Here is a 55,010-nt window from a genome sequence, read left to right as displayed (position 1 = left end):
CCGCCGAGTGTGGCGAGATAGTCCACGATCCGCCGGCCGAGCTTGCCGCCATACAGGTACTCGGGCCCCGATTCGGAGATCTCGGCAAGAGTCTGCGCGAGATCGGGCTGCGCGACGATGCTGCCGAGCTTCACCGGCATTCCATCCGGGAGATAGTTCCTGACCAGTGCGGCGTGCAGCTCCGGCCAGGGTTCGAGCAGCGGCACCTGCTCGTTGATCTCATCAACACCGAAGTCCGAGAGCGCGAAGCCGTCGCGCGCCAGCGTGATCGCCGGCGCAAAGACGTCTGGAAGCGATTTGCGTCCATAGCGCGAGAGCAGCTCGCACCAGCCCGCGAGATTGCCGGGCGTCGAGGCCGCCTGCGGACCGCGCTCGAGCTCGAATCTACTGGTGTATCTGCCGACCGGGAAGCTTGCGGGCATCGGCGGAGCGAAGTCGAGCACGCGAATGCGCTGCTCGATCGCCACCCAGATCGTGGCCAGTCCGAACCCGGCAAGCCCCGACATGAACGGCTCGACCACGTTGAGGGCGGCCGCCGTGGCGACGGCCGCATCGAACGCATTGCCGCCCTGCATCAGGATTCGTGCACCGGCCTGTGCCGCGAGCGGATGCGCGGCGGCGACCATGCCGTGCCGCGAGAACAGCGTCGGACGCCCATATGTCCTGGCGAGTTGCATCCGGAAAAGGCCTTCCGCCGGTCAGTGCGTCGTCGCAGCAGCCTGGATCGCCTCCGACATGATCTCGAGACCGCGATCGATTTCGGCCTCGGACACTGTGAGCGGCGGCGCGATGCGGAATACGCCGCCCATGCTGGGCAATTTGACGATGTTCATGCTGAGACCGCGACGCATGGTCTCCTCCATGATCCGCGCGCCGAGTTCAAACCCCGGCGTCTTGGACTGTCGGTCGACGACGATTTCGAGACCGAGCAGAAGCCCGCGGCCTCTGACGTCGCCGACGCATTCGAACTTTTGCTGCAGCGACAGCAATCCATCCCGGAGCCTGTTGCCCCTGGCGGTTGCCTGCGCCACTAAGCCGTCGCGCGCGACCACGTCGAGCACCGTGACGCCGATCGCGGCGGGCAAGGGATCGGAGACATGCGTGGTGTAGAACAGGAAGCCGCGCTCGAACGCAGTCTGCTCGATGGCCTTTGTCGTCATGACCGCGGCGAGCGGCAGACCGGCGCCGAGCGTCTTCGACAGCGTGAGAATATCAGGCACCACGCCATCACGCTCGAAGGCAAACATGTGCCCGGTGCGGCCGATTCCGGTCTGAGCTTCGTCGAGGATCAGCAGCATGCCGCGCTGCTCGCATTTTTGCTTCAAGGCTGCGAGATAGCCGAGCGGCAGTTCCAGAATGCCGCCGCTGGAGAGGATCGGCTCGGCGATGAAGGCCGCCAGATTACCGGTCGACTGGCTGTCGATCAGTGCGAACGCATCGTCCAGCTCGGTCTGCCAGTCGTTGCTGCCGTCGACGTTCCTGAAGCGCGGCCGATAGGCGTTCGGCGCGGGAATGACGAACGATCCGACCGCGGCCGGCCCATAACCGCGCCGGCCCGCGCTGTAGGTCGCCGACGCCGCCGCGCCGGTCATGCCGTGCCAGCTTTGCGCGAAGGCGACGATTTCGTGCCTGCCGGTGACGAGCTTGGCCATCCGGATCGCCGCTTCATTGGCTTCCGCGCCTGTCGTCAGCAGCTGCACGCGGTCGAGACCGGGCGCAAGCGCAGCGAGACGCTCGGCCAGTGCCACGACCGGACGCGAGAGCATGCCGCTGAAGAGATGAGCGACCGCACCCATTTGCCGCGCGACGGTGGCGACGATATCGGGATGCGTGTGCCCCAGCACGGCACTCATCTGACCCGAGGTGAAATCGAGGATGGCGCGTCCATCGGCGTCGTACACGAAACTGCCGGCCGCACGCTCGATGATGACGGGTTCGAAACTCGGCCCGTAGCGGGTCAGATGCGTGTTGGCGGACGCCCAGAAATCGGGATCGGCATTCAAGGTCATGACAGCCACCTGCGCTTGGGACGTCCGACCTCTAGTCAAGAATTTGACTTCAGGCTAATTGATATAATTCAAACTGGATATCAATCTTCCTGATGTCGATGCTGGATCTCACCCTTCTGAGGAATTTCGTCGTCGTGGCCCGCACCGGCTCGATCAGCCTGGCGGCCTTGCAGATTGGCCGGACACAGTCCGCGCTCAGCATGCAGATGCAACGGCTGGAACAGACGATCACGCAGCCACTGTTTCACCGCAGCGGATCGGGCATGAGGCTGACCGCGGCCGGCGAGAAACTGCTCGCCCACGCCGAGACGCTGCTGGCGCAGCACGACGAGATTCTCGCCGACATGAGCGGCGAGAGTCTCAAGGGGACCCTGAGCCTCGGCTGCCCCGAGGACTATTCGATCGCTTTCCTGCCGGCGCTGCTGAAGGGGTTCTGCGCGCTGCATCCCAATGTCGAGCTGCGCATGGTCTGCGCACCGACCTCCGAGCTGCGCCCGATGCTGGTACGGCGCCAGATCGACATGGCGCTGGTCTCGCTGTCCGATGCCGGAGCGCGCGAGGTGATACGCGAGGAGCGCTTCGTCTGGGTCGCGAACGAGGCCGAACCGAAAATACTGACTCAGGATGTGCTGCCGCTGGCGCTGGCGGCGCCGATGAGCCTGGACTATCGCGCCGCCTGCGCCGCGATGGAGGCGGTCAATCGGCGCTACAGGGTCGCCTACGCGAGCAACAGCCTCGCCGGCCTGATCGCGATCGCGCGGTCCGGTCATGCGATCAGCGTCCTGACACGAACCGCCGTTCCGTTCGATCTTCACGTCGTCTCGGCCGGACTGCCCCTGCTTCCGACCATCGGCATCGCGCTCGAATTCTCGGAGGCGAGGCCCTCGCTGCTGGCGACGACGCTGGCCGAGCACGTCCGCACCGTGTTGCCCGGACTGAAGACCAAGGCGGAGATCGATTAGTGACCTATTGCACCTCGATGTTCGCGTCCTTGGGCGGCGACGGCGTCTTGGTTTTGGCCGGAGGCCCGAGCTCGACGTGGCCAAGCAGGCAGGACCGCAACGTCTCGATCTCCGGACAATCGGCGGTGCCGAGCGGGCCGATCAGGAAGCCGCGGTCCAGAGGCTCGCACCTGTAGCCTGGATGGCGCTGCACCCGGTCGGCGATCACGACGTCGACCTTGCCTTCGAGCAGTTCGTGCAGCCCAGCCGGCTGGCTGATGCGAACGGCGAGCTGGGGCTGGGCTCGGCGGAGCCGCGAAAGGCGCGCCCGCAACCCATCGACGGCAAAGCTCGCGTGGAGCCCGATATGCAGCAGGCTGGTGACGCCCTCGGGCTTGAGCTCGGCAGTGGCCTCGGCGAGGCAGCGAAACGCCTGGCGCACCTGCGCCAGATAGGTTTCGCCGCCGGACGTCAGGATGATCTGCCGTGTCCGTCGCTCGAACAGCTGCACGCCCAGCCGCTCCTCCAGCAGGCGGACTTGCTGGCTGACGGCGCCCGCCGTGACGTGCAGCTCGTGAGCGGCCTGCTTGAAGCTGAGATGGCGGGCCGCGGCCTCGAAGGCGCGCAGGGCATTGAGTGGCGGCAGCAGATACGTCATGGCCGGCTCCGGACGATGCAGGAAGGTTCGGGAAGATGCATGAGTTTCGTTCGCTCGACAAAAGAGAAATCCTGCTTTGTCGCCGCTGACGGCGGGCGATACCCCGGGGCCAACCTCCAAGCAGCCCGAGGAAACCTGCCGCAGTGCCGCCTGACATGCCGTCGATCGAAAACTCCTATTCCTGGATTCGTCTCGCCGCCTCCATCATCCTCAGCACATTGGGCTGCGTCGGGATGTGGTCCCTGGTCGTCGCCTTGCCGGCGGTGCAGGCCGATTTCGATGCGCCTCGCGCCGAGGCGACCTTGCCCTACACGCTCGCCATCATCGGCTTCATGATCGGCGGCATCGTCGTCGGCCGCCTGGCGGATCGCTTCGGCATTCTGCCGCCCCTGGCCGGCGGCACGATCCTGATGAGCCTCGGCTACGTGCTCACGGCCTTCGCGCCCAACCTGTCGGTCTTCGCGCTGATCTGCGGCCTCACGATCGGCCTCGGCGGCGCGGCGAGCTTCGCGCCCCTGGTGGCCGACGCCTCGCTGTGGTTCGATAGGCATCGCGGCCTCGCCGTTTCCCTGGCGACGGCCGGCAGCTCCCTGGCCGGAGTGGTCTGGCCGCCCGTCGTCCAGCATGCCATCGCGGCGGTCGGCTGGCGGCAGACCCATGTCGGCATTGGCCTGTTCTGCCTCGCGACGATGTTGCCGCTCTCCCTGGTTCTGCTGCGGCGGCCGGTCTTCCACAAGATGACGCCCGTAGCGGCGAGCAGCGGTGACACGATGCAGGCCATAGGCCTGTCTCCCGGTGCCACGCAGGGTCTGCTCGCCCTTGCCGGGATGTGCTGCTGCGTCGCCATGTCGATGCCGCAGGTGCACCTGGTCGCCTATTGCGGCGACCTCGGCTACGGCCCTGCGCGCGGCGCCGAGATGCTGGCGGTCATGCTCGGCTTTGGCGTCGCGAGCCGGCTGATCTTCGGCTGGGTGTTGAACCTCATCGGCGGCCTGCCGACCTTGCTGCTGGGCTCGGCGATGCAGACCCTGGCGCTCGCGCTCTATCTGCCGTTCGACGGCCTGGTCTCGCTTTACGTGATTTCCGCTGTTTTCGGCCTGGCGCAGGGCGGCATCGTGCCGAGCTATGCCGTGATCATCCGTGAGCTGTTCCCGGCGCGAGAGGCCGGCTTTCGCGTCAGCCTCGCCATCTCGGTCACTCTCGCCGGCATGGCGCTGGGAGGCTGGATGGCCGGCGCGATCTACGACTGGACCGGCTCCTACGCTTCCGCGCTGGTCAACGGCATCGCCTGGAATATCGTGAACATGGCGATCGCAGCCTGGCTGCTGGAGCGCCAGCGTCGGCATGCTGCCGGCGCGTGCGCGGCGAGCGCAGCGCTCAGCTGATGTTGAGCAGGATCCGTCCCGATGTGCCGCTGCGCATCAGGTCCAGCGCGTCGTTGATGTCATCCAGCGCGAACTCGTGGGTCACGATGCCGCGGTAGCTCACCTTGCCGGCATCGCTCAGGCGAACCAGGCGCGGGATATCGCGCGCGGGCTGGCATTGCCCGCCTTCCGAGCCCTTCAGCACCTTCTCGAAGTGCAGGGGCAGCGTGTAGATTTCGGCCTTCTCGCGGGGAACACCGACAAGGATGCAGCGGCCTTTCTTCGCCGTGATCTCGTAGGCAAGCTCGATCAAGGTCTTGACGCCGGTGGTCTCGACGACCTTGTCGGGTCCGTCGGCCCCCGTGATGGAGCGAACCGCGGCGGCCACATCCTTCACCGCCTCGGAGTTGATGGTGTGGGTGGCGCCGAAATCCTTCGCCATCGCCAGCTTGTTGTCGAGGCGGTCGATCGCGATCACGGGCCAGGCACCGACCATCGCGGCGAATTGCACGATGTTCAATCCGACGCCGCCGACGCCGAACACCACGACGGCTTCGCCGATGGCGATCTGCGCATCGTTGTTGACGACGCCGAGCGCGGTTGTCACCGCGCAGCCGAGCAGCGGCGCGCTGGTGCGATCGATCGAGGCTGGAACGGGCGTGACGCGATTCTCCGACACCACGGCATATTCGTTGAAGGTGGTGACCCAGCCGGCATTGAGGCGCTTGCCGCGCCAGGAATAGACCGGTGTGTTGGACTGGATGCCCTTGCCCGGCCGCCAGTGCATGACGACGGTGTCGCCCTGCTTGCAGGAGACGACGCCGGGGCCGGTTTCGACGATGGTCGCCAGCGCCTCGTGCCCCAACAGATGCGGCAGGAACTTGTCGGCGCCTTTGACGGCGTCGATCTCGTTGATCTGCGCGCCGCAGATGCTCGAGGTGTGCACATGCGCAAGCACCTGGCCGTGCTCGAGCGTATCAGGGAGGGTGAACTCGTCGACGACCAGCGGCTTGCCGGATTCGACGAGGATTGCCGCCTTGGCAGTCTTGATATCCATCAGCAGCGCCCGGTCACTCGAAATAGATGAATTCGTAATCGCCGGTGTAGCCGAGCTTGCCGTACAGCCAGATCCATTCCGACGTATGCAGAATGGACTCCGCCGTCAGCGCCCAGCATTCGAGATTGTGCAGCTCCGTGACGTTCCGGTAGCCCTCGACCATGATGTACTTGTTCTTCCCGACCCGCTCGATCTCCTTGACCGCCGCCTCGAGCTCATACAGCCTTAGATTGTGCAGGGTGCCCAGCGAGATGACGAGATCGAAACTGTCGTCGCCATAGGGATAGACGTCCTGGGCGCGATAGTTGAAGAGGTACGGTTTCACCCGCTCGTGCGCATGTTCGAGACCGTGCCGGGAGATATCGAAGCCGACGACCTTCAAGCCGGGCAGGATCTTCTGCATCTCGTAGAGCAGGAAGCCCTTGCCGCAGCCGACATCGAGCACGCTCGACCCATCCTTCAGACCGTAGGTCTCGATCAGCGCCTTGGCGACCGGCGCCCAGCGCCCCTCGATGAAGCGGTAGCCGCCATAGCCGAAGCGGCGGTCGCCATCCCAGTAATCAGCCTCGTATTCCCGCGCTTTCAGCGAGCAGGCGATCTTGTCGTCGTTCATGCGGGCCATGTAGTCGCGCTTGGTCGCCGTGTGCAGCGGCGTCACAATATTCAGTAGTCGTCCCATCGAGCCCTCGGATTCCATCACGCGCGGAGATTGATTTGTACTGGCCTGGGGAGCCTTGCGCCGTGATCTGCGACTCGCCCTAGCATCTGGCCCGCGCGCCGTCATTGTTTCAGATCAATGACCGGCGAATCATGCCGCGGCGGCGCCGCCGATCCGCCGCCGAACACGGAGACGCTGCGGCAGATCGCGGGCGACCGGCACCAGGCTCCCGGTGCGGCCGCCGGAAACATGACGTCGAAGCGCATGCAACCAGAATGCGAACATCGCGTTCTTGCTGAAGAGAGGGATTGCCGATCCCGCGCTCAGGATATTCGTCATTGCCGCAAGGGAGGCCACCATGCCGACCAAACCGACCATCGCCCGCATCTGGCGCGGCCGGACCCGCCGCGACCTCGCTGACGCCTACCAGGCCTATCTGCAGGCCGAGGGCATTCCGCCGCTGTTGAAGACCGCGCTCGGGGTGCAGCAGTTGCGCGAGGACCGTGCCGGGGAGACCTGGTTCACGACCATCTCCTATTGGCCGGACATCGAGGCCATGACGGCCTTCACCAAGGGCGAGCCGACCGAGGTCCATCATCTCGCGCGCGACGCGGAATTCCTGATCGAGCTGCCGGAACGCATCGAGATCCACCGCATTCTGATCGATGAGCGGGGCCTGCGGTGAAGGGCCGAACTGCAGAAACTGAAGCAAAGGTCGCCGTCAAATGACGGCCTGCGGCGAGGATTCATCGTTCGCGGCTGTGCGGTTTCGCCGCAATGCTTCCAGCGGAATGAATCACTATAGTCAGTGTGTCATGGCATATGTCGTCGACATAGATACGCGCACCGCGCGTTTTGGTCTTCACGCCGGCCGCCTCCAAGCAGGCGGTTAGCCGGGCGGTGTTCGCGCCGTCCGGGCTCTTTTCCAGCTTTCGTGATCTCCACCTGCGAGATCGTATTGAAGCAGAAGGAGTGTGCCGTGCTGCCTCTTCCAACCATCGCGCTCATCGGATCGGACTATCCGCGGCTCGAACAACTTGCTCGCATTGCCGCCCGAAAGGGTGATCTGGACGGGATCTTCCTCTTGGGTGAGATCAATCGCGCCGACATCGTGCCGGACGACAGGGACGCCGTCCGTTCGCTCGTGGTCGTCGGATCATGGGTCACCTATTGCACGAATGGGGACGTTCCGCGTCGCACCGTGCAAGTGGTCTGGCCGGAGGAGTGTCGGTCTGACCTCGCCCGTATTTCGGTCCTGTCGCCGTTGGGAGCAGCTTTGATCGGACTGCAGGTCGGAGATCAAATGCCATACTTCGTCGCCGGCAGCCTGAACGTCGTCAGGGTCCAGAAAGTCACCCAGCCGAGTCCAAACGTGGTCCCATTCCTCCAAGCGCGTCGGCGCAGCAAGCCGCTCGACGACGATCCCGGACCAACTGCAGCATAGGAGAAATCGAATGCGCAACTTCGAAGCCGAGATTCGGCGAGAAAAGCCGGCGTTGCCGCCAATCAAGATTGCAGAAGACGAATCGCGACGTCTCGGTTCGCTGGCGAATTCGACCATGGATCTGTTCCCGCGTGTCGCTCAGTTTCTGGCTCGCGAACTGGAACGCGCGACGGTCACAGAAGAGAACGATTTGCGCGGCGTGGTCAGGATGGGCTCCGAGGTGACCTATCGCGATGACGAGACGGGGGCGAGCCGGAAGATCGCGCTGGTCTATCCGCATGAAGCCGACATCGAACTCAGTCGGATCTCGATCCTGACGCCTGTCGGAGCGGCCCTGATCGGCCTGTCAGTCGGACAGTCGATCGAATTTGAAACGCCCGACAAACGCACCAGGGGGCTGACCGTTCTCGCCGTCTCCGAATGAGAGATATGCAAGTGGGCGAGGACAGACAGCCGCGTCGTTCTGCAGAGTGTTCCGAAACTCGCAGCCAGCACCTTGTTGGCTCCGCGTCGACGGAACTTAGCGGGTAGGCCGCCGTTGCATCCTCAGCAAAAATGGAGCGCGACATGACAATGCGTAAGACTTTCGTCGTCCTTGCGGCTGCCGGAGCGATGCTCTCGACGGCCTCGCCGGTGCTCGCGGCACCGCTGCCGATCGGCAATCCCGGTCCCGACTCAGGCGTGCAGCAGGTGCAGTACCGGCATGGGTACGGACATGGATACGGATATAGGCATGGCTACGGCCACAGGCACCATCACGGCCATTACGGCACCGGCGCAGCCGTACTCGGTGGCCTCGCAGCGGGCGCGATCATCGGCGGCGCAATCGCCAACAGCCAGGCTCAATCCAATGCCGCCTCCTACTGTGCGCAGCGCTATCGCTCCTACGATCCCGGCTCGGGGACCTATCTGGGCAACGACGGTCTGCGCCACCCTTGCCCGTGACGCGCGCATGAGCTTGCGGCAGCCTCATCGCACAGCGAGAGGCTGCCGACACTCGGCATGCACTCGCCCAGCGGCGGACGTGTCTTGATTCCGCGCTCCGCCGCGCTATACGTTTCGATCATGATGTTCACGTCCACATTCTTCCCGCTGATCTGAACGGCAGAAAGTCGTTCCGGCGCATCTGCGCCAATCGGATCAAATCGGCTGCGCTTGATGCGGTGGCCGAGCGGAGAATGTGCAATGCCCAAGACCGAACAGGTTGGACTGATGCCCCGTCAGGTCCAGAACTTCATCAACGACGGTTTCGTCAAGATCGAGAATGCCTTCAGCACCCGGCTTGCAGAGCAATGCAGGGACGAGCTGTGGGCGGATATTGGTCTGTCGCCGGACCACCCCGAAAACTGGACGCAGCCCGTCGTCCGGGTGGGGTCCAAGGCTTCGCCCCCCTTCATTGAAGCCGCGAATACGCCGCCCCTGCACCGAGCCTACGATCAAGTCGTGGGCGAAGGGCGCTGGCTCGCGCCGAGCGGCCTCGGGACCTTTCCGATCCGCTTTCCCTCGGCTGAATCCCCTGGTGATGATGGCTGGCACGTGGACATGAGCTTCGGCACCACCGATCCGGATTTCATGGAATGGCGTGCCAATGTGAAGAGCAGGGGACGCGCATTGCTGATGCTCTTCCTGTTCTCGGATGTTGGCCCGGACGATGCACCCACGAGGATCCGGAAAGGCTCGCACGCAGCAATCGCGCGGGAGCTGCTGCCCTACGGCGAGACAGGCGCGACGCTCCGGCAGCTCTCTGCGGAGAACTACGCCTCGACGGCGGATTGCGAGGTTGAACTGGCGACCGGCGCGGCAGGCAGCGTCTATCTGTGCCATCCGTTCCTGGTTCACGCCGCGCAACCTCATCGCGGGAAACGGCCGCGCTTCATGGCACAGCCTCCGCTGTTGCCGAAGGGCGAATTTGATCCGGCGTTGCCGCCTTCGCCGGTTCAGACCGCGATCCGGCGGGCCTGCGGGCTGGCCTAGTCGGACAACGTTCGGGACCGCTGGAGCATTGCGCTTCGGACGTCCCGGATAACTATTGCACTTCGATGTTCGCGTCCTTGATCAGCTTGCGCCAGCGCTCCTCCTCCCGGCCGACATAGCGATCGAGCTCTTCCGGGGGGCTGCCGACCATGATGAGGCCTTCGTTCGCCTCCAGCTTCTTGAAGGCACCGGACTGAACCGCCTTGGCGATCGCCTGATTCAGACGCGCAATCACCGGAGCTGGCGTCCCGGCCGGGGCGTACAAGCCGTACCAGGACTCGGCGGCATAGCCGGGCACTCCGGCCTCGGCGACCGTGGGCAATTGCGGAAACGCCGCCGAACGCTCGGCGGACGTGACGGCCAGCGCCCGGAGCTGACCCGCGGCCACCAGCGAGGCCGCGCTAGCCACGGTGGTGAACATCACGTCGATCTGTCCACCCAGGAGATCGCTAATCGCGGGCGCCGCGCCCTTGTAGGGCACCGCCGTCATCTTGACCTTCGCCATCGCATTGAACAGCTCGCCCGCGAGATGGGCCGAGGTGCCGGTGCCGAACGTCCCGAAATTGAGCTTGCCGGGATTGGCCTTCGCTTCGGTGATCAAGTCGGAGATCGAGTTGAACTTGGATGCCGGGTTGACGACGACGATGTTGAAGGATCGCGCGATCAGCGAGATCGCCGCGAAATCCTTGTGCGGATCGAACGGCAGCTTGTTGTACAGGCTCGGATTGACCGCGTGCGCGAAAGTCGCCATCAGCAGCGAATAACCGTCGGGCTCACTCGTCGCCACCGTCTGGGTTCCGATGATGGTCCCGGCGCCCGGCTTGTTCTCGATGATGACGGACTTGCCGAGGTCCGTCTGGATTTCCTGCGCTGTGGTACGCGCGATGATGTCGGTCCCGCCGCCGGCCGCGAAGGGCACAACGATCTTGACGATTTTTTCCGGATAATCGGCGCGCGCCGGCGTCACTGCGAGCGCCGCGACGACCGCACAGGTGAGGATGGCGAGATCGAGCCGTCGCCGCACGGCGACATCCTTTCCGCGCGCGCCATCGTGATTGATGATTCCGCTACTCGCCATCTGCAGCTCCATCCCACTTTGTTCAGACATTGAGAACAACCAATCCGTCTGCCGCCCTCACGCCCAGGCCCGCCGGCAGCACGAACACCGGATTGATCTCGGCCTCCGCGAGACGATCACCGAGTTGCGCGACCATGCGCGAGAACGCGACGACCGCTTCCGCGAGCGCTTCGACATCGCATTTCGGCCGGCCCCGAAAACCGTCCAGCAACGGCCAGGTCACGAGATTGCGCGCCATCGCTCGAGCCTCGGACAGACCGAGACCGCCTTCCGGCGGAAGCAGACGCATCGTCGTGTCCTTGAACAGCTCGGCCGCAACGCCGCCCATTCCGAGGAGGATCGCCGTTCCCAGGGCATCGCGATGCATTCCGAGTATGATTTCGACGCCGCCTGAAATCATCTCCTGAACCAGGAATTGGTCGGGCCGCTGTCCGGTCCTGGACTGGACCTCATCTGCCATCGCCGTCAAGCGGTCGCCGATCGTCTCGGCGGTCAGGTTGATCGCGACGCCGCCGACGTCGCTCTTGTGCGCGATCTCGCGCGAGAGAATCTTGAGCACGACCCGGCCACCGAGATCACGCGCCGCCTGCTCCGCTTCGCTCGCCATTGCGACCACCTTCTCTGCCGCGACAGAAATCCCAAAGCGGGCGAACAGCGCCTTGGCCTGTGCTTCGTCGAGCGCTCCAGCCGGGACGTCGCTGATGTCGGCCGCCGTCAGGGGCGAGGTGGATGTCTGGACCTGTTCCGGCATTCCGGCGCGCAAAAGCCCGTCGAGCGCCGCAGCACAGCTCTCGGCGGAGGTGTAGGCGGGGACACCGCGCCGGGAGAGGACGGACACCACCTCGGGCGCGTGGGGACTGACATAGGCAATGACGGGCTTGTCGCTCAGCGACAGGCAATCGTGGATGGCATCGGCGATCAGGGCCGGCGATCCCACGGCCGACGAACCGGCAATCACGACCAGCGCATCGTAGGACGGACTTGCGAGCAGGATGCGGATCGCGGCGCGCAGCAGATCCGGCTGCAGACCGGCCAGGGTCACGTCGATCGGGTTGCGATCGAGATTGGCATGCGAGCCGGACTGCAGGGCGCGCAATTGCGCGGCCGTCTCAGTGTCGGGAGCCGGGGTTGCAAAGCCGGCAACGCCGAGACTGTCGGACACGATCGTGCCGGCGCCGCCGGTCGAGGTGAGGATCGCCACACGCCGGCCGGAGAGCTTCCGCCCCGCGCCAAGGGCTGCGGGAATATCGAGCAGGTCTTCGAACGTCCTGGCGCGGATCACGCCGAGTTGCCTGAACAAGGCGTCGTACATGCGGTCGGAGCCGGCCAGCGCGCCGGTGTGCGAGACGGCCGCCAGTGCGCCCGCCTCCGATCGCCCGATCTTGAAGGCGACGATGGGCTTGCCGGCGCGGCGCGCCCGAAGGACCGACTCGCGAAAACGAAGCGGATTGCGGATCGCCTCGATATAGAGCGCAATGACCCTGGTCGCATCGTCATCGGCGAGGAAGTCGATGAAGTCGGAGAGCTCGAGATCGGCTTCGTTGCTGGTCGACACCAGCTTGGACAGCCCGATCCCGCGCGCCGCGGCGCGCGACAGCAGGGATCCGAGGATGCCGCCGCTTTGCGAAACCAATCCGATGGATCCCGCCGGGAAGTCATCCATCGCCAGGGCGCCCGACGCCGACAACACGATGTTATCGGTGAGATTGACGAGGCCGATCGTATTCGGCCCGAGGATCCGCATCGAGCCGGCGGCTTGCAGGAGCTGCTGCTGGCGCGCGGCGCCTTCAGCCCCGGTTTCGGTGAAGCCACTGGCAAGAACGATCGCCGCGGCCGCCCCGCGCTCTGACAATTCACGCACCGCGATGTGCGCACGTTCGGCGCCGAGCAGAACGAGGCCGACGTCAGGCACATCGGGCAGCGCAGCAACGTCGGGGTAGCAGGTCAGACCGCCGATCCCTCCGACCTTGGGATTGACGGGATAGATCGCACCCGCGAAGCCATGCTTCTGGAGATAGGACACCGGTCGCCCCGAGGTCTTGCTCGGGTCGGCGGAAGCACCGATGACGGCGATGCTGCGCGGCCGGATCAGGCGTTCGATCGCATCCATCGCTCAATCCTTCGATGCGGATTGCGCGAGGAACGCCGTCACCGCATCGCGATGCTCCGCGCTGGTATAGCAAATGGCCTGCGCCTGGCTGCCGAGATTGAAGATGTCGTGCGCGGAATGCTCGAACGTCTCATTCAGGATCTTCTTGCTCAGCGCCAGCGCGGTGGGAGATCCCTCAGCCAGTTCGGCCGCCCAGGCCTGCGCGGCCGGCAGGAGCTCGGCCGAGTCCACCTTGCGATCGACGATGCCGAGCGCGAGCGCTTCGTCGGCCTCGACGAGGCGGCCGGTGAAGATCAGCTCCTTGGCCTTGGGAAGGCCGACCCGACGCGGCAGGAAATACAGCCCGCCGCCGTCGGGTATCAAACCGCGCTTGATGTAGGACCAGGTGAATTTCGAGCGTTCCGTGCCCATGACGAAGTCGCAGGCCAGCGCGGTATCCGCACCGAGGCCCGCCGCGGCGCCGTTGACGGCGGCGATCGTCGGCTTCGGCAGGCCCAGCAGCAACGACTGCACGTGATGCACGCCCTGCTGACGGCTCCAGCCGTTGAATGCGACTTCGCCCTGCGGCGCCTCGAGCCGGCGCTTCATTCCGCTGATGTCGCCGCCGGCACAGAAGGCGTTGCCGCGCCCGGTCAGCACCAGAGCCTTGATCGCCTTGTCGCGAACGACGGTTTCGAGTGCGCCGGTGAACTCGGCGCGCATCTCATCGCTCATCGCATTGCGCCGTTCCGGGCGGTTGAAGGCGATCGTCGCGACACCGGCCTCGACGGAGAATTCGATGAGCTGATGGGACATAGCAGGCTCCTTGGTCGGCGTCGGATGATCACCGCGACGCATCGCGAATGTCTGTTCGGGCCGTGCGGTTTCCTCGTCGAGCCCCAGCGCGGCCGGGCATTCTTCTTGCCCAAGCTGATAGCGGCTTGCTCCCGCCGGAACACCCCCTTAATTTCACTTAGTGGAAATGGCCGCGGAGGTGGGAGATGGCGCAGATGCGCAGATATGCGGGCGGGGTCGATGGCAACCGGTCGCTCGAACGGGGCATCGAGATCCTCCGGGCGTTCCGGCCCGGCATCGACACGCTGGGCAACGGCGAGATCGCGGAGCGATGCGGCTTGCCGCGATCGACGGTCAGCCGGCTGACGCGAACGCTCGTCAATTCCGGGATGCTCGACGAGATCCGCACCGAACGGACCTACCGGCTTGCGGCGTCCGTCATCAGCATCGGCCACGCGATGCGGACGGGATCACCGGTGCTCAACGCGATCGGACCGATGATGCGGGCCGAATCGGCGAAACGCCGGCTGAACGTCGGGTTGGCTACCGCGGATCGAACCATGATGGTGTATTTGGAGTCGATCCGCTACAGCCCGCGCGCGGCGCTGCGCAACGTGGTCGCCGGCCAGCAGGTCCCGATGGAGTTGACGTCGCTGGGTCGCGCTTACCTCGCCGGCCTTGCCGAGAGCGAGCGCGAGCGATTGCTGAAACTATTCAAGCGGCGCAGCGCGGCGGCCACCAGAGCGCTGCTCGCAGAGGTCAGGAGATCGATCAGCGCCGTCGAACGCGGCGGCTATTGCGCCGTGTCGTGGCAACCCGCCGTGCTCGCCGTCGCGACGCCGATCGTGCTCGACGGGTTGCCGGTCTACGCACTCAACATGAGCCTGCAGAACGTTGACCGGTCCGATGCGCTGGCGAGCGAACTCGGCGCTTACCTCAACGCCTTCGCGGCGAAGTGCAAGGAGGTGCTGGCGGGACGTTGAAACAAGGGCCGTCGTCACCGCCCCTGATATTCGGCCCAGCAGTCCGCCGTTTCATAGACCCGGACCGCTGACAGCTGCGCAAGGCCCGGCTTCAACCGATCCCAGATCCAGACCGCGATATTCTCGGCGGTCGGGTTCTCGAGGCCTTCGACCTCGTTCAGGCATTGGTGGTCCAGCGTGCCCATGATGTCGGCGAAGCACTTTTCGATATCGAAGAAGTCCGCAACGAAGCCGGTGTGCGGGTCTACGGGACCGTCCAGCTGGACCTCGACCCGATAGGAATGGCCATGCAGCCGGCTGCACCGGTGCGTCTCGGGCACGTTTGGCAGCCGATGCGCCGCCTCGAATTTGAACGCCTGCGATATCCTCATCAGCTCCTCACACGGCGTGACCATCCGGTCTCGGCCCGGTCTGGCGACCAGATGCTGCCTTGCCTGACCTTCCGTCGAAGAATGGCGCACCCGGAACGATCCGAACGTCCGCCCCTCAGACACGCGATCTGAGGCTAAATCATTGATTTTGCATCGACTCGTCACCGTCAGAAAGGACTAAGCACATAAGCGTTCGGCTTTTCAACCTCTTTGGATTCGACGGTTACCGTGGAGGAAGGAAGAGCGTCGACCGATGTTGTTCGTGACTGTCATCAGCCGGAGACCGTACGCTCGCAAATCTCCTGAGCCCCGGAAAGAATGCCGCGCTGGAGCGCGCGCGCGGCAGGCGAGAGATCGCGGCCGATGCGCCAGATCAGATAGAGCTCGCGCTCGATCACGGGCGCGACCAGCTTGCGCCAGGTGAGCACGGGATGGCTGGCCTCGGGCCAAGCGAGACTCGGCAACGGTGCGACGCCGACGCCGGCCTCGACCAGCGCCAGCAGCGTCGCCGGATGCTCGGCCTCGTGGATCGGCATGCCCTGACCGAGATCGGCGACGCCGCGCTCGATCTCGAGCCGGATTCCGGTGCCCGATGCCATCACGACGAGGCCGGCCTTCGAGGCTTCCGCCCAGCTTACGGCGTCCCGCGCGGCGAGCGGATGGTCGCGGCGCATCACCAGCGCGAAATTGTCGACGAGCAGTCGTGAAGCATCGAGCTCGGGATCGTCGCCCGGGACGTTGGCAATGCCAAGATCGACGTCGCCGCCGCGCAGCGCAGCGAAGATCTGATGCCGCGAGATCTCCTTCAACGTCACCGCGACCATCGGATGTTCGCGCTGGAACGCGGCGAGCACGCGCGGCATCAGCCGCAGCGCGACCGACGGCACGCAGGCCACCGTGACGTGACCGCGGCGATGTTCGCGCAAATCGCGCAGATCCTGAAGCTGTCGATCGAGATCGGCGAGCAGGCGCTGAATGCCCGGCATGAAGTCCGCGCCGACCTTGCTGAGCTGAAGCCTTCGCGTGGTGCGGTCGAGCAGCCGCACGCGCAGGCCGTCTTCCAGCTGGCGCACCAACTGGCTGACAGCGGATTGCGACATGCCGAGCGACCGTGCCGCGGCGCTGAAGCTGCCGGTCTCGACAACGCGGACGAAAACGCGGAGCTGCTTCAGGTCGAGCTGATCTATCATGTTTGCTTATAAATATATCTCTCTATTCCCAATTGCTAATGAAAATCTCCAGTGCAAGGATTTTGTGCGAAGACCGGGAACGATCAGAAATTGGGCACAATGGGAACTAACCCACTGTTCCAACAAGCAAAAGGATTGGGACGTGATCAACCGACGCGACCTCATGAAATACTCGCTGCTGGGCGCGGCAACGGCGCCGCTGGCCGGCCTCTCCACCCCGACCTTCGCAGCCGGCAAAGTGGCAATCACCGAAGCGCTGCGGCTCGGCATGTACAACTCGCTTTACGTCGCGGCTGACAAGGGACTGTTCGCCAAGCATGGCCTCGATGCCGACCTCTCCACCGCCGGCGGCATCGCGCTGCCGGTGCCGATTCTGCTTTCAGGGCGCGGCCAAATCGGGGTGACCAGCCCGGGCATGTCGGTGAATGCAGTGCGCGAGGGCGGCAAGATCAAGAACATCGCCAAGATCGTCGGCGGCGTGTCGATGTGGGGCATTGCGAAACCCGACAGCAAGATCAGGACGATCGAGGATCTCCGCGGCAAGACCATCGCGACGCTGAAATTCCCCTCTTCGACGATCCAGGTGCCGACCTATGCGATCAAGACCATCGGTAAGCTCGATCCGAAGGAGGCCGGCGTCACGTTCCTCGAACTGCCGCCGGGCGCGCAGGCCGCCGCGGTGAAGGACGGCCGCGCCGACATCGCTACCGCCTTCGAATGGGACGTCAGCATCGCCGCCGAGCAGTTCGGCCTCGTGCCGGTGCTGTCCTTTGCCGATGCGCTGGGATCGCTCTGCTTTACCACCGCGATGGCGACGGAAGAGACGATCGCGAGCAACCCGGCCGCCATCCAAGGCTTTTGCAATGCGATCGCAGAAGCGCAGAAGCTGATGCACGAGAACAACGCTGTTTTCACCGAGGTCGCCGAAAAGTACTTCCCGAAGGTCACACCATCTGTCGTCGCCAGCGCAACGAAGAACTTCTTCGGCTCGAAGACCGCGATCCCGCGCAACCCGACCATCTCCGCCGACGAATGGGACCGCGCGATGCGGCTCGAACAAGGCGGCGGCGCAGTGCAATCCGCACTCCCCTATACGCAGATGGTCGATAACCGCTTCGCCGAGCAGGCGACCAGGCAGTTCGGTCTCGCGTGATGATCGTGAACACCTCCGACGCGCGCGAGCAGCGCTTTGTCACGCTCCCGGCGCGGCCCGAGCCGCTCCGGCTCGCGGTCGACGAGACGGCCGTGGTCGTCGTCGACATGCAGAACGCCTATGCCTCGCCGAACGGCTATCTCGACCTCGCCGGCTTCGACATCTCCGGCGCCAAGGCCGCGATCACGGCGATCCAGGACGTGGTGGCGGTCGCGCGGGGGGCCGGCGTTCCCGTGATCTTCTTCCAGAACGGCTGGGACGCCGACTATGTCGAGGCCGGTGGGCCGGGCTCGCCGAACTGGCACAAGTCGAATGCGCTGAAGACGATGCGCAAACGGCCCGAGCTGCAAGGCAGGCTCCTCGCCAAGGGCGGCTGGGACTATGCGCTGGTCGACGAGCTGCAGCCCAAGCCCGGCGACATCGTGGTGCCGAAGACGCGCTATAGCGGCTTTTTCAACAGCCAGTTCGACAGCATTTTGCGCGCCCGCGGCATCCGCAACCTCGTGTTCTGCGGCATCGCCACCAATGTCTGCGTGGAATCGACGCTGCGCGACGGCTTCCATCTCGAATATTTCGGCGTGATGCTGGAGGACGCAACGCACCAGGCCGGTCCCGACTACATCCAGAAAGCCTCAATCTTCAACATCGAGACCTTCTTCGGCTGGGTCTCGTCCGCGAGCGATTTCCGCCGCGCCTTTGCCCAGACCGAAGCCGCTCCAGCAAAAGAGGATACGCCATGACCGACCGCGCCATCATTCCGCCGGGCACCCACGCGCCCATCGCCCCGTACTCGCCGGGCATGATGGCCGACAACGTCATCTACGTCTCGGGCACGCTGGCGTTCGATTCGAACAACGACGTCGTCCATGAAGGGGATGCCGCCGGCCAGACCCGGCATATCCTCGAGACCATCAAGCGCGTACTGGAGGCGGCAGGCGCGAGCCTCGCCGACGTCACCTTCAACTCGATCTTCATCACCGACTGGGCGAACTATGCGGCGGTCAACAAGGTCTATGCCGAATATTTTCCCGGCGAGAAGCCGGCGCGATACTGCATCCAGTGCGGCCTCGTGAAGCCCGCCTGCCTCGTCGAGATCGCCTCGATCGCGCACAAGAGGGCGTGAGGTGGCCGTGCTCGATGCAGGCCAGGCCGCAGTGACGGGCGCGCGGTTCAAGCTGCCCACCGCAGCCCGGATCGCGCTGCTCCAAATCGCACTATTGGTCGCACTGCTGGCGGCGTGGGAGCTTGCGATCCGCCTCGGCTTCATCGCCGTCTATCTCTACGGCCAGCCGAGCGGCATCATCGCGAAGGCGGGCAAGCTCATCGCCAGTGGCGAGTTGCTACGCGACGCCGGGCTCACCGCATGGGAAGCCATCGCCGGTTTCCTGATCGGCACGGTGCTCGGCAGCGCTGCGGGATTGTCGCTATGGCTGTTCCCGACCGGCGCGGCGGTGCTGCGGCCGTACCTGATCGCGCTCAACGGCCTGCCGAAAATCGCGCTGGCACCGCTGATCATCGTCTGGTTCGGCATCGGCCTCTCCTCGAAGATCGCGATCGCGGCGATCATCACCTTCATCGTCGCGGTCATCACCGCACTCCAGGGCGCCAAGGAGGTCGACGCCGATCTCGTCAAGCTGCTGCGCTCGCTCGGCGCTTCGCGCTGGAAGACCTGGCGCAGCGTGATCGTGCCCGGCGCGATGCCGTGGATCGTCGCGGCCTTCCGCCTCAATGTCGGCTTTGCCCTGATCGGCGCCGTCGTCGGCGAGTACATCGCCTCGAAAGAGGGCCTCGGTTACATGATCTACTATGCCGGCGTGCTCTACGACCTCAACGCGGTGTGGGTGGGCATCGCGGCGCTGATGGCGGTGGCGCTGCTGATGTACGCCGCGATCGACCTGATCGAGCGGCGCCTGCTGTCCTGATCCGAAACTCATCACTCAATAGCTGGGACGTCATGGCTTTTGCACGCAGCAAGGATGCCGAGATCTATTACGAAGTTCACGGGCACGGTACGCCGGTTTTGCTCTCGGCCGGCATGGGCGGCAGCGGCTCGTTCTGGGCGCCGCAGCTGGATGCGCTCACCGAGCGCCATCAGGTCATTCTCTACGATCACGTCGGCACCGGCCGCAGCGCACGAAGCGATCGCAGCATCGCCGGCATGGCCGACGACATCGCCAGCGTGCTCGACCATGCAAACGTCGATGCCGCGCATGTCGTCGGCCACGCCATCGGCGGCATTGTCGGCATCGAGCTGGCGCTGCGTCAGCCGAAACGCCTGCGCAGCCTCACCATCGTCAACGGCTGGGGCCGCGCCGATCCGTTCCTGCGGCGCTGCTTCGAGATCCGGAAAGCGCTGCTCAACCAGTCCGGACCGCAAGCCTATGTGCGCGCGCAGCCGCTGTTCCTCTATCCGCCGCAATGGATCTCCGAGAACATCGCCCATCTCGACGCGGAGGAAGAACGCATCCTGAAACACTTCCCCGCCGTCGCGACGATGAACCAGCGCATCGACATGTTCCTGGCATTCGAGGGCGGCCGGCGCCTCAAGGAGATCAACGTACCTACGCTGCTGTCGTCCGCAAAGGACGACGCGCTGGTGCCGGCCTATCTCACCCGCGAACTCGCCGCTTCCATTCCCGGCGCGCGCGTGCACGAGGTGGGTTGGGGGGCGCATGCCTTCAGCGTGGTCACACCGAATATCTTCAACGACACGCTGCTCGACTTCTGCAGGGAGGTGGACCGATGAACGCGCTCGCGCAGAATATTGCAGGCTCGGAGCCGATCGTGCTGCGCGCCGAGAATGTCGGCGTCACCTTCGAAGGCACCGGCCGTCCGGTCGAGGCGATCCGCAAGGTGGATTTCGAGCTGCGCCGCGGCGAGACGCTCGCGATCGTCGGCCCCTCCGGCTGCGGCAAGTCCACGCTGTTCAACGCCATCGCCGGCCTGCTGCGGCCGACCCGAGGCCATGTCGAGGTCGGTGGCCGCCGCGTCGACGATGCCGCGGGCCATGTCGGCTACATGCTGCAGAAGGATCTGCTGCTGCCGTGGCGCAGCGTGCTCGACAACGTCATGCTGGGGCTGGAGATCCGCAAAACGCCGAAGTCGCGCGCGCGCGAGATCGCACTGGGGCTGATCAAGACCTATGGCCTCGCCGGCTTCGAACAGGCCAAGCCCGCGGCGCTCTCCGGCGGCATGCGCCAACGCGTCGCCATCATGCGCACGCTCGCCTTCGATCCCGAAGTGATCCTGCTCGACGAGCCGTTCTCGGCGCTCGACTTCCAGACGCGCCTGCTGATGCAGGCCGACGTCTCCCGCATCATCGCCGAGCGCGGCAAGAGCGCGATCCTCGTCACTCACGATATCGGCGAAGCCATCGCCATGGCCGACCGCGTGCTGGTGCTGAGCGCACGGCCCGCCACGGTGCGCGCGCTACACGTGATCGAGTTGCCGCGGGAGGGCCGCGATCCCGCCGCGCTGCGCACCGATACAGCGTTCCAGCACTATTTTGCTGAGATCTGGGCCGACCTGGAGAAGCCTGCCGGCGTCGCGTGAGGCGAGCCTACCCCTATGTCGGGCCGGGCCACTCGGGCCCTGAACGGTGTGGCCTTCAATGGGCAAAAGGCTCAGCGCGAGGAATTGTACGCTGTTCTGCACTGAATGGCCGAAAATGGCGCGCCCGGAACGATTCGAACGTCCGACCCTCAGATTCGTAGTCTGATGCTCTATCCAGCTGAGCTACGGGCGCATCTTCGCAAACAGCGATAGCGGGCATGACCCGCGACGCAGCTCCCGGAGGACCGGGAGGAGTGCGAAAGAGCGCTCTGACTAACCGCTCTTGTCCCGATTGGCAAGGTCCGGCTCGCCGGTATTTTAGGGCATTTCCGCACCTCTGTTCGTCATTCCGGGGCGCGACGAAGTCGCGAGCTATGGTGCGCAATTGCGCACCTGAGAATCCATAACCACCAGCCGGGGTTATGGATTCCGGACCCGACCCTTCGGGTCGTCCCGGAATGACGGAAGGAATGGAGATCGCCCCGCTCGTTCGCTCGGCCTCTGGCCGACTACGCCCTCTGCCGCTCGTTGCGGATGGAGAGCAGTTCCACGGGGCGATCGGGGATGACGATCCGGAAGGTGGCGCCGATGGTGCCTTCGACCAGGTGGATGTCGCCGCCATGGGCGCGCACCAGCTCGGCTGCGATAGCGAGGCCAAGGCCGCTGCCGCCGGGGCGGCCGGAGGTCTGGAAGGCCTCGAACAGGTGCTCCCGGGTCTTCTGGGGGACGCCGGGGCCGGTGTCGGAGACCTCGATAATCGCGACGGCGCCTTCGCGCTTCCCGATGATCCGGATCTGCTGGACGCGGCCCTCGCCCGACGCGTGGCTTTCGAGTGCCTGGGCGGCGTTGCGGACGAGGTTGAGCAAGACGCGGAACAGCTGGTCGGGATCGGCATCGACCGCAAGCCCGCGCTCGATCGCGGCGACCCAGGCGATCGAGGCATCGTTGGCGAGCCCCGCGGTCTCGCGCACCTCGAGCACGACCGGCTCGATCAGGATCATGCGGCGGTCGGGCGCGGCCTCCTGGGCGCGGCCATAGGACAATGTCGACTGGCAGAAGGCGATGGCGCGCTCGAGCGAGCGCACGAGCTTGGGCGCAAAGCGCTGCACCCGCGGATCCGGCACGCTGGCGAGCTGGTCCGACAGCAGCTGGGCCGAGGCCAGCAGATTGCGCAGATCGTGATTGATCTTGGAAACCGCGAGACCGAGGGCGGCGAGCCGGCTCTTCTGATGCAGCATCGACATCAGGTCGCGCTGCATGTCCGACAATTCGCGCTCGGCCACCCCGATCTCATCGCTGCGCTGGCTCGGCACGATGATCCCGGCCGAACTCTCCGGGTTCTCATGGAAGCCGACCAGGCTCGCCGTCAGCCGCCGCATCGGCCGCACGAAGAGATAATGGAGCGCGAGATAGACGAGGCCCGCCGTCAGCACCGCGATGATCAGCGCGACCACCACGAGGTTGCGGGAGAAGCGGTACATCTGCTGCCGCAGCGGCAGCTCGTCGGTGACGATCTCGATGAACTGGGCATTGCCGACCCCGGGTCCGACGATGCGGATGGCCTGGTTCCCGGTCTCCAGCATCATCCGGAACGAGCCGGTGATCGCCTCCCAGGCCGTCATGTCGCGCAGGTCGATGTCATGCTCGAGGGCGGACGGGATGTTGTCGCTGGCGAGCAGACGGCGCTGCTGGCCCATCTTGATGGCGACGGCACGGGCATTGATGCTTTTCAGGATCTGGCGCGACAGCGAATCGGGAACCATGCCGAGCGGCGCAGCATCCAGCACCAGCGCCGCCGTATTGGCCGCCGCAACGCGGTCGTTCAGCCGGTTGACCCAGAAATTGGCGATGGCCGGCACGTAGAGCAGCACCGCGGCGATCATCACCAGGGGAATGGTCAGCAGCAGCAGCTTGCCAGACAGCCCGAGCCCGCGCGTCCCGCGGGGGCGCATCGCCGGCTGCTCCGGCTGATCCAGATCCTGGATCGGCTGGCGATCTGTGGCTACCACGAAATTCGCCCCTGTTGGCCTTGGCGGATGGAGGATGCGGCCCGCCCGGAGTCCGGTCAAATTACGGATCGCTAATCTACCAAGGTGGGATGTAAGTGCTGATATCGCGAGTCGCCACCTCAAGGGTTAAAAACCCCGCACAAACAGCGATATTCACCGGAATCGCGCGCTTGTGCGGCGTTGACGAAGAGAAGACGCTCCCTTATAAGCCGCGCGAATTGTCCGCGATGACCCGGTGCGACACCGGGAGCGGCTCTCTAAGGGCCGGAAAGGGCCCGTTTTGGGCCGCATCTTCCGGACTTTACCATCAATTCTACAGGCAAATTGCCCGGTCAGCGGAGAAAAACCCGTGAAGCGGACTTATCAACCCAGCAAACTGGTGCGCAAGCGCCGTCACGGCTTCCGCGCCCGCCTCGCCACTGCCGGCGGTCGCAAGGTCCTCGCCGCCCGCCGCGCCCGCGGCCGCAAGCGTCTGAGCGCCTGAGCCGGACCCCCTTTTTGGGATTTCATCATGGATCGGCTGAGGCAGCGGGCGGATTTCCTCGCCGTTGCCAATGGCGCGCGGGTGAATAGTCCCGCGTTCGTCCTGCAAAGCCGTCGCCGCGATGACTTTGGTCCGATCCGGATCGGCTTCACCGTCACCAAAAAGAACGGCAACGCCCCCGAGCGCAATCGCATCCGGCGCCGGCTTCGCGAATTGGTGAAGCGGCTCGACCCGGTGTCGATGCAGCCTCATCATGACTATGTGCTAGTCGGACGAAGGGACGCGCTCTCGCGCGACTTCGCCACCATGCTCGACGATCTGCGCATAGCGTTCACGAAGCCCGCGCGGCATACGGCCAAAGCGCGCGGCCAGAGGCCCGGCCCCGCTCCCGCTGCCAGCCGCAAACCGGATTGATGACGAGACATTCGAGATGACCGATAATCGCAATACCATCCTCGCCGTCATTCTGTCCGGCCTTGTGCTGATCGCCTGGCAGTATTTCTACAACGTGCCGCAGATGGAGAAGCAGCGCGCCCAGCAGCAGGCGCAGACCGAGCTTCAGAAATCCACGCCGCAGCCGACGGCCTCGGCGACTCCCGGCACCGCGCCGCAGCCGGGCAGCGTGACCCAGCCGGCGACACCGGGCGTGGGCCAGCAGGGTCAGCCGGTCGTCGCCCGCGAGGCCGCCATTGCAGCCGGCCCGCGCGTGAAGATCGAGACCCCGCGCATCGCCGGCAGCATCTCGCTGAAGGGCGGCCGGATCGACGACATCGCGCTGGTGCAATTCCGCGAGACGGTCGACCCGAAGTCGCCGCCGATCGTCCTCTATTCGCCCTCGGGCACGGCGGAGCCCTACTACGCCGAGTTCGGCTGGGTGGCGGCGACGGGCGTGACGGCGAAGATGCCCGATGCCCAGACCGTCTGGCAGCAGGACGGCAGCGGCAGCCTGACGCCGACGACGCCGGTGGTGCTGAAGTGGGACAACGGCGAGGGCCTCACCTTCCGCCGCACCATTGCGGTCGACGACCATTATCTCTTCACCGTCAAGGACGAGGTGAGCAATGTCGGCAACGCGCCGGTCACGCTCTATCCGTTCGCGCTGATCTCGCGCCACGGCGCGCCGCAGGTGTCGGGCTATTACATCCTGCATGAAGGCCTGATCGGCTATCTCGGCGACCACGGCCTGCAGGAATACGCCTACAAGAAGATCGACGAAGCCAAGGCGGTGAACTTCAAGGCCACCAATGGCTGGCTCGGCATCACCGACAAGTACTGGGCCTCGGCGCTGCTGCCGGACACCAATGCCCAGCTCCAAGCGCGCTTCTCGTCGAACCCGGTCGGCAACGTCCACACCTACCAGACCGACTACCTGCTCGATCCCGTCACCGTCCCCATCGGCGGCACCGGCACGGCAAACGCGCGGCTGTTCGCCGGCGCCAAGGAAGCCGGCGTCGTCGGCGTGTTCCCGTTCGCCGGGCTCGGCGGCTACAACAAGGAGCTCGGCCTCAACCATTTCGATCTGCTGATCGACTGGGGCTGGTTCTACTTCCTCACCAAGCCGATGTTCCTCGGCCTCGACTTCTTCTTCCGCTTCTTCGGCAATTTCGGCATCTCGATCCTGCTCGTCACCGTGATCGTGAAGCTGCTGTTCTTCCCGCTGGCGAACAAATCCTACGCCTCGATGGCGAAAATGAAGTCGATCCAGCCGCAGCTTCTGGCGCTGAAGGAGCGCTATCCCGACGACAAGGTGAAGCAGCAGCAGGAGATGATGGAGATCTACCGCAAGGAGAAGATCAATCCGGTCGCCGGCTGTCTTCCCGTGCTGATCCAGATCCCGGTGTTCTTCTCGCTCTACAAGGTGCTGTTCGTCACCATCGAGATGCGGCACGCGCCGTTCTACGGCTGGATCAAGGACCTCTCGGCGCCGGATCCGACCAATTTGTTCAACCTTTTCGGGCTGCTCCCGTTCGATCCGACCACGATTCCCGTGTTCGGCCATTACCTCGCGCTCGGCATCTGGCCGATCATCATGGGCATCACGATGTGGTTCCAGATGAAGCTGAACCCGACGCCGCCGGATCCGACGCAGCAGCTCATCTTCAACTGGATGCCGCTGATCTTCACCTTCATGCTGGCGGGCTTCCCGGCGGGCCTCGTGATCTACTGGGCCTGGAACAATCTGCTCTCGGTGATCCAGCAGAGCTACATCATGCGCCGCAACGGCGTGAAGGTGGAGCTGTTCGACAATCTCAAGGCGACGTTCGCGCGGAAGGCGACGTAGGTCCCTCACGATCGCGCCCCGTCATGCGGGCGCAAGAGCCTCCACATCGTCATGCCCGGGCTCGTCCCGGGCATCCACGTTTTGGAAGCTCGCCCAGTAACAAGACGTGGATGGCCGGGACAAGCCCGGCCATGACGAAAGGATAGAGGCTTCGCATGACCGATGACAAAGATGCGAAGCTGATCGAAGCCGGGCGAAAGCTGTTTGCCCGCGACTGGCAGTTCATCTGGGCCTCGCCCTCGATCGCCACGCTGCCGCCGATGGCGGGGCTGGAGATCGCCTTTGCCGGCCGCTCCAATGTCGGCAAGTCCAGCCTGATCAACGCGCTGACGGGGCGCAACGGCCTGGCGCGGACCTCGCATACGCCGGGCCGCACCCAGGAGCTGATCTTCTTCGAGGTGCCCGGGAAAAGCGACCTGCGCCTCGTCGACATGCCCGGCTACGGCTATGCCAAGGCGCCGAAGAGCCAGGTCGCGTCCTGGACCGAGCTGATCCACAAATTCCTGCTTGGCCGCGCCTCGCTGGCGCGCGTCTATGTGCTGGTCGACGCGCGGCACGGCCTCAAGGACGTCGATCTCGACGTGCTTGGGACGCTCGACCGTTCCGCCGTCAGCTACCAGATCGTGCTGACCAAGACAGACCAGGTGAAGGCCGCCGAGCTGCAGGCGCGCATCGCCGAGACCGAGGCTGCGCTGGCCAAGCACCCGGCCGCGTTTCCGACCGTGCTCGCGACCTCCTCACGCAGCTCGACCGGCATGGAGAGCTTGCGCGCCGCGATGGCGAAGCTGTTGGAAGAGCGGAGCAAGTAATGGTGGCCCATCGCCTCCTGATCGGGCTTGCCGGATTGATGGGCGCCGCCGGCGTCGCGCTGGCCGCGGCCTCCGCCCATGGTGCCGATGCGAGCCGGCTGGCATCGGCGAGCGCGATGCTGCTGTTTCATGCAACGGCGATACTCGCCGCCGGCGCGCTGCTCGCGCGCGGCCTTCTGCATGGCGGAATTGGACTCGTTGCGGCGTTCGGCTTCGTGATCGGCGCCGTGCTGTTCGCGGGCGACCTCACCTTGCGGCAGTTTGCGGGCCATTCGCTGTTTCCGATGGCGGCACCGACCGGCGGGACGGTGATGATTGCAAGCTGGCTCGCGGTGACGCTGGCGGCGGTGGTGAAGAAATAGGTCCTACTTTCTTCCTTCTCCCTTGTGGGAGAAGGTGGCGCGAAGCGCCGGATGAGGGGTTCTCTCCGCATCCACCGCTGCGATAGCGTCACTCGCGGAGAGGACCCCTCACCCGTCTCGCCGTTGCGCGGCGATCCACCCTCTCCCACAAGGGGAGAGGGCAAGAACGCACACTTTGCGCCGCGCCCGGCAATCGGATAGAACGCGCACCGACCGTCCCGCCAGCGAGACCGCGACATGACCGACATCTCTCCGCTCGACCAGGCCCGCATCCTGTCCGAAGCGCTGCCGCACATGCAGCAATATGACGAGGAAACCATCGTCATCAAATATGGCGGCCATGCCATGGGCGACGAGGCAACCGCGAAGAACTTTGCCCGCGACATCGTGCTCTTGGAGCAGACTGCGATCAATCCGGTGGTGGTGCATGGCGGCGGCCCGCAGATCGCGACCATGCTCAAGCGCCTCGGCATCGTGTCGGAATTCGCCGCCGGCCTGCGCATCACCGATGCCGCGACCATCGAGATCGTCGAGATGGTGCTGGCCGGCTCCGTCAACAAGCAGATCGTCGGCTACATCAACGAAGCGGGCGGCAAGGCCGTCGGGCTGTCAGGCAAGGACGGCAACATGGTGAAGGCGTCGAAGACGACGCGCACCATCGTCGATCCGGGCTCGAACATCGAGAAGGCGATCGATCTCGGTTTCGTCGGCGACCCGGAGAAGGTCGACCTCACGCTGCTCAACCAGCTGATCGGCTACGAGCTGATCCCGGTACTGGCGCCGCTCGCGACCTCGCAGGACGGCCAGACGCTGAACATCAACGCCGACACCTTTGCGGGCGCCGTCGCGGGCGCGCTGAAGGCCAAGCGCCTGCTGCTGCTCACCGACGTGCCGGGGGTGCTCGACAAGTCGAAGAAGCTGATCCCGCAGCTCTCGGTCAAGGACGCGCGAAAGCTGATCGCCGACGGCACCATCTCGGGCGGCATGATCCCGAAGGTGGAGACCTGCATCTACGCGCTGGAGCAGGGCGTGCAGGGCGTCGTCATCATCGATGGCAAGATGCCACACGCGGTGCTGCTCGAGCTCTTCACCAACCAGGGCACGGGCACGCTGATCCACAAGTGAGGCGGGAGCGGACCAAGGGAGCCGTCATGGCCGGGCTTGTCCCGCCTGCGCGGCAGAAGCCGCTTCGGCGCGGCGAAAGCCCGGCCATCCACGATCTTTCCTGCCGCGCCAAGAACGTGGATGCCCGGCGCAAGGCCGGGCATGACGAACGAAGGCCGAGGCCACACCGCCGCTCCCCCCTGACGCGCTTCCTGATGACGCTGCCGGCAGCGATCGTCTCGTTCCTGTTCTCCTCCGCGCCGGCCTTTGCCGACCTCAAGATCTGCAACCGCATGTCCTATGTCGTGGAGGCCGCGATCGGTATCGACGACAAGGCGGCGACCGCGACGCGCGGCTGGTTCAGGATCGATCCCGCCACCTGCCGCGTGGTGGTGCAGGGTACGTTGACGGCCGACCGCATCCTGCTCAATGCCCGCGCGCTCGGCGTCTACGGTGCTTCCCCGATCCCGCAAAGCGGCCGCGACATGCTGTGCGTGGCGCAGGACAATTTCGTCATCGCCGCGGCGCGACAATGCCGCAGTGGCCAGACGCAAGTCCCGTTCACGCAAGTGACGCCGACGCAAGGAGCCGATGGCAACCTCGTGGCCTATCTCGCCGAGGATTCCGAATATGACGACGAGCAGGCGCGCCTCGCCGGCATCCAGCGGCTGCTGGTGATCGCAGGCTACGACGCAGCGCCGATCGATGGCGTCGACGGGCCGAAGACGCAAGCCGCGCTGGCCGCCTTCCTGAAGAGCCGCGGGTTGTCGTCCGACGTCGTGGCCTCGCCGAACCTGTTCAAGACCATGGTCGAGGCCGTGCAGACGCCCTCTGCGACCGGCCTCACCTGGTGCAACGACACGCCGCACAAGGTGATGGCCGCGATCGCGACCGATGACGGCAAGTCCGTGACGAGCCGCGGCTGGTATCGCATCGATCCCAAGACCTGCCTGCACCCCGATGTATCAGGACAGCCGAAGCAGATCTTCAGCTTCGCGGAAGCGGTCGATGCCGACAACCGAATCGTCAAGCTGAAGGATCGGCCGCTGAACTGGGGCGGCGACAGGCAACTCTGCACGCGCGAGACCAAGTTCGAGACGAGCGAGCAGACCGATTGCGGCGCGCGCGGATTTGCGCCGACGGGCTTTGGCGCCGTGGACATGTCGAGCGGCGGCAAGACGCTGCGGTTCGCGGTGCCGTGATGGTGTTGGTTCGATGAGCGCGCACGCGCCACAATCTCCGCGGTCGTCCCTGCGAACGCAGGGACCCATAACCACAGGCTTTGGTTATGGCGGGAGATGCCAACTACGCTTCTTCGCCAAACTCCTCCCTGGGGATATGGGTCCCGGATCTGCGCTTCGCTTGTCCGGGACGACAGCAGTGAGTGGGGCAGCGCTTGCGATCGATAGATAGAGATTTGGTATGACCCCGCCCCGCACCTTCGCGCATGTCGACACCTGGGTGTTCGACCTCGACAACACGCTTTATCCGCATCACGTCAATCTGTGGCAGCAGGTCGATGCGCGGATCGGGGAGTTCGTCTGCAACTGGCTGAATGTCGGCCCGGAGGAAGCGCGGGCGATCCAGAAGGACTATTACCGGCGCTTCGGCACCACGATGCGCGGCATGATGACCCTGCATGGCGTCTCCGCCGACGACTATCTCGCCTACGTCCACAAGATCGACCACTCGCCGCTGGAGCCGAATCCGGCGCTCGGCGCTGCCATCGCAAAGCTGCCGGGCCGCAAGCTGATCCTGACCAACGGCTCGGTCGACCATGTCGACGCGGTGCTGGCGCGGCTCGGCTTCGCCTCGCATTTCGACGGCGTGTTCGACATCATCGCCGCCGAATTCGAGCCCAAACCGGCGCAGCAGACCTACCAGAAATTCCTCAGCCAGCATGCGGTCGATCCGACCCGCGCCGCCATGTTCGAGGACCTCGCCCGCAACCTCACCGTCCCGCACCAGCTCGGCATGACCACGGTGCTGGTGGTGCCGGATGGGACGAAAGAGGTGGTGCGGGAGGACTGGGAACTGGAAGGTCGGGATGCCGCCCATGTCGACCACGTCACGGATGATCTGGCGGGGTTTTTGGGCAGGTTGTCGCCGCGATAACAACTGTCGTCCCGGGCAAGCATAAGCGCAGACCCGGGTCCCATAACCACAGGGAGTGGTTGTGGCGCGAGATCGATAACTCCGAGTCCTCGCCAAGCGACTCCCTGTGGTTATGGGTCCCGGATCTTCGCGCGCCTGAGGGCGCGCTTGTCCGGGACGACAGCGGAGCATGGGTAACGGCCGAGTATGCCTTGACTCCGTCGCCCAAATCCCGAAAAAGCGCCCCAATCCATCAAAATTCCCGCTCCCCAGAGGAAATCCCGATGTCCCTTGCAGCCCTCGAATCCACCATCAACAGCGCCTTCGAGGCGCGTGACGGCATCTCGACCACGACCAAGGGCGAGGTGCGCGAGGCCGTGGACCAGTCGCTGGAGATCCTCGACAAGGGCGAGGCGCGCGTTGCCGAGCGCGGCGCCGACGGCAAGTGGAAGGTCAATCAGTGGCTGAAGAAGGCCGTGCTGCTGTCCTTCCGCCTCAACGACATGGGCGTCATTCCCGGCGGCCCCGGCAAGGCGACCTGGTGGGACAAGGTGCCATCGAAGTTCGAGGGCTGGGGCGAGAACCGCTTTCGCGACGCCGGCTTTCGCGCGGTGCCGGGCGCCATCGTCCGCCGCTCGGCCTTCATCGCCAAGAACGTCGTCTTGATGCCGTCCTTCGTCAATCTCGGCGCCTACGTCGATGAGAGCACGATGGTCGACACCTGGGCCACCGTCGGCTCCTGCGCGCAGATCGGCAAGCGCGTGCACATCTCGGGCGGCGCCGGCATCGGCGGCGTGCTCGAGCCGCTGCAGGCCGAGCCCGTCATCATCGAAGACGATTGCTTCATCGGCGCGCGCTCCGAGGTCGCCGAAGGCGTGATCGTGCGCAAGGGCGCGGTGCTGGCGATGGGCGTGTTCCTGGGCGCCTCGACCAAGATCGTCGACCGCGAGACCGGCGAAATCTTCATGGGCGAAGTGCCGGAGTATTCCGTCGTGGTGCCCGGCGCGCTGCCCGGCAAGCCGATGAAGAACGGCCAGATCGGCCCGAGCACCGCATGCGCCGTGATCGTCAAGCGCGTCGACGAACGCACGCGGTCCAAGACCAGCATCAACGAGCTGCTGCGGGATTGATCCGACGCGCATGACCGATGCTCTCTCCATTGCCCGCGATCTCATCCGCTGCCCCTCGGTGACCCCGGCCGATGCCGGCGCACTGGGGGTGCTCGAGAAGGCCCTCAACGCGGCCGGCTTCACCTGCCACCGCGTCACCTTCAGCGAGCCGGGCACCGCCGACGTCGAAAATCTCTACGCGCGGATCGGCGCGGCAGGTCCGCACATCACCTTCGCCGGCCACACCGACGTGGTGCCGCCGGGTGACGAGAGTGCCTGGAGCGTCGGCGCATTCTCCGGCGAGGTGAAGGACGGTGTCCTGCACGGCCGCGGCGCCGTCGACATGAAGGGCGGCATCGCCTGCTCGGTGGCTGCGGTGCTGGAGCATCTCGCGGCCAATGGTGGCAAGCCGCGCAGCGACGGCAAGGGGTCGATCTCGTTCCTGATCACGGGCGACGAGGAAGACGTCTCCGTCAACGGCACCGTCAAGCTGTTGCAATGGGCCGCCGAACGCGGCGAGAAATTCGATCATTGCGTGCTCGGCGAGCCGTCCAATGTCGAGACGCTCGGCGACACCATCAAGGTCGGCCGCCGTGGCTCGCAGTCCGGCACGCTCGTCGTCGACGGCGTGCAGGGCCATGTCGCCTATCCGCACCGCGCGTCAAATCCTGTGCCGGACATTTCGCGGCTGATCGTGGCGATCTCGGACGAGCCGCTCGACCACGGCAGCGCGCAGTTTCAGGCCTCCAATCTCGAATTCACGTCAGTGGACGTCGGCAACAAGGCGTTCAACGTCATCCCCGGCGAGGCCCGCGCAAGATTCAACATCCGCTACAACGACAACCACACCCAGGCGAGCCTGCGCGAGCTGGTCGAGGCCCGCCTCGCCAAGGCCTGCGGCAACCGCATCAAGGCCCGCATCGTCTGGGAGCCGTCGAACTCCAACGTGTTCGTGACCAAGCCCGGTCCGTTCACCGATCTCGCGGTGTCCGCGATCGAGGAGGTGACGGGGCGCAAGCCGGAGCTATCGACGTCGGGCGGCACCTCGGATGCGCGGTTCATCGCGAGCTATTGCCCGGTGATCGAGTTCGGGCTTGTCGGGCAGACCATGCACCAGGTCGACGAGCGCGTGCCGGTGGCGGATCTGGAGAAGCTGACGAAGGTGTATCGCGGGATTCTGGCAAGGTATTTTGGGTGAGGCGCAATTCCCGCCAAACACTCCGCCGTCATGCCCGGGCTTGTCCCGGCCACGACGCGGCTGGCGGCATCAGCCCCTCAATAATCCACCTTCATCAGATACAGTCCCTCCGGCGGGGCGACGATGCCGCAGGCGGCGCGGTTGCGGGCTGCTAACGCGGCAGAGAGATCGTCGGCGGTCCAGCGCCCCTCGCCGACCCAGACCAGCGAGCCCACCATCGAGCGGACCTGGCTGTGCAGGAAGGAGCGCGCCGAAGTGAGAATCGTGATCTCGCGGCCGTCGCGCAGCACGTCGAGCTGGTCGAGCGTCTTCTCCGGCGACTTGGCCTGACACTCGGTGTCGCGGAAGGTGGTGAAATCGTGCTTGCCGAGCAGGCGCTGCGCCGCCGCATGCATCGCGTCGGCATCGAGCTTGCGCGGCACGCGCCAGGCGTGGCCGGCGTCGAGCGCGAGATTGGCGCGGGTGTTGACGATGCGATAGCGGTAGTGGCGCTTGACCGCCGAGAAGCGCGCCTCGAAATCGTCGGGCACGATCTCGGCCTCGAGCACCGCGATCGGATGCGGGCGCAGATGCGCGTTGAGCCCGTCGCGAAAACGGCCCGGTGGAAACTGCTTGTCGACGTCGACATGCGCGACCTGTCCGCGCGCATGCACGCCGGCATCGGTGCGGCCGGCGCCGTGCACGCGCAGATCCGCCCCGGTCATCGCCTTCACCGCAGTCTGCAGCGCGCCCTGCACCGACGGCAGCGATTCCTGCACCTGCCAGCCGAAGAACGGCGCGCCGTCATATTCGATGGTGAGCTTGTAGCGGGGCATTTTATCCAGTTTCACTGTCATTGCCCGCGAAGGCGGGCAATCCAGTACTCCGCAGCCTATCCGTTCAGCCGAGAAGCCTCGGCGTACTGGATACCCCGCCTACGCGGGGTATGACAGCCTCAGCTGAATTTCGCTCCGGCCTTCAACGGCACGCCGCGCAGGAAGTCCGCGGCCTGCATCCGGCCCTTGCCCTCGCGCTGGAGCTCGATGATGCGGATCGCGCCCTCGCCGCAGGCAATGGTGAGATGATCGTCGAGCACCGTGCCCGGCTCGCCCGCGCCTTGCGCGAGCTCACAGCGCAGGATCTTGACGCGCGCATTCTCGAGCTCGCTCCAGGCGCCGGGAAACGGCGACAGGCCGTGGATGTGGCGCAGCACCGCGCGCGCCGATCTGGTCCAGTCGATCCGCGCCTCGGCCTTGTCGATCTTGGTCGCATAGGTGACGCCGTCCTCGGCCTGCTTCCTGAGCTGGAGCCCGCCGCGTTCGAGCGCGGCCATCGCGCGCACCATCAGATCGGCACCCAACCGGGACAGGCGATCGTGCAGATCGAGCGCGGTCATGCTGTCTGATATCGCGATGCGCTCGGCCATGGCGACGTCGCCGGTGTCGAGGCCGACATCCATCCTCATCACCATCACGCCGCTCTCGGCGTCGCCGGCCATGATCGCACGGTTGATGGGCGCGGCGCCGCGCCAGCGCGGCAGCAGCGAAGCGTGCAGATTGTAGCAACCGAGCTTTGGCGCATCGAGGATCGCCTGCGGCAGGATCATGCCGTAGGCGACGACGACGGCGGCATCGGCCTCGAACGCGCGAAACTCTTCTAGCGCCTCCGGTGTCTTCAGCGTCTTCGGCGTCAGCACGGGAATGCCGAGTTTTCGCGCGGCTTCCTCGACCGGCGTCGGCTGCAATTGCAGGCCGCGCCGCCCGCCCGGTTTCGGGGCGCGGGTGTAGACCGCCACGATCTCGTGGCCGTGCGCGACGAGCTCGAGCAGCGTCGGCACGGAGAAATCGGGCGTGCCCATGAAGATGAGGCGAAGGGGCATGTGGCGAGACAATCCTCGAAACGAGCAAGGTACTCGTCATGGCCGGGCTTGTCCCGGCCATCCACGTTCTCCCTGCTCGAGGCGGCAAAGAACGTGGATGCCCGGCACAAGGCCGGGCATGACGGTGGAGGACGTGGCCTACTCCACCGCGCGCTTGGCGGCTTTCTCGAACTTCTTCATCACGCGGTCGCGCTTGAGCTTCGACAAATAGTCGACGAACAGCACGCCGTTGAGATGGTCGATTTCGTGCTGGATGCAGGTGGCGAAGAGGCCTTCGGCGTCCTCCTCATGCACCTTGCCGTCGAGATCGGTGAAGCGCACGCGCACCTTCGCCGGGCGCTCGACCTCCTCGTAATATTCGGGGATCGACAGGCAGCCTTCCTCGTAAACCGACAGTTCCTCGGACGAGGCGATGATCTCGGGATTGATGAAGACGCGTGGGAGCGGCTTGGTCTCGCCGTTCTCGTCGCGCTTGGCGAGGTCCATGGTGATCAGCCGCAAGGGCTGCGCGACCTGGATCGCCGCGAGGCCAATGCCGGGCGCGTCGTACATGGTCTCGAACATGTCGTCGGCAAGCTTTCGGATCTCCGACGTGACCTTCTCGATCGGCTTGGAGACCAGGCGCAGCTGCTTGTCCGGCAGGATGATGATTTCTCGTAGGGCCATGGCGGCGATTTAAGCCGCGCGCCGGATGCGGTCAATGCGGCCAGGAACCCCGTTAACCCTCCGCTAACCATAAAACTTCAGGTTTCGTTAACCGTAAAAATTAACGGAGCATTCACCCTAAATGTTCGCTATTCGTTCGTGTGCCGCGGCGAATCGGCTAGAAGGGTCGGCATGAACGAGATCATCCTCATGCTCGGCGAGTGGCCGGTGCGCGTCGTGGACGCGCTGATCGGCTTCGGTGCCCTGGTTCTCATCCTGCTGGTGGTGATTGCGGTCGTGATCGCGCGATCCGGGCGGCGCGGCGCGGAACTCGCCATGGCCAACGCCATCCGGGCCGACGAGCTCGAGGAACGCTTGAGCGAGGTGCTGCGGGCGCAGAGCGAGTCGTCGGGCCGGGTCGATGCCATGACCCAGGCTCTGGCCGGCCGCCAGGCCGAGATGGCGCGGGCGGTGAACGAGCGGCTGGATTCGGTGACCCACCGCGTCGGCCAGTCCATGGAACACTCCACCCGCAACACCATGGAGAGCCTGCGCGCCCTGCACGAGCGACTCGGCATCATCGACAGCGCGCACAAGAACCTCACTGATCTCACCACGCAGGTAACCACCTTGCGCGACGTGCTCGCCAACAAGCAGTCGCGCGGCGCCTTCGGCCAGGCGCGAATGGAGGCGATCGTCCAGGACGGGCTGCCGAAGGGTGCCTACGAGTTCCAGTTCACGCTCTCCACCGGCAAGCGCCCGGACTGCGTCGTGTTCCTGCCCGATCAGCGGCCGCTTTGCATTGACGCCAAGTTCCCGCTGGAAGCGATGACGGCGCTGCACGACGCCCGCACCGACGAGGAACGGCGAATCGCCACGCAGCGGCTGCGCGGCGACGTGATGAAGCATGTCAGCGACATCGCGGAGAAATACCTCGTCGCCGGCGAGACCCAGGAGATGGCGCTGATGTTCGTGCCGTCGGAATCCGTCTACGCCGAGATCCATGACGGTTTCGACGACGTGATCCAGAAGGCCTATCGCGCCCGCGTCGTGCTGGTGTCGCCGTCGCTGCTGATGCTCGCGATCCAGGTGATGCAGCAGATCATGAAGGACGCGCGCATGCGCGATGCCGCCGACCAGATCCGCACCGAAGTGATCAAGCTCGGCGACGACCTCGGCCGCCTGCGCGACCGCGTGCTCAAGCTGCAAAAGCACTTCGCCGACGTCAACGAAGACGTCCGCCAGGTGCTGATCTCCGCCGACAAGATCGAAAAGCGCGCGGGCCGAATCGAGGAGCTGGATTTCAGCAAGACCGATGCGCCGGAGACTCCGCGGCTGGTTGCGACAGCCGGGCCGGATCTGTTCCCGCGAAAGCTCCAGGCGGGGGAGTGACTTGAGGCACGCCGTCATGCCCCGCGAAGGCGGGGCATCCAGTACGCCGCAGAAGTCGTGATTGAGCCGAGGCGCTGGTGTTCACTGGATCGTCCGCCTTCGCGGACGATGACGGCAGAATGGGAGGCGACAGATGGGCTCACGCCACTATTATGTGTACATTCTCGCCAGCAAAATCGGCGGCACTCTGTACATTGGCGTGACGAACGACCTCATTCGCCGGGTGGCAGAGCACAAGTCAAAGGTGATCGAGAGCTTCACAGAGAAGTATGACGTTGCAAGGTTGGTTTATTTCGAGCAGTTCGATGCCCCCGAGAATGCGATCAACCGCGAAAAGCGGTTGAAGAAGTGGAACAGGCTCGACTGATCGAGCAGCATAACCCGAACTGGGATGATCTGTATCCCGGGATAGCCGGGCCACCATGATGCTGTCATGCCCCGCGAAGGCGCGGCATCCAGTACGCCGTGACAGTCGTTGTTGAGCCGAGGTGCTGGTGATTACTGGATCGTCCGCCTTCGCGGACGATGACACCGAGACTGTTGAGGCTTCTCTCGCCTCGCCGCGAGTCTTTTCCCCCAGAATCTGCTAACACCGCCCCATGACCGCACCCGACGCGACCTCGCCTGCCGACGCTCCCGCTGCCTCCTGGCGCGACGGCCTCGCCGTTTACCTGCAGCCGCGGGTGCTGATCGTGCTCTTCCTCGGCTTTTCCTCGGGGCTTCCGCTGGCGCTGTCGGGATCGACGCTGCTGGTGTGGATGGCCGAGGCGGGGGTCGATCTCGGGACGATCGGGCTCTTTGCACTGGTTGGAACGCCGTACACGCTCAAGTTCCTGTGGGCGCCGCTGGTCGACGCGCTGCACGTGCCGTTCTTCACCCATGCCTTCGGCCGCCGGCGTGGGTGGCTGGTGTTTTCGCAGCTGCTGCTGATCGGCGCGATCCTGCTGTTGGCGCTGACCGATCCGGCGCGCTCGCCGCTGTTCGTCGCGCTTGGTGCGCTCCTGGTCGCGACGATGTCCTCGACGCAGGACATCGTCGTCGATGCATTCCGCGTCGAGAGCCTGCCCGAAAGCGAGCAGGCCGCCGGCATGGCCGCCTATGTCGCGGCCTATCGCATCGGCATGCTGATATCGACCGCGGGCGCCCTGTTCATCGTCACCGGCTTCGAGGCGATCGTCCCGCGTGGCGCCGCCTGGATGTGGGGCTATGTGGTGATGGCGGCTCTGGTGCTGATCGGCACGGTGACGGCGCTGGCCGCCACCGAGCCCGCACAATCCAAGCGCGCCGAGGCTGCCACGCAGAACGAGGACGCGCTCATGCGGGTGTTCCATGCCGCGATGGGCGCGTTCTCGGAATTCCTGAGCCGCAAGGAAGCGTGGGCGGCGCTTGCCTTTGTCGTGCTGTTCAAGTTCACCGACGCGTTCTCCGGCAACATGACCGTGCCGTTCGTGATCGACATCGGCTTCACGCGGAACGACTACGCGGTGATCGTGAAGGGCGTCGGCATCGCAGCGACCCTGGCCGGCGGTTTTGCGGGCGGCTTCGTGGCACGGCGCTATTCGCTCGCAACGAGCCTGTGGATCGGCGGCATCGTACAGGCAATCTCAAACCTGTCGTTCTCGTGGCTGGCACTCGTCGGCGTCAATGAATGGGCGCTGACCCTCGCAATCACTTCCGACAATTTCTGCAACGCCATCGGCACCGTGATCTTCGTCGCCTATCTCTCCGCACTGTGCCAGAACCCGTTGCACACCGCGACCCAATATGCGCTGCTGACGGCGCTCGCCGCAGTGGGACGCACCTATTTGTCATCGGGCGCGGGCTATTTGGCGAAAGCGACGGGCTGGCCGATGTTCTTCGCGATCTCCGTCCTCGTCGCCATCCCGAGCCTGATGCTGCTGGCTTACTTGCAGAAGCGTGACCATTTCGACACGTTGGAGCCGACGCGGGTGTGAGCCTAGCGCTGCATCTCTTTCCGAACACGTCCGTTGAGCACCTCGAAATCGGCTACCAACGCATCGCAAGCGGCCTTGGACGCTTCGCAAAGGACGTTCATTCGGATGACGAGCTCGCTTCCTTCCTGCACGACGCGGCGCTGAACGGCTGCGGGATAGGCCGGATGTCCCGTCGGCGGAAACGACCACAGGCTCAGAGTGGCCGCATCCTCGATCAAGGTCCATCCTGATTGAATCGACGTCTTCACCCCCGGCTTGGCGCGCAGCGAGGCAAGCGCAGCCGCGGCAGTCGGATAAGACGCGGCATCCGGGGCGGCCGAGATCGCCGATGTCGCGCCGGCAAGGACCAGCAGGACGGCAAGGACTATTCCACGCACAGCTTAGCGACCTCTCACAACACAATCGCTTGCACTATGCTCGACGCACAACCGGAGATCAAGGTGCCGTGCTCGTCACCCGGCCGGGCGATATCGCCCTTACTGCTTCTTGATCAGGCTCCACTTCGTGATCACGGCCTCGCTCATCTGGCCGGCATCGCTGGCGCAGGCGATCTCGTCGACCTTGACCGAGATCTCCTTGCCGACGAACGATTTCAGCTGAGTGGCCTGCGCATCGGTGGAGGTGACGAGCTGGAAGGTCTCCGGGCCGGTCTCGAGATTGCACAGCCCGTTCGGCGGCGGCAGGCGCCGCGGCTCGGAGGTGATCTGGTAGGTCGCGACGCGCTTGCCGTTCTTGACGTCGCGGACCTTCATCGCGTTCAGTTCGCCCGAGAGCACGTCGCCGGTGTTGATCGGCTTGCCGGGCTTGGACGGCGGCGGCATCTCGTCGCCCTGCTGCGCGGACATGGCCGGGGTCACCAGCATCATCATCGTCGCGACCAAAGCCGATCGTGTGGCGAAAAGTTTCGTCATGTCGTCCGTTCCGTGAAGTCTGGATGGCTAGAACAGGGTGCGCTGCCGCATCGCAGCCGATAGCGTACCTTCATCGAGATAATCAAGCTCGCCGCCGACAGGAACTCCGTGGGCGAGCCGCGTCACCTTCACATTGGCGTCCTGAAGCAGGTCGGTGATGTAATGCGCGGTGGTCTGGCCGTCGACCGTCGCATTCAGCGCCAGGATGATCTCGTGCACCTGCGAATCATGCGCACGCGCCACCAGCGAATCGATGGTGAGATCCTGCGGACCGACGCCGTCGAGCGGCGACAATGTCGCGCCGAGCACATGATAGCGCCCCTGGGTGGCATTGGCCCGCTCCAGCGCCCAGAGGTCGGCAACGTCGGCGACGACGACGATGATGGAGGGATCGCGCCTCGGATCGGTACAGACCGTGCAGGGATTTTGGGTGTCGATGTTGCCGCAGGTCTTGCAGACCTGGACCTTGTCCAGCGCGACCTGGAGGGCGGAAGACAGCGGCATCATCAGCGCTTCGCGCTTCTTGATCAGATGCAGCGCAGCGCGCCGCGCCGAGCGCGGACCGAGGCCCGGCAGCCGCGCGAGCAGCTGGACCAGCCGCTCGATCTCAGGACCTGCAACCGCGCCCATATTACTGGCCGAACAACCCCGGCGGCAGGCCGAGCCCGCCCGTGAGGGCCTGCATCTTCTCCTGCATGGCGGTCTCGGCCTTGCGGCGGGCATCACTGAGCGCGGTGACGAGCAGGTCTTCCAGCACCTCGCGCTCTTCCGCCTTCATCAGCGAGGGATCGATCTTGATGCCCTTCACGTCCATCTTCGCGGTCATGCGCACGGCGACGAGGCCGCCGCCGGAGATGCCTTCGACCTCGACGTTGGCGAGTTGGTCCTGCATCTCCTGCATCTTGGATTGCAGCTGTGCCGCCTGCTTCATCATGCCGAGAAAATCAGCCATGGGTGCTCGTCCTTGAATGAATGGCTCAGAGATCGTCGTCGCCGTCGGAACCGTCGGGCGGATCGTCACTGCCATAGTCGGCATTGATATTGGTCTCCGGCGCCTCGGGAGCAAGCCTGCGGACCTCGACGACCTTGGCGCCGGGGAAGCGCGACAGCACCTCCTGCACGCGCGGATCGGCTTCCGCGGTACGGGCATGCTGTTGCTTGGCCGCCTGGTTCACCGAGCGCAGCGTCGGCTGGCCCTGCTCGTTGGAGACGATCACCGTCCAGCGGCGGCCGGTCCACAGCTCGAACTTCCTCGCGAGCTCGGAGATCATGGTCTTGGAGGCGTTGGGCTCGAGCGCAACTTCCAGCCGGCCCTCCTCGAAGCGGACGAGGCGCATGTCGCCTTCGAGCGCGCTCTTGGTCATGATGTCGCGCTTCTGCCCGGCGAGCGCGACGAGCTGGGTGAAGCTGGTGATGCGCAGCTGCGGTGCCGCGGCTTGCGGATCCGGCACTGGGGCTGCCATCTGCGGCCGGGCCGCGCCACCGCCGAACGAAGAGGGCGAGGAGGTCGGCAAGCGAACAGGCACCGCGGACGCAACCGGCGCCGAAGGTGCGCTGCGCGCCGCACTGCCGCCGCTCACGACCGGGGAACCGCCGCCGTTCTGCTCCAGCATCCTGATCGCTTCGTCCGGCGTCGGCAGGTCGGCGACATAGGCAATGCGGACCAGAACCATTTCCGCCGCGGCTGCGGGGCGCGTTGCGGCCTGCACCTCGGTGATGCCCTTGAGCAGCATCTGCCACATCCGCGACAGCACGCGCATCGAGATCTTCGAGGCGAAGTCCCGCGCCCGAACCCGCTCGGTCTCGCCATAGGCGACGTTGTCGGCGGTCGCCGGCACGATCTTCACGCGGGTGACGAAATTGACGAATTCGGCGAGGTCCGAGAGCACGACGATCGGATCGGCGCCGACATCGTACTGCTCGCGGAACTCCTTGAATGCCGCGGCAATGTCGCCACGCACCAGCGAATCGAAGAGATCGATGACGCGGGTGCGGTCGGCAAGCCCCAGCATCTGCCGGACGGCATCGGCCTTGACGGTGCCGGCCGCATGGGCGATCGCCTGGTCGAGCAGCGACAGCGAATCGCGCACCGAGCCTTCGGCGGCGCGCGCGATGATGCCGAGCGCCTCCGGCTCGATCTCGACATTTTCCTTGGCCGCGATGTTGGCGAGGTGCTTCATCAGCACGTCGGCCTCGACGCGGCGCAGGTCGAAGCGCTGGCAGCGCGACAACACGGTGACCGGAACCTTGCGGATCTCCGTCGTCGCGAACACGAACTTGGCGTGCTCCGGCGGCTCTTCCAGCGTCTTCAGGAAGGCGTTGAACGCCGCCGTCGACAGCATGTGGACTTCGTCGATGATGTAGACCTTGTAGCGGGCGCTGGCCGGCGCATAGCGCACGCTGTCATTGATCTGGCGGACGTCGTCGACGCCGGTGTGCGAGGCGGCGTCCATCTCCAGCACGTCCATGTGCCGGCTTTCCATGATCGCCTGGCAGTGCACGCCCAAGGTCGGCATGTGGATGGTCGGGCCCTTCACCGAACCATCAGGCATCTCGTAGTTGAGCGCGCGGGCGAGGATGCGCGCGGTGGTGGTCTTGCCGACGCCGCGGACGCCGGTGAGGATCCAGGCCTGCGGGATGCGCCCGGTCTCGAACGCATTGGAGACGGTGCGGACCACCGCCTCCTGGCCGATCAGATCGTCAAAAGAGGAAGGGCGGTATTTGCGCGCCAGGACCCGGTAGGGCGCGTTGCCGGCGCTGTCGGGATTGGGAGGGTCGCCAGCGTCGGTCATCGGTCGATCCGCAATGAAATGTCTCTTGGCCGGCTTTTGCGGAAAGGAGCGCGCTGGCGGGACGACCGCCGGCGCAATTCGCTCGAAAAAACAGGTAGGAGACTGACGAGCGACCCGATCCGGACCTCGTTAGGGCTGCTTCCTTCCGGACCTGACCCGGTTGGCGAGTGGCTCGTCCACCGCCAATCTCCCGGTCCCTATTTGGGGCCAAAGGAGCCGGAAAGCAAGCGGGTATCGGATTGAACCAGATCGAGTTTGCCCAGTATCCGGGCAATTCCCGGCCTGCCTAGCCGACAGGCTGTGCTTTCACCGTGCGGACCACCTTGCTAAGAACGCCTGCCCGGAACTCCATCCAACCAGAAAAGCGATTGATCCCAATGGTTACACGTCGTGATGTTGCATCGATTGTCGGATTGGGCGCGGTGACAGCGGCGGCGCTGGCTTCGCCGGCCGTGGCCCAGACAGCCGATTCGAACGAATCGACCTTCGCCCGCATCCGCCGGACCAAGAAGATGCGGATCGGCGCGGTCGGCGGCGGCGCACCCTATTACATGAAGGACCTCGCCTCCGGTCAGTGGAAGGGCTTCTACATCGACATCGCGAAGGGCCTCGCCGACGACATGGAGGCCGAGCTCGAGATCACCGAGACCACTTGGGGCAATTCGGTGCTCGACCTTCAGGCCAACAAGATCGACATCTTCTTCGGCCTCAACCCGACCCCGAAGCGCGCGCTGGTAATCGACTTCTCGGTGCCGGTCTTCAACAACGCGTTCGCCATCCTCTGCAAGAAGGACTTCAAGCCGAAGAGCTGGGCCGAATTGAACTCGCCCGACATCAAGATCGCGGTCGACCAGGGCTCCTCGCACGATCAGGTCGTCAGCCGCCTGACGCCGAAGGCGCAGATCACGCGGCTGAAGACCGCCGACGACGCCACCGCCGCGCTGCAGACCGGACGCGTCGACGCACAGTGCCTGATCACCATGCTGTCGCTGACCGTGCTGAAGAAGAACCCTTCGCTCGGCCAGCTGGTGCTGCCGACCCCGATCTTCGCCACCACGTCCAATGCCGGCTTTCGCCGCGAGTCTGACAAGACCTGGCGCGACTACGTCAACACCTGGATCGACTTCAACAAGGGCCTCGGCTTCATCCGCAACGCGATCATCACCAACATGGAGCTGGTGGGCGTGACCGAGGCGGACATTCCGCCGGGCGTGTCGTTGTAATTCTCCACTGTCATTCCGGGGCTCGCGCAGCGAGAACCCGGAATCTCGAACTTCCGGGTTCGCCCTTCGGGCGCCCCGGAATGACGGTGCCAACGGCACCCACGACGAGTAAGACACACGCATGTATCAGTGGGACTTCGGCATCCTCTGGAGCTATCGCTGGCTCTTTCTCAACGGGCTCGGCGTCACCGTCGGCTTCACGATCGTCATCGTGGTTTGCGGGCTGCTGTTCGGCCTGCTCGGGGCATTCGGCAGCCTGTCGCGCTTCAGGGCGTTGCGCCTTCTCGCCCTCACCGTCATCGAGGCGTTCCGCTGCACGCCGCTTCTGGTGCAGCTGATCTGGTTCTACTACGCGCTTCCGATCCTGGCCGGTGTCGAGATGACGCCGATCACGGCTTCGGCGCTGGCGCTCTCGCTTTATGGCGGCTCGTTCTATTCGGAGATCATCCGCGGCGGCATCGTCTCGATCGACCGCGGCCAGTCCGAGGCCGGTGCCGCGCTCGGCATGACGCCGGTCCAGACCATGCGCCGCATCGTGCTGCCGCAGGCGATCAAGCGCATGATTCCCGCGCTGATGAACCAGTCGATCATCCAGCTCAAGAACACTTCGCTGGTTTCGGTGCTGGCAGTGCCGGACCTGGTCTATCAGAGCCAGGTTGCCGCCCATGACAGCTACCGGCCGCTGGAGACCTACACCGCGGTTGCGGTCGCCTATGCGGCGATCCTGATTCCGCTCACCATCCTCGTCCGCCGCGGCGAGAAGCGATTGGCGGTCGGCGAATGAGCGAGACCCCCAAAATCGAGATCCGGTCCTTGCGCAAGAGCTTCGGCAGCAACGAGGTTCTGAAGAACATCAATCTCGACGTCGCCAAGGGCGGTGTGGTCGCGCTGATCGGCCCGTCGGGTTCCGGCAAGTCGACCCTGCTCCGCTGCATCAATCTGCTGGTCGTGCCCGACGGCGGCAGCGTCCGCGTCGGGGACACCCGCTTTGCTTTCGGTGGCGGCGCGAAGCTTCCCGATGTGAAGACTCTGGCGAAATTCCGCGCCACCACCGGGATGGTGTTCCAGCATTTCAACCTGTTCCCGCACATGACGGCGCTCCAGAACGTGATGGAGGGACCGGTCACGGTGCGGCGCATGCCCAAGGCGAACGCCGAGACGCTCGCGCGCGCGCAGCTCGCCAAGGTGGGGCTGGCCGAGAAGGCCGACCAATACCCTGCGACGCTCTCCGGCGGGCAGAAGCAGCGCGTCGCGATCGCGCGAGCGCTTGCGATGGAGCCTGACGTGATGCTGTTCGACGAGGCGACCTCGGCGCTCGATCCTGAACTGGTCGGCGAAGTCCTGAACGTGATCCAGCAGCTGGCCTCCGAAGGCATGACCATGGTGATCGTGACCCACGAGATCGCCTTTGCCCGCGAAGTCGCCGACCGCCTGATCTTCATGCGCGACGGTGTCGTGGTCGAGGAAGGTCCCGCGCGGCAGGTGATCGACAGTCCCAAAGAAAGCGCGACGCGCGCGTTCCTCGGCCATTTCCACCGCACCGGCGCGCTGCCGCCGGCCAACGCGACAACGTGATGCCTGATATCGACCGCGTCTATCTCGTCACCGGTGCCGCCAGCGGCATCGGCCGTGCCACCGCAAAGCTGCTCGCCGAACCGGGCGTCGGGCTCGTGCTGCACACCCGATCGAACGAGGACGGACTTAAGGCGACCAGAGCGGATGCCGAAGCACGTGGTGCGGCCGTTGCAACATGCCTCGGCGATCTCGCCAACGAAGTCGCCGTGACGCTTGCGTGCGCGACGGCGCACCTTGATTTCGGTCGGCTTGACGGATTGATTCTGATTGGAGGCCACGCCCGCCGCGGCAGCGCGATCGGCACGCCGGCCGATCAATTCATGCAGGCGATGGACGAATCCGCTCTCGCCTTCACGCGTTTCGTGAAGCTTGCGCTTCCGCAGCTACGTGCTGGACGCGAGGCGCGGATCGTCGCCGTGTCTTCCTTCGTCGCGCACGCGATCCGCCCCGAATTCGCGCCCTTTGCTGCCACCGCCGCCAGCCGCTCCGCACTGGAGGCGCTGGTGCGCCTCACCGCGATCGAGCTCGCGAAAGACGGCATCACCGTCAATGCGGTGTCGCCGGGCCTGATCGTCAAGGACAAACCGGGCGAGAGCCGCCTCTCGCCGGAGCAGATCGCCGCCACCGAGGCCTTGATCCCCATGGCCCGCCGCGGCCGTCCCGAAGAAGTCGCAGAAATCATCGCCTTCCTGGCGTCACCGAAGGCGTCCTACGTCACCGGCCAGGTCTGGCACGTCAATGGAGGCCTGACATGACCGAAGCAATCGTCGAACGTCTCAGGCTGTTCCTGATCGAAAGCCCGATCAAGATGGCGCGCCTGCAGGGCGTCGGCAACGTCAAGGGCACCGTGAAGCGCGTGCTGATCGAGCTCACTTCAAGCGACGGCGTGGTCGGCTGGGGCGAGGCGGCGCCGTGGGAGGTCTTTACGGGAACGCCGGAAGCAGCCTTTTCGGCGCTCGATATCTACTTAAGGCCGATCGTGCTCGGCAAGCCGGTACGGCGTGTTCGCGCGCTGATGACCGAGCTCGACCGCGCACTGGTCGGCCACGCCGAGGCCAAAGTCGCGATCGAGATGGCGCTGCTCGACATCGTCGGCAAGGCGTCGGGACTTTCGGTCGCCGATCTCCTGGGCGGCCGCGTGCGCGACACCATCCCCCTTTCCTTCTCAATCGCCGATCCCGATTTCGCCGCCGATCTCGAGCGCATGCGAAAGATGATTCCGGACGGCAACGTCATCTACAAGGTCAAGACCGGCGTGAAACCGCATCACGAGGATCTCGACCACCTCGCGGCGATCCGGAAGGAATTCGGCGACAAGGTCGATCTGCGCGTCGACTACAACCAGGCGCTGGCGCCCTTTGGCGCCATCAAGATCCTGCGCGATGTCGAAGAGTTCGCGCCGACCTTCATCGAGCAGCCTGTGCCGCGCAAATATCTCGATGTCATGGCGCAACTCACCGCGGCGCTGGAGACGCCGGTGCTGGCCGACGAGAGCTGCTTCGACCGCCGCGACATGATGGAGGTGGTGCGCCGCGAGGCCGCCGACGCCGTCTCGATCAAGCTGATGAAGGCCGGCGGCCTGTTCGAGGCCCAGGCGATCATGGCGATTGCCGACATTGCCGGCCTGCCCGGCTATGGCGGCACGCTGTGGGAAGGCGGCATCGGGCTTGCCGCCGGCACGCAGCTGATCGCGGCGACGCCCGGCATCTCGCTCGGCTGCGAATTCTATATGCCGCATCACGTGCTGACCGAGGACGTGCTGGAAGAGCGCATCGCGAACCGAGCCGGCCATGTCGTGGTGCCCGACGGCCCCGGCCTAGGCATTCGCGTCAGCGAGGCCTCGGTGCGCGCCAATGCGCGGGTGATCGCGGAGGCGTAAGTCAGCCGCCGGCACCGCCAGAAACTCTGGTCGTCGTCCCGGGCAAGCGATAGCGCAGACCCGGGATCCATAACCACAGGATTGAGTTTGGCGAAGATTCGGAGTTGCCAGCTCGTGCAATAGCCACTCCCTGCGGTTATAGGTCCCGGATCTGCGCGCGCTCCGGCGCGCTTGTCCGGGACGACGAGCGTGTATGCAGTTGCCATCCTTCCCCTATCGGAATCGCTATCGTATGGTCGGGCCAAACAAGCCCGCGCCCCATCGGGCAATCCGGAAACCCCTATGCCCGAACCCGCCTGGTCGCTGCACTCCCGCCTGAAAGAGGACACCATCGACATCGGCGATCTGCCGCTGTCGAAGGTGCTGGTCATCAAGGACGCGCATTATCCCTGGCTGCTGCTGGTGCCGCGACGGCCCGACGCGGTCGAGATCATCGATCTCGATGAGGTGCAGCAGGCGCAGCTGATGACCGAGATCTCCCGTGTCTCGCGCGCGCTGAAGGAGATCACCAAATGCGACAAGCTCAACATCGCCGCGCTCGGCAACCTCGTGCCGCAGCTTCACGTCCACATCATCGCGCGCCGGACCAGTGACGCGGCCTGGCCACGGCCCGTATGGGGCGTGATGCAGCCTTTGGCCCATGACGCCACCGAGGTGCAGAATTTCATCAGCGCGCTCCGCCGCAAGATCTGGTTGGGTTGAAAGAACGAGAAATGTCAGCATTCGACGCGTTTCCGCTGGGGCAGCCGGCCTTCGTCACCAACATCCTCGACCGCGCCGCGCATCTGCGCCGCGACGACGAGAAGCTGTTCGCGCTCGAGCAGAAGCCGTCATCGCGCGCCTATGTGGCCTATCGCGACTCGCTGCTGGTGAAGCGCGAGGGCGAGACGGTGCGCGCGCTGCTTTCGATCGACGAGGCGCTGAAGTGCGGCGCCAATCCCGGCACGATCTTCTTGGGCCTGCGCGATGGCGCTGCCGTGTTCGGGATGGGGATATCGCAGGCCGCCGCCGAGAAGCTGGTCGGCCGGGAGGACTACACCGTCACCGAGCTGCGCGGCATGGCGATGCAGGGGGCGCTTCCACCACAGGAGCTGTCGGCGATCGCGATGGCGAAGTCGATGGTGAGCTGGCATCAGCGCCACGGCTATTGCGCCAATTGCGGCACGCGTACCGCGATGAAGGAAGGCGGCTGGAAGCGCGATTGCCCGGCCTGCAAGGCCGAACACTTTCCGCGCACCGACCCGGTCGTGATCATGCTGGTCGCCTCCGGCGACAAGTGCTTGCTCGGCCGCCAGAAGCAGTTTCCGCCCGGCATGTATTCCTGCCTCGCCGGCTTCGTCGAGGCGGCCGAGACCATCGAGGACGCGGTGCGCCGCGAGATCCTGGAAGAATCCGGCATTCGCTGCACTGACGTGCAATATTACATGACCCAGCCCTGGCCCTACCCGTCATCGCTGATGATCGGCTGCAGCGCACGGGCGCTGAACGAGGACATCGTGGTCGATCGCATGGAGCTGGAGGACGCGCGCTGGTTCACGCGCGAGGAGGCGGCCCTGATGCTGACGCGGACGCATCCCGACGGGCTCGCCGGCCCGCATCCCTTCGCGATCGCTCACCATCTGCTCGGGCGCTGGGTGCACGACAAGAGCAGCACCTGAGCCGGGACCATCGATGGCCGGGATCGCGCCGCGCATTCCCTTCCATGGCGCCTTCACGCTCCGGCTTGCCGAGGGCGAGGGGCACGCGAGGCGGTGCGGCCGCCGCAGCACCGAAATGCGCCCGCCATGGCAGCGGCCTTCCGCCCCGCAACGCATTGAAGTTGAAGAGCTTTTGCTCAACCGGCCCTAGAGCAGTTCCACTGCGTCGCGAAGATTATAGGCTTGCGGTGGAAATATTTTCTCTATATCAGGGAAATCAGCCCCCGAAATGAAACAAAGTTCTTCAAATGACTGATGTCGCCGTCCAGGTTCCCGAGACCAGCCGCCGCCTCGATGCCATTGACCGCAAGATCCTGATGGTCCTTCAGGAGGATGCCTCCCTCTCGGTGGCCGAGATCGGCGACCGCGTCGGCCTGTCCTCGACCCCCTGCTGGAAGCGCATCCAGCGCCTGGAGGCCGACGGCGTGATCATCAAGCGCGTGGCGCTGGTCGACCAGAACAAGATCGGACTCGGCATTTCCGTGTTCGTGTCGGTCGAGAGCGCCGATCACTCGGACGCCTGGCTCAAGCGGTTCGCCGAAGCCGTCAGCGCCATGCCGGAGGTGATGGAGTTCTACCGCATGGCCGGCGACGTCGACTACATGCTCCGCGTCGTGGTCGCGGACATGCAGGCCTATGACGTGTTCTACAAGAAGCTGATCAGCGCCGTGCCGCTGAAGAACGTCACCTCGCGCTTCGCGATGGAGAAGATCAAGTCGGTTACCGCGTTGCCGATTCCCGCGGTGGTGACAGCCTGACGCCGATTCTCATTTTGACGCGTCTTCTTCACGCGAACCGGTATCTACTTCGCTTCAAGCCGGCTGAAACACCGGAAGGGTGACGCTGACCCGCGCACCCCCGCCCGGGGCCGCGCCGATCTCGATCGTCCCGCCATGGACCTCGACCAGGCTGCGGACAACGGCGAGACCAAGACCGGCGCCACCGGTTGCGCGATTGCGCGACTTCTCCAGCCTGTGGAACGGCTCGAGCACGGTCTGACGCTGATCGGCGGGAATCCCAGGTCCCTCGTCGCCGATCGACACGACGACGGCACCGTCCTTCAGGGCCGTGCGCACATGCGCGGCATGGCCATAGGCGAGCGCGTTGTCGATGATGTTGGCGAAGATCCGCCGCAGGGCGAGCCGGTCGCCGAGGACGACGACGTCGCGCGATCGCTCGTCCGTGACCAGATCGACCGCCGCGCCCTGAACATGCCGGTCGTTCACCTCGACGGCCACCAGCGCGGCGAGTTCGACCATCTCCTGTGACAGACCGCCCGCACCCGCCCGCGTCGACAGCAGCGCGTCATCGAGCAGGCGGATCATGTCGTCGATATCGGCGACCGCCCGCTGCCGCTCGGCATCGTCGGGAATGTGCTCGACGCGCAGCCGCAACCGTGTCGCAAAAGTCCTGACGTCATGAGCGATGCCGCCAACCAGCGTCATGCGCGCACGCAGCATCTCGGCAAGCCGCCCCTGCAAGCGGTTGAACGCGGCGATGACGGCGCGGATCTCCGGCGCGCTGCGTCGCGCATCCGGCAGCGGCGGCGGATCGGCCGACAGGTCGACACGATCGACGGCGGCCGCGAGCCGCGCCAGCGGCCGCGTCTCGCGCTGCATGACCAAAAGCGCCAGCAGCGCCACGATCGAGCCGAACAGGCCCGCGCCGAAACCCACGGGCAGCCCGAACTGGGTCACCGGCAGGCGGGTATAGGCGTCGATGACGAGCAGATCGCCGCTGCGCAGGCCGATGCGGAATTCGATCGCATTGGCCATCAGCCGCGCGAGGCGGGGAAACAATCGACTGGCGCGGTGATCGGGCGGCGACACAATCTCCACGGGGCGGCCTGCAAGGCCGGCCGCATAAGTCTCGCGCAATTGTCGCTGCCGCTCCGGCGTCTCACCGTCGACCGGCGCCCCCGACGGCACGATCCGCGCCATGAATTGCGGCGACGACACTGCGTCGAGGACGGCCTGCCGTGCGTCGCCGACCGTGCCCTCGAGCAACGTTGCAAGCGCATCGAGGCGCGCAGGCGATGGCCGCGTGAGCTCGTTCTCCTGCAGCGTCGTGCGGTAGAAGATCCCCACGAGCACGGTAACCACCACGATGAAGCCTACAAGTCCGATCAGCGCCAGCCGCGCGGCAAGCGTCACGCGCAGCATCACGACACCTGCTTGACGGTCGCGGTGAACAGATAGCCGCCGTTGCGCACCGTCGTGATCAGGTTGGAGCCGGGACTTGCACCGTCGAGCTTGCGGCGCAGCCGCGAGATCAGCATGTCGACGGTGCGGTCGAACGGCTCGGCCGAACGTCCGCGGGTCCAGTCGAGGATCTGGTCGCGCGTGAGCACCCTTCGCGGCCGCTGCACGAAGCAACCGAGCAGGTCGAACTCGGCGCTGGTCAATTGCAGCTCCGGTGTCTCGGCCCCGGTCGTCTCGACACTGCGCGCATCGAGATCGATCACGAAGCGGTCGAACGCGAAGCGCCGGACCAGCGGCTTGGCCGGCGTTCCGTTGGCACGGCGCAGGATGGCGCGAACCCGCGCCAGCAGCTCGCGCGGACCGAACGGCTTCGTCAGGTAATCGTCCGCGCCCATCTCGAGGCCGACCACGCGATCAATCTCGTCGCTCTTGGCGGTCAGCATCAGGATCGGGATGGCATCGTCGGCGCGCAGGCGGCGGCAGATCGAAAGCCCGTCCTCGCCCGGCAGCATCAAATCGAGGATGACGAGGTCAGGCCGCAGGCGCTGGAGCATGGAATCCATCGCCTTGCCGTCGGCAACGCAAGCGACCTCGAACCCCTCGCGCCGCATGAAGTCGGCAACGAGGCGGCTGATCTCGGGATCGTCCTCCACCATGAGAATCGTGGCTGCTTGCGCGTTCATGGCTGCATTGTGAGCAACTGCTCGCGTCAAGCAAGGGCGCGGGCGCCGTTGTTACATAGTGTTACACGGGTCGGACAAAGCCATAACAATCGTTTCGTCCCGGCAATGCGCCGCAGACGCGGCACGACCAGTCTCCCCCGCACGGCTCCCGCTCACGGCAGCCCCCAGAAGGAGACGACGACCATGACCAAGCTTTTCCTCACCTCCCTCGTCATCGGCACCCTGTCGGTTGCCGCGGCGGCCGACGCCAATGCCTGGACGCGGTCGGGGACGGCGACCGGGCCGCGCGGCACCTCTCACGTCACCGCGACGGGAAGCTGCGCCTACGGAAGCTGCACGCGCAACGTCACCCGCACCGGCCCGGCTGGCAACTCCTACACCCGCTCCGGCACGATCTCGCGCTGAGCGGGCCGGACCGTCGCCGCACCCGGCCCCGGGCGGCGACGGTCCATCACTTCAGACCAGGAAGGAACAGCATCGTGTCATCGATTTTCCGTGTCCTGCCGCGAACTGCGGCCATCGTCGCGCTCGGCGTTTCGACGTCCGCATTCGCCCAGAGGCAGTTGCAAACCCAGATCACGCCGCAGATGCGCAGCGAGGCACGAGCGACCATGCAGGCCTGCCGCGCCGATTATGAAAGCCTTTGCAGCAACGTCGCGCCGGGTGGCGGGCGCATCCTGGCCTGCCTGCAATCTCACGCCGGCCAGCTCACCTCGGCCTGCGCACGAGCCCTGCCCCGTGCGCAGGCACTGAGGGACAGCGCCGTCACCACCGGCGCCACCCCGAAATAGGAGGACACCGTGGCTTATGCTTCTCTCCTGCTCGACCCAACGCTCCGGTACATGGTCCTGGCGACGGCGATCGGCCTGATGCTGCTCGAATACGGCATCGGCCGGCTTGCCCATCGCGAGACCCACGACTGGCGCGAGAGCGCTGCCTCTTTCGGCGTGGCCCTCGGACAGAACCTGCTGCGCGCAGTCGAGGCAGGCATGCTGGCGATGCCGTTCGCGTTCCTGTACGAGCACCGCCTGTTCGACTTCGCGCAGACCGGTCCGCTCGCGCTCGCAGGATTATTCCTGGGCAGCGAGTTCCTGTATTATTGGCAGCATCGCGCCTCGCATCGCATTCGCTGGATGTGGGCGACGCATGCAGTGCATCACTCGACGACGCGACTGAATTTGACTGCGGCGATCCGGCTCGGCTGGACCGGAAACGTCTCGGGCAACTTCCTGTTCTTCCTGCCACTGGCGCTGATCGGATTTCATCCGTTTGCGATCGTGGCAATGCTCGGCATCAACCTGCTCTATCAGTTCTTCATCCACAGCCAGTTCGGGCCGAAGCTCGGCATCCTGGAATGGGTGCTCAACACGCCGAGCCACCATCGCGTGCACCATGCCTGCAATGAGCCGTGCCTCGACAAGAACTACGGCGGCATCCTGATCGTGTTCGACCGCCTGTTCGGGACCTTTGCCGAACGGCCCTCCGACCAGCCGCTCCGGTTCGGCCTCGTCGGCGGCGTGCAATCCTTCAACCCGATCCGGATTGCGCTCGGCGAATGGATCGCGATACTGGGCGACACCTGGAAGGCACGGGGTGCGAGCGCGAAGCTCCGCACCCTGTTCGGCCCGCCCGGAGGCTGAGCGCGTTAGCGCTCAGATCTTCTGGTTGTACTCGCCGACCTCGGGATGCGTGCGCAGCACGCTGTTCACCATCTCGAACATGTCGTGCATGCGCTGCTCGGAGACCGGGCTCTCGACCACGACGACGAGCTCGGGCTTGTTGGAGGAGGCGCGCACGAGGCCCCAGCTGCCGTCCTCGACCGTGACGCGGACGCCGTTGACGGTGACGAGATCGCGGATCGCCTGGCCGCCGATCTTGGCGCCCTTCGCCTGCAAGCCCTCGAAGTGCTTCACCACCTTGTCGATGACGCCGTATTTGACCTCGTCGGCGCAGTGCGGCGACATGGTCGGCGACGACCAGGTCTTCGGCAGCGCGTTCTTCAGGTCGGCCATCGACTTGCCGGGCGCGCGGTCGAGCATGTCGCAGATCGCGATCGCCGAGACCAGGCCGTCGTCATAGCCGCGTCCATACGGCTTGTTGAAGAAGAAATGGCCGGACTTCTCGAAGCCCGCCAGCGCGCCGGTCTCGTTGGTGCGGCGCTTCATGTAGGAATGGCCGGTCTTCCAATAGGCGGTCTTCGCGCCCTGCTTCTGCAGCACGGGGTCGGTGACGAAGAGGCCAGTCGATTTCACATCGACGATGAACTGCGCGTCCTTGTGGATTGCCGACATGTCGCGCGCCAGCATCACGCCGACCTTGTCGGCGAAGATCTCCTCGCCGGTGTCGTCCACGACGCCGCAGCGGTCGCCGTCACCATCGAAGCCGAGGCCGACATCGGCCTTGTGATGCAGCACCGCGTCGCGGATCGCGTGCAGCATCTCCATGTCTTCCGGGTTCGGATTGTATTTCGGGAAGGTGTGGTCGAGCTCGGTATCGAGCGGGATCACCTCGCAGCCGATCGCTTCCAGCACCTGCGGCGCGAACGCGCCGGCGGTGCCGTTGCCGCAGGCCGCGACGACCTTGAGCTTGCGCTTGAGCTTCGGACGATTGGTGAGGTCGGCGATGTAGCGCGCCGGATAGTTCTCGTGGAACTGGTAGGAGCCGCCCGCCTTGTTCTTGAACTCCGCGTTGAGCACGATCTCCTTCAGCCGCGTCATCTCCTCGGGGCCGAAGGTCAGCGGGCGGTTGGCGCCCATCTTGACGCCGGTCCAGCCATTGTCGTTGTGCGAAGCTGTGACCATGGCGACGCAGGGCACATCCAGGTCGAACTGCGCGAAATAGGCCATCGGCGTCACCGCGAGGCCGATATCGTGCACCTTGCATCCCGCCGCCATCAGGCCGGAGATCAGCGCATATTTGATCGAGGCCGAATAGCCGCGGAAATCATGACCGGTGACGATCTCCTGCCTGACGCCGAGCTCGGCGATCAGCGCGCCCAGCCCCATGCCGAGCGCCTGCACACCCATCAGGTTGATTTCCTTCTGGAACAACCAGCGCGCGTCGTATTCGCGAAAGCCCGTCGGCTTCACCATCGGCTCTGATTCGAAGGCGTAGGTGTTTGGCAGCAGTACGGATTTCGGCTTCGGGAACATTGAGACGGTCTCGTGAAAAAGGGGCGGGATTGCTGCAGCCTAAGCGAATGCCCGGCCGCAGCGGAAGGCGGGATTGAGGGCTTATGGCCGATAATTGCGGCAGATTGGTAACGAAGGAGGGGCTCGTGGCGCGATATAAATGTCTGACCAGAACGGCTAGCTCTGGAGCCGTGCAAGGATGTCCTGGAGAATCCCGCCGACGCGATCAGAAGGCATAGATTGCGTCGGCCGTGGCGGCGGGAGCGACGTATGACTTCAGGGCGTCGCGGTTGACGACGTCA

Annotated in this window: 61 protein-coding genes, 1 tRNA gene, 1 other RNA gene and 1 pseudogene (2 of these 64 running past the window's edge); 38 read left to right on the top strand and 26 right to left on the bottom strand. The window is 65.2% G+C overall.

The features are described from left to right. Together IVB23_RS23760 and IVB23_RS23755 are read right to left on the bottom strand one after the other, a co-directional pair. Positions 1-677: the beginning of a gamma-glutamyltransferase gene (locus tag IVB23_RS23760; protein ID WP_061879572.1), read on the bottom strand. Its footprint begins 934 nt before the window's first position; 677 of the gene's 1,611 nt are visible here — the first part of the coding sequence; it begins with the start codon at positions 675-677; its stop codon lies beyond the left edge, outside the window. Positions 678-698: 21 nt separating this feature from the next. Further along, entirely contained in the window at positions 699-2,009 is a 1,311-nt protein-coding gene (locus IVB23_RS23755; protein ID WP_247800245.1) for an aspartate aminotransferase family protein, read from the bottom strand. Positions 2,010-2,107: 98 nt separating this feature from the next. Here IVB23_RS23755 and IVB23_RS23750 point away from each other — a divergent pair, with 98 nt between their 5' ends. After that, positions 2,108-2,971 (top strand): LysR family transcriptional regulator, encoded by an 864-nt coding sequence (locus tag IVB23_RS23750; RefSeq protein WP_131871880.1) that lies wholly within the window; start codon positions 2,108-2,110, stop codon positions 2,969-2,971. A 4-nt stretch (positions 2,972-2,975) separates the two neighbouring features. Here IVB23_RS23750 and IVB23_RS23745 read toward each other — a convergent pair whose 3' ends face one another. Next, the gene (locus IVB23_RS23745) at positions 2,976-3,608 is read right to left on the bottom strand and encodes a LysR family transcriptional regulator (RefSeq protein ID WP_276578549.1); all 633 of its coding nucleotides are present in this window, start codon (positions 3,606-3,608) and stop codon (positions 2,976-2,978) included. Between the two features lie 155 nt (positions 3,609-3,763). Between IVB23_RS23745 and IVB23_RS23735 the strand changes: the two genes are divergently transcribed. Continuing rightward, complete coding sequence (locus IVB23_RS23735; protein ID WP_247804957.1) at positions 3,764-4,993, top strand: MFS transporter; 1,230 nt, start codon at positions 3,764-3,766, stop codon at positions 4,991-4,993. Here IVB23_RS23735 and IVB23_RS23730 read toward each other — a convergent pair. The 3 genes from IVB23_RS23730 to IVB23_RS23720 form a co-directional block, all read right to left on the bottom strand. Beyond that, a complete protein-coding gene (locus tag IVB23_RS23730) occupies positions 4,986-6,029 on the bottom strand; it encodes a zinc-binding dehydrogenase (RefSeq protein WP_197966508.1) in 1,044 nt (347 codons plus the stop codon). The two genes, IVB23_RS23735 and IVB23_RS23730, sit on opposite strands and share 8 nt — an antisense overlap. A 13-nt stretch (positions 6,030-6,042) precedes the next feature. Then, the gene (locus IVB23_RS23725) at positions 6,043-6,708 is read right to left on the bottom strand and encodes a class I SAM-dependent methyltransferase (protein WP_061879708.1); all 666 of its coding nucleotides are present in this window, start codon (positions 6,706-6,708) and stop codon (positions 6,043-6,045) included. Positions 6,709-6,837: 129 nt separating this feature from the next. Beyond that, positions 6,838-7,056: a hypothetical protein gene (locus tag IVB23_RS23720; RefSeq protein ID WP_247800237.1), complete on the bottom strand. Its 219-nt coding sequence runs from the start codon at positions 7,054-7,056 to the stop codon at positions 6,838-6,840. Between IVB23_RS23720 and IVB23_RS23715 the strand changes: the two genes are divergently transcribed. The 5 genes from IVB23_RS23715 to IVB23_RS23695 all read left to right on the top strand — a co-directional run bounded on the left by IVB23_RS23715 (position 7,046) and on the right by IVB23_RS23695 (position 10,105). Then, the gene (locus tag IVB23_RS23715) at positions 7,046-7,372 is read left to right on the top strand and encodes a hypothetical protein (RefSeq protein WP_247800235.1); all 327 of its coding nucleotides are present in this window, start codon (positions 7,046-7,048) and stop codon (positions 7,370-7,372) included. The genes IVB23_RS23720 and IVB23_RS23715 overlap by 11 nt on opposite strands. 273 nt (positions 7,373-7,645) lie before the next feature. Next, entirely contained in the window at positions 7,646-8,131 is a 486-nt protein-coding gene (locus IVB23_RS23710) for a GreA/GreB family elongation factor (protein WP_061879710.1), read from the top strand. A gap of 10 nt (positions 8,132-8,141) precedes the next feature. Then, complete coding sequence (gene rnk, locus IVB23_RS23705) at positions 8,142-8,555, top strand: nucleoside diphosphate kinase regulator (protein WP_061879578.1); 414 nt, start codon at positions 8,142-8,144, stop codon at positions 8,553-8,555. Between the two features lie 143 nt (positions 8,556-8,698). Next, positions 8,699-9,076, top strand: coding sequence for a BA14K family protein (locus IVB23_RS23700; protein WP_247800234.1), 378 nt, complete (start codon positions 8,699-8,701; stop codon positions 9,074-9,076). Positions 9,077-9,316: 240 nt separating this feature from the next. Next, positions 9,317-10,105 carry a phytanoyl-CoA dioxygenase family protein gene (locus tag IVB23_RS23695; RefSeq protein ID WP_247800233.1) on the top strand — a complete coding sequence of 263 codons (789 nt, stop codon included), beginning with the start codon at positions 9,317-9,319 and terminating at the stop codon, positions 10,103-10,105. A 52-nt stretch (positions 10,106-10,157) separates the two neighbouring features. On the opposite strand, the gene IVB23_RS23690 is transcribed toward IVB23_RS23695, so the two are convergent. The 3 genes from IVB23_RS23690 to IVB23_RS23680 are packed head-to-tail and all read right to left on the bottom strand — an operon-like array spanning position 10,158 to position 14,088. Continuing rightward, positions 10,158-11,183 carry a tripartite tricarboxylate transporter substrate binding protein gene (locus IVB23_RS23690; RefSeq protein ID WP_247800232.1) on the bottom strand — a complete coding sequence of 342 codons (1,026 nt, stop codon included), beginning with the start codon at positions 11,181-11,183 and terminating at the stop codon, positions 10,158-10,160. A gap of 22 nt (positions 11,184-11,205) precedes the next feature. After that, on the bottom strand, positions 11,206-13,293 hold the full coding sequence (locus IVB23_RS23685) for an acetate--CoA ligase family protein (RefSeq protein WP_197966503.1): 2,088 nt from the start codon (positions 13,291-13,293) through the stop codon (positions 11,206-11,208). 3 nt (positions 13,294-13,296) lie between these two features. After that, positions 13,297-14,088 carry an enoyl-CoA hydratase/isomerase family protein gene (locus tag IVB23_RS23680; RefSeq protein ID WP_247800231.1) on the bottom strand — a complete coding sequence of 264 codons (792 nt, stop codon included), beginning with the start codon at positions 14,086-14,088 and terminating at the stop codon, positions 13,297-13,299. 185 nt (positions 14,089-14,273) lie between these two features. On the opposite strand from IVB23_RS23680, the gene IVB23_RS23675 reads away from it, so the two are divergent. Then, positions 14,274-15,050: a helix-turn-helix domain-containing protein gene (locus IVB23_RS23675; protein ID WP_061879581.1), complete on the top strand. Its 777-nt coding sequence runs from the start codon at positions 14,274-14,276 to the stop codon at positions 15,048-15,050. A gap of 14 nt (positions 15,051-15,064) precedes the next feature. On the opposite strand, the gene queD is transcribed toward IVB23_RS23675, so the two are convergent. Both queD and IVB23_RS23665 read right to left on the bottom strand, forming a co-directional pair. After that, positions 15,065-15,421, bottom strand: coding sequence for a 6-carboxytetrahydropterin synthase QueD (gene queD / locus IVB23_RS23670; protein WP_061879714.1), 357 nt, complete (start codon positions 15,419-15,421; stop codon positions 15,065-15,067). Positions 15,422-15,693: 272 nt separating this feature from the next. After that, positions 15,694-16,611 (bottom strand): LysR family transcriptional regulator, encoded by a 918-nt coding sequence (locus tag IVB23_RS23665; protein ID WP_247800229.1) that lies wholly within the window; start codon positions 16,609-16,611, stop codon positions 15,694-15,696. A gap of 142 nt (positions 16,612-16,753) precedes the next feature. Between IVB23_RS23665 and IVB23_RS23660 the strand changes: the two genes are divergently transcribed. The 6 genes from IVB23_RS23660 to IVB23_RS23635 are packed head-to-tail and all read left to right on the top strand — an operon-like array spanning position 16,754 to position 21,316. Then, complete coding sequence (locus tag IVB23_RS23660) at positions 16,754-17,764, top strand: ABC transporter substrate-binding protein (RefSeq protein WP_061879583.1); 1,011 nt, start codon at positions 16,754-16,756, stop codon at positions 17,762-17,764. 5 nt (positions 17,765-17,769) lie between these two features. Continuing rightward, positions 17,770-18,504: a pyrimidine utilization protein B gene (rutB, locus tag IVB23_RS23655; RefSeq protein WP_245312043.1), complete on the top strand. Its 735-nt coding sequence runs from the start codon at positions 17,770-17,772 to the stop codon at positions 18,502-18,504. Then, positions 18,501-18,887, top strand: a complete 387-nt coding sequence (rutC, locus tag IVB23_RS23650) for a pyrimidine utilization protein C (RefSeq protein WP_061879585.1) — start codon at positions 18,501-18,503, stop codon at positions 18,885-18,887. The genes rutB and rutC overlap by 4 nt, the downstream gene beginning before the upstream one ends. A 1-nt stretch (position 18,888) precedes the next feature. After that, positions 18,889-19,686: an ABC transporter permease gene (locus IVB23_RS23645; protein WP_247800228.1), complete on the top strand. Its 798-nt coding sequence runs from the start codon at positions 18,889-18,891 to the stop codon at positions 19,684-19,686. 32 nt (positions 19,687-19,718) lie between these two features. After that, positions 19,719-20,510: a pyrimidine utilization protein D gene (gene rutD / locus IVB23_RS23640; RefSeq protein WP_247800227.1), complete on the top strand. Its 792-nt coding sequence runs from the start codon at positions 19,719-19,721 to the stop codon at positions 20,508-20,510. Further along, positions 20,507-21,316: an ABC transporter ATP-binding protein gene (locus IVB23_RS23635; protein WP_197966499.1), complete on the top strand. Its 810-nt coding sequence runs from the start codon at positions 20,507-20,509 to the stop codon at positions 21,314-21,316. The genes rutD and IVB23_RS23635 overlap by 4 nt, the downstream gene beginning before the upstream one ends. A gap of 116 nt (positions 21,317-21,432) precedes the next feature. On the opposite strand, the gene IVB23_RS23630 is transcribed toward IVB23_RS23635, so the two are convergent. Both IVB23_RS23630 and IVB23_RS23625 read right to left on the bottom strand, forming a co-directional pair. After that, a tRNA-Arg gene (locus IVB23_RS23630) sits at positions 21,433-21,509 on the bottom strand. Between the two features lie 316 nt (positions 21,510-21,825). Beyond that, positions 21,826-23,325 (bottom strand): HAMP domain-containing sensor histidine kinase, encoded by a 1,500-nt coding sequence (locus tag IVB23_RS23625; protein ID WP_197966498.1) that lies wholly within the window; start codon positions 23,323-23,325, stop codon positions 21,826-21,828. Between the two features lie 349 nt (positions 23,326-23,674). Here IVB23_RS23625 and rpmH point away from each other — a divergent pair, with 349 nt between their 5' ends. The 10 genes from rpmH to dapE all read left to right on the top strand — a co-directional run bounded on the left by rpmH (position 23,675) and on the right by dapE (position 32,766). After that, positions 23,675-23,809 (top strand): 50S ribosomal protein L34, encoded by a 135-nt coding sequence (gene rpmH / locus IVB23_RS23620; protein WP_008542748.1) that lies wholly within the window; start codon positions 23,675-23,677, stop codon positions 23,807-23,809. A 27-nt stretch (positions 23,810-23,836) separates the two neighbouring features. Then, positions 23,837-24,223: a ribonuclease P protein component gene (gene rnpA, locus IVB23_RS23615; protein WP_061879588.1), complete on the top strand. Its 387-nt coding sequence runs from the start codon at positions 23,837-23,839 to the stop codon at positions 24,221-24,223. 16 nt (positions 24,224-24,239) lie between these two features. Beyond that, positions 24,240-26,090 (top strand): membrane protein insertase YidC, encoded by a 1,851-nt coding sequence (gene yidC, locus IVB23_RS23610; protein ID WP_247800225.1) that lies wholly within the window; start codon positions 24,240-24,242, stop codon positions 26,088-26,090. Between the two features lie 155 nt (positions 26,091-26,245). Continuing rightward, positions 26,246-26,899 (top strand): ribosome biogenesis GTP-binding protein YihA/YsxC, encoded by a 654-nt coding sequence (yihA, locus tag IVB23_RS23605; protein WP_061879590.1) that lies wholly within the window; start codon positions 26,246-26,248, stop codon positions 26,897-26,899. Continuing rightward, positions 26,899-27,261, top strand: a complete 363-nt coding sequence (locus IVB23_RS23600) for a DUF423 domain-containing protein (RefSeq protein ID WP_247800224.1) — start codon at positions 26,899-26,901, stop codon at positions 27,259-27,261. Before yihA ends, IVB23_RS23600 begins: the two co-directional genes overlap by 1 nt. 237 nt (positions 27,262-27,498) lie before the next feature. Continuing rightward, a complete protein-coding gene (argB, locus tag IVB23_RS23595) occupies positions 27,499-28,386 on the top strand; it encodes an acetylglutamate kinase (RefSeq protein ID WP_028176345.1) in 888 nt (295 codons plus the stop codon). Between the two features lie 194 nt (positions 28,387-28,580). Continuing rightward, a complete protein-coding gene (locus IVB23_RS23590; RefSeq protein ID WP_247804956.1) occupies positions 28,581-29,567 on the top strand; it encodes a DUF1036 domain-containing protein in 987 nt (328 codons plus the stop codon). Between the two features lie 220 nt (positions 29,568-29,787). Then, positions 29,788-30,480, top strand: coding sequence for a pyrimidine 5'-nucleotidase (locus IVB23_RS23585; protein WP_247800223.1), 693 nt, complete (start codon positions 29,788-29,790; stop codon positions 30,478-30,480). A gap of 263 nt (positions 30,481-30,743) precedes the next feature. Beyond that, positions 30,744-31,589, top strand: coding sequence for a 2,3,4,5-tetrahydropyridine-2,6-dicarboxylate N-succinyltransferase (gene dapD, locus IVB23_RS23580; protein WP_247800222.1), 846 nt, complete (start codon positions 30,744-30,746; stop codon positions 31,587-31,589). Positions 31,590-31,599: 10 nt separating this feature from the next. Then, positions 31,600-32,766 (top strand): succinyl-diaminopimelate desuccinylase, encoded by a 1,167-nt coding sequence (dapE, locus tag IVB23_RS23575; protein ID WP_247800221.1) that lies wholly within the window; start codon positions 31,600-31,602, stop codon positions 32,764-32,766. A 77-nt stretch (positions 32,767-32,843) separates the two neighbouring features. On the opposite strand, the gene truA is transcribed toward dapE, so the two are convergent. From truA to def, 3 genes are all read right to left on the bottom strand, one after another. Next, a complete protein-coding gene (truA, locus tag IVB23_RS23570) occupies positions 32,844-33,581 on the bottom strand; it encodes a tRNA pseudouridine(38-40) synthase TruA (RefSeq protein WP_247804955.1) in 738 nt (245 codons plus the stop codon). Between the two features lie 119 nt (positions 33,582-33,700). Beyond that, positions 33,701-34,624, bottom strand: a complete 924-nt coding sequence (gene fmt, locus IVB23_RS23565) for a methionyl-tRNA formyltransferase (RefSeq protein ID WP_247800219.1) — start codon at positions 34,622-34,624, stop codon at positions 33,701-33,703. 138 nt (positions 34,625-34,762) lie between these two features. Further along, the gene (def, locus tag IVB23_RS23560; protein ID WP_035669190.1) at positions 34,763-35,290 is read right to left on the bottom strand and encodes a peptide deformylase; all 528 of its coding nucleotides are present in this window, start codon (positions 35,288-35,290) and stop codon (positions 34,763-34,765) included. Between the two features lie 171 nt (positions 35,291-35,461). On the opposite strand from def, the gene rmuC reads away from it, so the two are divergent. The 3 genes and pseudogenes from rmuC (at position 35,462) to IVB23_RS23545 (ending at position 38,616) form a co-directional block, all read left to right on the top strand. After that, the gene (gene rmuC, locus IVB23_RS23555; protein ID WP_247800218.1) at positions 35,462-36,661 is read left to right on the top strand and encodes a DNA recombination protein RmuC; all 1,200 of its coding nucleotides are present in this window, start codon (positions 35,462-35,464) and stop codon (positions 36,659-36,661) included. Between the two features lie 133 nt (positions 36,662-36,794). After that, positions 36,795-37,087, top strand: a pseudogene (locus tag IVB23_RS23550) (GIY-YIG nuclease family protein). A 173-nt stretch (positions 37,088-37,260) separates the two neighbouring features. Next, positions 37,261-38,616, top strand: coding sequence for an MFS transporter (locus tag IVB23_RS23545; protein ID WP_247800216.1), 1,356 nt, complete (start codon positions 37,261-37,263; stop codon positions 38,614-38,616). A 2-nt stretch (positions 38,617-38,618) separates the two neighbouring features. Here IVB23_RS23545 and IVB23_RS23540 read toward each other — a convergent pair whose 3' ends face one another. The 6 genes from IVB23_RS23540 to ffs form a co-directional block, all read right to left on the bottom strand. Then, positions 38,619-38,993: a hypothetical protein gene (locus tag IVB23_RS23540; RefSeq protein ID WP_061879600.1), complete on the bottom strand. Its 375-nt coding sequence runs from the start codon at positions 38,991-38,993 to the stop codon at positions 38,619-38,621. Positions 38,994-39,092: 99 nt separating this feature from the next. After that, the gene (locus IVB23_RS23535) at positions 39,093-39,527 is read right to left on the bottom strand and encodes a hypothetical protein (RefSeq protein WP_061879601.1); all 435 of its coding nucleotides are present in this window, start codon (positions 39,525-39,527) and stop codon (positions 39,093-39,095) included. A gap of 27 nt (positions 39,528-39,554) precedes the next feature. Next, complete coding sequence (gene recR / locus IVB23_RS23530) at positions 39,555-40,157, bottom strand: recombination mediator RecR (RefSeq protein WP_061879602.1); 603 nt, start codon at positions 40,155-40,157, stop codon at positions 39,555-39,557. Between the two features lies 1 nt (position 40,158). Beyond that, complete coding sequence (locus IVB23_RS23525) at positions 40,159-40,479, bottom strand: YbaB/EbfC family nucleoid-associated protein (RefSeq protein ID WP_061879603.1); 321 nt, start codon at positions 40,477-40,479, stop codon at positions 40,159-40,161. 25 nt (positions 40,480-40,504) lie between these two features. Beyond that, entirely contained in the window at positions 40,505-42,319 is a 1,815-nt protein-coding gene (locus tag IVB23_RS23520) for a DNA polymerase III subunit gamma/tau (RefSeq protein ID WP_247800215.1), read from the bottom strand. Between the two features lie 94 nt (positions 42,320-42,413). After that, positions 42,414-42,510, bottom strand: an RNA gene (gene ffs, locus IVB23_RS23515) — signal recognition particle sRNA small type. 186 nt (positions 42,511-42,696) lie between these two features. Between ffs and IVB23_RS23510 the strand changes: the two genes are divergently transcribed. The 8 genes from IVB23_RS23510 to IVB23_RS23475 all read left to right on the top strand — a co-directional run bounded on the left by IVB23_RS23510 (position 42,697) and on the right by IVB23_RS23475 (position 49,451). Then, complete coding sequence (locus tag IVB23_RS23510; RefSeq protein WP_247800213.1) at positions 42,697-43,542, top strand: transporter substrate-binding domain-containing protein; 846 nt, start codon at positions 42,697-42,699, stop codon at positions 43,540-43,542. 121 nt (positions 43,543-43,663) lie between these two features. After that, the gene (locus IVB23_RS23505) at positions 43,664-44,326 is read left to right on the top strand and encodes an amino acid ABC transporter permease (RefSeq protein ID WP_247800212.1); all 663 of its coding nucleotides are present in this window, start codon (positions 43,664-43,666) and stop codon (positions 44,324-44,326) included. Continuing rightward, positions 44,323-45,117, top strand: a complete 795-nt coding sequence (locus IVB23_RS23500; protein ID WP_197966484.1) for an amino acid ABC transporter ATP-binding protein — start codon at positions 44,323-44,325, stop codon at positions 45,115-45,117. Before IVB23_RS23505 ends, IVB23_RS23500 begins: the two co-directional genes overlap by 4 nt. Further along, the gene (locus IVB23_RS23495) at positions 45,117-45,872 is read left to right on the top strand and encodes an SDR family oxidoreductase (RefSeq protein ID WP_197966483.1); all 756 of its coding nucleotides are present in this window, start codon (positions 45,117-45,119) and stop codon (positions 45,870-45,872) included. Before IVB23_RS23500 ends, IVB23_RS23495 begins: the two co-directional genes overlap by 1 nt. Next, positions 45,869-46,996, top strand: a complete 1,128-nt coding sequence (locus tag IVB23_RS23490; RefSeq protein WP_247800211.1) for a muconate cycloisomerase family protein — start codon at positions 45,869-45,871, stop codon at positions 46,994-46,996. Before IVB23_RS23495 ends, IVB23_RS23490 begins: the two co-directional genes overlap by 4 nt. A 282-nt stretch (positions 46,997-47,278) precedes the next feature. Continuing rightward, positions 47,279-47,698, top strand: coding sequence for an HIT family protein (locus IVB23_RS23485; RefSeq protein WP_239627857.1), 420 nt, complete (start codon positions 47,279-47,281; stop codon positions 47,696-47,698). Between the two features lie 11 nt (positions 47,699-47,709). Further along, complete coding sequence (gene nudC, locus IVB23_RS23480) at positions 47,710-48,654, top strand: NAD(+) diphosphatase (protein ID WP_197966481.1); 945 nt, start codon at positions 47,710-47,712, stop codon at positions 48,652-48,654. A gap of 287 nt (positions 48,655-48,941) precedes the next feature. Beyond that, positions 48,942-49,451 (top strand): Lrp/AsnC family transcriptional regulator, encoded by a 510-nt coding sequence (locus IVB23_RS23475; protein WP_197966480.1) that lies wholly within the window; start codon positions 48,942-48,944, stop codon positions 49,449-49,451. A 54-nt stretch (positions 49,452-49,505) separates the two neighbouring features. Here IVB23_RS23475 and IVB23_RS23470 read toward each other — a convergent pair whose 3' ends face one another. Together IVB23_RS23470 and IVB23_RS23465 are read right to left on the bottom strand one after the other, a co-directional pair. Then, on the bottom strand, positions 49,506-50,855 hold the full coding sequence (locus IVB23_RS23470) for a HAMP domain-containing sensor histidine kinase (RefSeq protein ID WP_247800209.1): 1,350 nt from the start codon (positions 50,853-50,855) through the stop codon (positions 49,506-49,508). Continuing rightward, positions 50,855-51,577 carry a response regulator transcription factor gene (locus IVB23_RS23465; protein ID WP_061879609.1) on the bottom strand — a complete coding sequence of 241 codons (723 nt, stop codon included), beginning with the start codon at positions 51,575-51,577 and terminating at the stop codon, positions 50,855-50,857. The genes IVB23_RS23470 and IVB23_RS23465 overlap by 1 nt, the downstream gene beginning before the upstream one ends. A gap of 183 nt (positions 51,578-51,760) precedes the next feature. On the opposite strand from IVB23_RS23465, the gene IVB23_RS23460 reads away from it, so the two are divergent. From IVB23_RS23460 to IVB23_RS23450, 3 genes are all read left to right on the top strand, one after another. Then, positions 51,761-51,982, top strand: coding sequence for a hypothetical protein (locus IVB23_RS23460; RefSeq protein WP_061879718.1), 222 nt, complete (start codon positions 51,761-51,763; stop codon positions 51,980-51,982). A gap of 74 nt (positions 51,983-52,056) precedes the next feature. Further along, positions 52,057-52,368, top strand: a complete 312-nt coding sequence (locus IVB23_RS23455) for a cysteine rich repeat-containing protein (RefSeq protein WP_247800208.1) — start codon at positions 52,057-52,059, stop codon at positions 52,366-52,368. Between the two features lie 9 nt (positions 52,369-52,377). After that, the gene (locus IVB23_RS23450; RefSeq protein WP_247800206.1) at positions 52,378-53,217 is read left to right on the top strand and encodes a sterol desaturase family protein; all 840 of its coding nucleotides are present in this window, start codon (positions 52,378-52,380) and stop codon (positions 53,215-53,217) included. A gap of 12 nt (positions 53,218-53,229) precedes the next feature. Here IVB23_RS23450 and IVB23_RS23445 read toward each other — a convergent pair whose 3' ends face one another. After that, a complete protein-coding gene (locus IVB23_RS23445; protein WP_247800205.1) occupies positions 53,230-54,729 on the bottom strand; it encodes a phosphomannomutase/phosphoglucomutase in 1,500 nt (499 codons plus the stop codon). A 205-nt stretch (positions 54,730-54,934) separates the two neighbouring features. Beyond that, positions 54,935-55,010, bottom strand: partial view of a nucleotidyltransferase domain-containing protein gene (locus IVB23_RS23440; RefSeq protein ID WP_247800204.1) — the 3' portion only. The gene runs 221 nt beyond the window's last position; the window shows 76 of its 297 coding nt (coding positions 222-297); its start codon lies off the right edge, out of view; it ends in the stop codon at positions 54,935-54,937.

It is taken from the genome of Bradyrhizobium sp. 191 (assembly GCF_023100985.1).
Taxonomy (GTDB): domain Bacteria; phylum Pseudomonadota; class Alphaproteobacteria; order Rhizobiales; family Xanthobacteraceae; genus Bradyrhizobium; species Bradyrhizobium diversitatis.
This window is presented reverse-complemented; position numbering and strand designations above follow the sequence as displayed.

Coding starts and splice junctions, on each gene's coding strand:
- IVB23_RS23590 (WP_247804956.1), top strand. CDS start 28,581: ATGACGCTGCCGGCAGCGATCGTCTCGTTCCTGTTCTCCTCCGCGCCG.
- IVB23_RS23520 (WP_247800215.1), bottom strand. CDS start 42,319: ATGACCGACGCTGGCGACCCTCCCAATCCCGACAGCGCCGGCAACGCG.
- IVB23_RS23445 (WP_247800205.1), bottom strand. CDS start 54,729: ATGTTCCCGAAGCCGAAATCCGTACTGCTGCCAAACACCTACGCCTTC.
- IVB23_RS23675 (WP_061879581.1), top strand. CDS start 14,274: ATGGCGCAGATGCGCAGATATGCGGGCGGGGTCGATGGCAACCGGTCG.
- yihA (WP_061879590.1), top strand. CDS start 26,246: ATGACCGATGACAAAGATGCGAAGCTGATCGAAGCCGGGCGAAAGCTG.
- IVB23_RS23505 (WP_247800212.1), top strand. CDS start 43,664: ATGTATCAGTGGGACTTCGGCATCCTCTGGAGCTATCGCTGGCTCTTT.
- rmuC (WP_247800218.1), top strand. CDS start 35,462: ATGAACGAGATCATCCTCATGCTCGGCGAGTGGCCGGTGCGCGTCGTG.
- IVB23_RS23475 (WP_197966480.1), top strand. CDS start 48,942: ATGACTGATGTCGCCGTCCAGGTTCCCGAGACCAGCCGCCGCCTCGAT.
- argB (WP_028176345.1), top strand. CDS start 27,499: ATGACCGACATCTCTCCGCTCGACCAGGCCCGCATCCTGTCCGAAGCG.
- IVB23_RS23755 (WP_247800245.1), bottom strand. CDS start 2,009: ATGACCTTGAATGCCGATCCCGATTTCTGGGCGTCCGCCAACACGCAT.
- IVB23_RS23510 (WP_247800213.1), top strand. CDS start 42,697: ATGGTTACACGTCGTGATGTTGCATCGATTGTCGGATTGGGCGCGGTG.
- recR (WP_061879602.1), bottom strand. CDS start 40,157: ATGGGCGCGGTTGCAGGTCCTGAGATCGAGCGGCTGGTCCAGCTGCTC.
- IVB23_RS23535 (WP_061879601.1), bottom strand. CDS start 39,527: ATGACGAAACTTTTCGCCACACGATCGGCTTTGGTCGCGACGATGATG.
- IVB23_RS23745 (WP_276578549.1), bottom strand. CDS start 3,608: ATGACGTATCTGCTGCCGCCACTCAATGCCCTGCGCGCCTTCGAGGCC.
- nudC (WP_197966481.1), top strand. CDS start 47,710: ATGTCAGCATTCGACGCGTTTCCGCTGGGGCAGCCGGCCTTCGTCACC.
- fmt (WP_247800219.1), bottom strand. CDS start 34,624: ATGCCCCTTCGCCTCATCTTCATGGGCACGCCCGATTTCTCCGTGCCG.
- IVB23_RS23680 (WP_247800231.1), bottom strand. CDS start 14,088: ATGTCCCATCAGCTCATCGAATTCTCCGTCGAGGCCGGTGTCGCGACG.
- dapE (WP_247800221.1), top strand. CDS start 31,600: ATGACCGATGCTCTCTCCATTGCCCGCGATCTCATCCGCTGCCCCTCG.
- IVB23_RS23685 (WP_197966503.1), bottom strand. CDS start 13,293: ATGGATGCGATCGAACGCCTGATCCGGCCGCGCAGCATCGCCGTCATC.
- rnk (WP_061879578.1), top strand. CDS start 8,142: ATGCGCAACTTCGAAGCCGAGATTCGGCGAGAAAAGCCGGCGTTGCCG.
- IVB23_RS23495 (WP_197966483.1), top strand. CDS start 45,117: ATGCCTGATATCGACCGCGTCTATCTCGTCACCGGTGCCGCCAGCGGC.
- queD (WP_061879714.1), bottom strand. CDS start 15,421: ATGAGGATATCGCAGGCGTTCAAATTCGAGGCGGCGCATCGGCTGCCA.
- IVB23_RS23715 (WP_247800235.1), top strand. CDS start 7,046: ATGCCGACCAAACCGACCATCGCCCGCATCTGGCGCGGCCGGACCCGC.
- IVB23_RS23725 (WP_061879708.1), bottom strand. CDS start 6,708: ATGGGACGACTACTGAATATTGTGACGCCGCTGCACACGGCGACCAAG.
- IVB23_RS23585 (WP_247800223.1), top strand. CDS start 29,788: ATGACCCCGCCCCGCACCTTCGCGCATGTCGACACCTGGGTGTTCGAC.
- IVB23_RS23730 (WP_197966508.1), bottom strand. CDS start 6,029: ATGGATATCAAGACTGCCAAGGCGGCAATCCTCGTCGAATCCGGCAAG.
- IVB23_RS23490 (WP_247800211.1), top strand. CDS start 45,869: ATGACCGAAGCAATCGTCGAACGTCTCAGGCTGTTCCTGATCGAAAGC.
- IVB23_RS23465 (WP_061879609.1), bottom strand. CDS start 51,577: ATGAACGCGCAAGCAGCCACGATTCTCATGGTGGAGGACGATCCCGAG.
- IVB23_RS23695 (WP_247800233.1), top strand. CDS start 9,317: ATGCCCAAGACCGAACAGGTTGGACTGATGCCCCGTCAGGTCCAGAAC.
- rutC (WP_061879585.1), top strand. CDS start 18,501: ATGACCGACCGCGCCATCATTCCGCCGGGCACCCACGCGCCCATCGCC.
- rnpA (WP_061879588.1), top strand. CDS start 23,837: ATGGATCGGCTGAGGCAGCGGGCGGATTTCCTCGCCGTTGCCAATGGC.
- rutD (WP_247800227.1), top strand. CDS start 19,719: ATGGCTTTTGCACGCAGCAAGGATGCCGAGATCTATTACGAAGTTCAC.
- IVB23_RS23600 (WP_247800224.1), top strand. CDS start 26,899: ATGGTGGCCCATCGCCTCCTGATCGGGCTTGCCGGATTGATGGGCGCC.
- def (WP_035669190.1), bottom strand. CDS start 35,290: ATGGCCCTACGAGAAATCATCATCCTGCCGGACAAGCAGCTGCGCCTG.
- IVB23_RS23525 (WP_061879603.1), bottom strand. CDS start 40,479: ATGGCTGATTTTCTCGGCATGATGAAGCAGGCGGCACAGCTGCAATCC.
- IVB23_RS23470 (WP_247800209.1), bottom strand. CDS start 50,855: ATGCTGCGCGTGACGCTTGCCGCGCGGCTGGCGCTGATCGGACTTGTA.
- IVB23_RS23635 (WP_197966499.1), top strand. CDS start 20,507: ATGAACGCGCTCGCGCAGAATATTGCAGGCTCGGAGCCGATCGTGCTG.
- IVB23_RS23690 (WP_247800232.1), bottom strand. CDS start 11,183: ATGGCGAGTAGCGGAATCATCAATCACGATGGCGCGCGCGGAAAGGAT.
- IVB23_RS23750 (WP_131871880.1), top strand. CDS start 2,108: ATGCTGGATCTCACCCTTCTGAGGAATTTCGTCGTCGTGGCCCGCACC.
- IVB23_RS23485 (WP_239627857.1), top strand. CDS start 47,279: ATGCCCGAACCCGCCTGGTCGCTGCACTCCCGCCTGAAAGAGGACACC.
- IVB23_RS23735 (WP_247804957.1), top strand. CDS start 3,764: ATGCCGTCGATCGAAAACTCCTATTCCTGGATTCGTCTCGCCGCCTCC.
- dapD (WP_247800222.1), top strand. CDS start 30,744: ATGTCCCTTGCAGCCCTCGAATCCACCATCAACAGCGCCTTCGAGGCG.
- IVB23_RS23500 (WP_197966484.1), top strand. CDS start 44,323: ATGAGCGAGACCCCCAAAATCGAGATCCGGTCCTTGCGCAAGAGCTTC.
- IVB23_RS23460 (WP_061879718.1), top strand. CDS start 51,761: ATGACCAAGCTTTTCCTCACCTCCCTCGTCATCGGCACCCTGTCGGTT.
- truA (WP_247804955.1), bottom strand. CDS start 33,581: ATGCCCCGCTACAAGCTCACCATCGAATATGACGGCGCGCCGTTCTTC.
- IVB23_RS23665 (WP_247800229.1), bottom strand. CDS start 16,611: ATGATAGATCAGCTCGACCTGAAGCAGCTCCGCGTTTTCGTCCGCGTT.
- yidC (WP_247800225.1), top strand. CDS start 24,240: ATGACCGATAATCGCAATACCATCCTCGCCGTCATTCTGTCCGGCCTT.
- IVB23_RS23700 (WP_247800234.1), top strand. CDS start 8,699: ATGACAATGCGTAAGACTTTCGTCGTCCTTGCGGCTGCCGGAGCGATG.
- IVB23_RS23545 (WP_247800216.1), top strand. CDS start 37,261: ATGACCGCACCCGACGCGACCTCGCCTGCCGACGCTCCCGCTGCCTCC.